This window comes from Colwellia sp. F1 (assembly GCF_056238625.1).
Window position 1 is genome coordinate 84,095 of record NZ_JBWDLI010000005.1, and the last position, 57,671, is coordinate 141,765.

Sequence of the window (57,671 nt, forward strand, 5' to 3'; positions counted from 1 at the left end):
TCATAATAAAGCCTCAACAGCAATGTTGAGGCTTTTTTATTTGTCTTAAAACTGATAGTTTATTTTTAAAACTGGCCGCTACTGATTGAATCAGTAACTCAGTGAGGTTGGCAGTTCGACTCCGGCACGACTGCTTGGATGCAGAAACTAGAGCAAAGCACGACACCTGAACCGTTCTGGCTCCTCCCTTTTATCACTAAAGCTAAAATTTATTTATGAAGAGCGTGGTCGATTTCATTGATATACTATCCATAATGCTGTGCTCACAGCTTTACTACATATCAGCCAACTGATTCATTGCTCTGTTAAGGATAAATATGATTATTGCTAGAAAATTAGGCTTCCCCCTTTGGCTTACGTTAACTCTGCTACTTCTGTCTGGCTGTGCAAACTTTCATCTCAACTACGAAGAACCTAGTGTCGCGTTAACTTCTTTTAAGGCCTTGCCCATTAACGGTTTTGAACAAAATTTTGAAGTGGGCTTAACGTTAATCAACCCCAATAATTTTGAATTGCCGCTTAATGGTATCAGCTACCAGCTCAGTGTAGCAGGTGAAAGCTTGGCTCATGGTGTTTTAGCGAATATTCCTACTGTAGGGGCTTACAGTGAGTCACGTTTTGTTTTACCTGTTTCAGCGAGTTTAATTGGGGGAATAAAAGTGATCAAAGCACTCTTTCATAATAAAGAGCGGAATATTAATTACCAACTGACGGCAAAATTAGATATAAATATTCCTCTAGTGCCCAAACTGACGATTATTCAAGAAGGTGTAATCCCCCTTGGCCAGAAGTCTCCATAATAATACCAAATTGTTAAGGTTTGCTGAGGGTGTGGACGCAATTGGCTTGTGCTTCGCCGCAAAACATAGCGGCGAAGTGCTAGTATAACTCCATCTAGCTGTATATATACGTTAATTAGCTTCAGTGTTTAGTTCAGACACTATTTCTGCCGTAACAAGTTGATTCTTTCTAAGGGCTAAATATAAATCTGAGTGAATATAAATTCCCTCATGGCCTGATTTTATATCTGTTTTTTTAAACCAGTCGAGTAGCTGGCGTTTTCTCCCTGCTATTTCTAAGCGTACCTCTCGCTTTCTAAAAATAACGTCTAAATCAGCTAGCATCGCCATAACACTGAGATCTAAGTGAGTGAAGCATGGCACAGCGTCAATAATAACACAGGCGACTCCTTCTTTTTCACGAGCATATTGCTCTAGTAGTCGCCGCTTAAAGTAACTGGCATTAAAATAAGTTAAAGGTGAGTTAAAGCGATAAATAAGAACACCTTTCACTCCTTTTGCTTTATCACTGGTATCTAAGCTTCTCACCACACCGTTAACGTCCACACCGAGTACATTATCGGTTGGCCGCATCACGGTACGGATAAATTGGAACAAGCCTAACAATACCGCTAGGGTAATACCAGGGATAACCCCCACAAAAAGCACGGCAAATAATGTCGCTAAAGTTAAGTAAAATGCTTGTCGGTCTCTAAACCTTAATTTCCATACTGCCTTCAAGTCTAATAGGTGAATTGAGGCTATTATTAATACAACCCCTAATGCCGCGCTTGGGATAAACTCAAGTGGGGCTGTTAAAAAAACAGCAATAATACCAATAATAGCCGCTGCGATAATAGAGACTAACTGTGTTTTACCACCATTAGCATCATTTACTGCGGTACGTGAGTCTGCACCACTTACGGCAAAACCTTGTGATAAGGCAGAAGCGATATTGGCAAAACCTAACGCCATAAATTCTTTATCTGCGTCAATATCATAACCATTTTTCGCTGCAAAACTGCGTGCAGTTAACATCATACTGACAAAGCTGACGATGGCTAAGTTCAGCGCTGGTATAACCAATTCACGAATAATACCAATATTGAAGTCAGGTGTGTGAAATAACGGTAAGCCACCCTCGACAACACCAATCGTTTTGATGTCAAATTGTTCCAAACTTAAAGACCAGACAAGAGCCGCTGTCAAGGCAATTGCTAGCATTGACGCTGGCCAAGTGGGTTTTAGGCGTTTCACCACGAAATAAACAGCAACGGTAAGAAACGCCATTAACATGGTGGGTATATGGGCTTGTGATAAATAAGTGGGTACACCACCTAAACGCTCTATTAGGTGTTTATTGTCGAAAGTAAAGCCAAAAACTTTAGAAAACTGCCCAACAATAATGGTAATTGCCACGCCATTTAATAACCCCATCAAAATTGGTTTAGATAAAAAATCAGCCAATACACCTAGCTTAAATCGACTAGCAATAATACACCAAAAGCCTGTCATCACTGTCATGGTTATTACTAACTGCCAATGCTTAATACTATCGCCAGCAGCTAATGGAGTAACAACGGCCGCAATAACTGCACAGGTGGCAGCGTCAGGACCAACAATTAGCTGCTTAGAGCTACCAAATAGTGCATAAATTATCATCGGTAGTACGCAAGAATATAACCCAACGGCTGCATTTACACCGGTAAGCTGGGCATAAGCAATAGCAACAGGTAAAGCAACTGCCGCAACTGAAAGTGCAGCTTTAGCGTCATCGGCAAACCACTGCCGCTCATAATTGAGCAGGGTATTTAAGCCGGGCATAAAAGCATATAAACGTGATAACACAAGGCATTCCTACCATAGTAAAGTTACTTACAAACCAACAAGATATTGTGGTGGGTATAATTATAGGTCTTTGTGTGAAGTTGGGGTAGTTTTAAATAACGGAACAGATATTAAAAATAATCATAGATTTTAAGCCGAGCCAATTTCTAAATAGCGGTTCAACTTTTCATTGTTTAAGCGCTGCGGCGATATTTTATCTACAATATCAAGAGATTGGTATATTTTAGTAATGCCGACTCTGTCATCAAGCGAAATGTTATCAAAAAACTCGTCATTAATTGTATCTTTAAGTAAGGCGAGAGAGCTGGTTAAAGACAGTTTAAAATTGGGTTCTGTTTTGGCTGCTTCTACATCAGCTAAAATAGTTTTAGCTGTGACTAACATTTCTTTCAGTGCTGTTAATGCTTCACTGCTTTGATCACTGCCTTCTTCGCTGTTATCATTCATATTGCTCGCCTCACCTTCGTCTAAGCGCTTGATAAAGTCATCAATAAAACTCACTAATGTTTGGCTGGGCTGCTCTTTTTCTGTAGGCAGGTTATTGTTAGATAACTCTGCGCCCGTTAAACGGGAAAAGTCTTCCTTTGAGATTAGCCCAAGTTGATAAACACGCTCTTTTAATGCGTCAATATCATTAAAATCTAGCGTGCCTTGACTAAAAAACTCTTGGCTTAATAGGTCAATTTTTTGTGCTCTTGTGCTTAAATATAAATTAGCCTGGTTCACACTAGCGGGGTCTGTTGCTGGTGTTGTTGTTTGTTTATGCTCTGTTATTATTTCATCAACTGCTGAGCTGGTGGATGACTGAGTAGAATTGGCATTTAATAAATGGCTATAAATATTAATGTTATTGATCATGAGTATATTTTGACAAATAATTGACGTATAACTGCTAAGCAATATTTATTCCTTATTGTTAGCTATTGTCTGTTTAAATTAACCTGTCATTTTACTCACTATTATATTGTGTTAAGATTTCTGGCATTTCATCACAACATTACTTTGCATAAAAAACCATAAACGCGTAATATTTATCTACTTTTTTATCTGAATATTCCCTTTTTATGCCTGTAAACTTACCTGAACTCAGTTCTACTTCCCTTGCTTCTATTGAAGGTATTCGCCTAGGTTGGGCCGAATCAAATATAAAACAACCAAACCGCAAAGACTTACTCGTTATTGAAATTGCTAACGGCAGTTCTGTTTCGGGTGTATTTACCCAAAATCGTTTTTGTGCTGCACCAGTGACCTTATGTAAAAAGCATTTAAATGCGGTTAAGAACAATGAAGAAAATAGCATTAAAGCCTTAGTGATTAATACCGGTAATGCTAATGCTGGCACTGGTGAACAGGGGATGGTAGACGCATTAACCACCTGTAAAAGCCTAGCAGAAATAATGGCAATTCCTGTTGAATCTATCTTACCTTTTTCCACAGGCGTTATTTTAGAGCATTTGCCTATGGATAAACTACTGGCCGGCCTACCTTATGCTGTTGCTAACTTATCGCCCAATAACTGGGCTGATGCGGCAACGGCCATTATGACAACCGACATCGCACCTAAAGCTTACACGAACCATGTAGACATTGGCCAAGCAAGGATTCATATTACCGGCATATCTAAAGGCGCAGGGATGATTCACCCCAACATGGCTACCATGCTAGGTTACCTAGCGACTGATGCAAATATTAGTCAGCCGTTGTTAGATGAAATAACCAAAGAAATTGCCGATTTATCATTTAACTGTATTTCTGTTGACGGTGACACCTCTACCAACGATTCTTTTATTATTATTGCGACCGGCAAAAGTGCCGCTACCGCCATTACCAGTCGCACCTGTGAGGGTTTTACTTCGGTATTCAATGCCTTACTTGAAGCTGCACAATATTTAGCGCAGGCAATAGTACGTGATGGTGAGGGCGCGACCAAATTTTTAACCATAACGGTGAAGGGTGCTTTAACTTATGAGGAAGCAAAAACGATCGGGTTTTCTATTGGTAAAAGCCCGCTAGTTAAAACGGCAATGTTTGCCTCTGATCCTAATTTAGGCCGTGTATTAGCGGCAATAGGTTATGCTTCAAGGGAATGTCCATCGTTAGAAAATTTAGACACCACAGCATTAGAGTTATACTTTGGCGATGTTTTAGTGGCTGAAAAAGGTGGGCGTGCCGCCAGTTACCAAGAAGCTGACGGGCAAAAAATAATGGATGAAGCTGAGATTGATATTAGCGTACAATTACATCGCGGCAATGCACAAGCGACTATTTGGACCTGTGATTTTAGCTATGATTACGTAAAAATTAACGCTGAGTATCGAACGTAACTAAGCCATGCTGTTTGCCTGGCCTTATCGCAACATAAAGCCAAGCAGACATTCGGTTGACTGCTATTTTAAATATTGATTAATAAATAAAATTATAAAGTGTCGAAACTTTTTCTGGCAATTGTAATTTTTAGGCCCGTTTTAAGGATTTCCTTGTGTTTTTTGAAGGCTCTGAAAAAAAAGCTGAAGTAGTAGTGAATACCAAAACTATTTCATTACTGAACGATGTCAGTGATACTTTTTGGCAAGAACTTGTGGCATGTTGTAATGCTCAAATATTATCTTCTATTAAAAATGAGCACTGTAAGGCTTTTTTACTTTCTGAGTCTAGCTTATTTGTTTGGGACGATCGTTTTTTAATTTTAACGTGCGGCCTTACCCATTTAGTAAAATCGATTGAATATTTTATTAAACACACTCAACCACAAAACATTGCGCATATCACTTACCAAAGAAAAAATGAGTATTTTTCTAGTGCGCAGTTAAGTTGTTTTGGCGATGATATAAAATTACTTTCAAAATATATCAAGGGTAAAGCTTACCGTTTTGGTGAAATATACGGACACCATAATTATGTTTTTCATCAAGATAACCACTTCAAGGCCAAGCCTGATGACACCACATATGAATTATTAATTTATCAAATAAGCAAGTTTGCCTCTCAAACCTTAACAACCCCAGGGCTAAGTACAGAGGCGATTAGGGAGTTTTTTGGCATTGCTGAGCTATTACCTGGCTTTACCATTGATGATTTTGTTTTTGATCCTTATGGCTATTCATTAAATGCCATAAAAGGTAACGACTACTTCACAATACATGTTACACCGCAAGCTGGTAGTAGCTATGTCAGTTTTGCCTCAAATTTAGACGTTATAAGTTTAGCGCCAACATTAATTAAAGTACTTAAACCCTCTTCTTTTGACTTACTTGCTTTTAATGAACCTAGCTTCGAAGATAAGATCACGTCTAATATACACCACACTTACATCAGCAGTTCGTTGGTCAGTAAAGTGCTAGACAATGGTAATCTCGTTCATTTTGCGAGTTTTATTACCCCTGAAACACAATATTCAGCACCGTTAACGCTAGACATTACTGGATTAAACCATGCGCTTTAACTTATGAGGTACGCGCTGTTTTACGCGCATAAGTTTTTTTGCGAGTAAATTTTCTTTTAGGTTTAAAAGCCACTTTAGGTAAATTTGCAAACGATTGCTGGCTCGCTTCTAAAACCATTTCAGTAATCGTGTTAATAAGTGGTTGCATAAAGCTGTTATAACTGGCGTTTTTTTCTGAAATAGCGGTTAGCGTAGACTCCCACTGTGCGGTCATATCAGGTAAGGTTGCTTTAACAGGCAGTGCATTAATAAGTGCTTTGCCAATATCAGTGGCAACAATTTTTTTCCCTTGTCGCTGTAAAAAGTCACGTTTAAAGAGTAAATCAATAATCCCTGCTCGGGTGGCGTCTGTACCTAAACCATCGGTATCTCGCAATATTTTTTTAATATTTACATCACTAACAAAGCGCGCGATGCCTGTCATAGCACCAAGTAAAGTTGCATCAGTAAAAGACTCTGGTGGCGAGGTTTGTTTTTCTATGAGCTCACCGCGCTGACAATGAAGCACCTGCCCTTTTGTTAAAGCCGGCAAATATGTATCTTTAGACGCTGAAGATTTGTCATTATAAGGAAAAAGTACTTTCCAGCCTTGTTGTTGTTCAACTTTGGCCGTGGTAATAAAAAGTCCACCGGCGATTTTCACTGTTAATTTTGTTTGCTGATAACGATAAACAGGATAAAACTGCGCCAAATATTGTCGTGTAATTAATAGATAAATATTTTTTTCAAATGAATTTAAATTAATATTATTCGGCGATTTTTCTGTTGGAATAATGGCATGGTGAGCCGTTATTTTTTTATCATTCCAGGCGTTACTTTTCATAGTGCTATCGGCATGCTTTGCCTGTTCGCTGCAAGGTAAACTCGAGTTCGCCAAATTGTTAAGAATACCTGCGGCTTGTTTAAATTGCTCTTTAGGTAAATAACGGCAATCTGAGCGCGGGTAGGTAATCAGTTTATGCTTTTCATAAAGCGCCTGACAAACGTCCAGTACTAACTTTGCATTCATTGAAAACTGCTTAGCTGCCGAAATTTGTAAGCTAGATAAATTAAAAGGTAACGGCTGGTTTTGTTGTTTTTGTTCTGTTTTAATCTCTTCTACCGTAGCCGGCTGGTTATTGATTCTGCTAACCACATTTTCAGCTAATGCTTTAACCAACACGCGCCCTTCATCATCACAATATTGCTGGCATGCCTCACTTGGTTGCCATTTCACTGTAAAACAGCCATTGTTACCTTGTGATTCTTTAAGGGCTAAATGCGCGAGAACTTGGTAATACGGCTTAGAAACAAATGCCGCAATTGTTTGCTCACGCCGCACAACTAATCCTAAAACGGGGGTTTGTACACGCCCTACTGACAAAACACTGTTATAACCGTGCTTTTGCCCCTGTAGTGTGTATGCTCTAGTTAAGTTTAAGCCATAAAGCCAATCAGCGCGTGAGCGTGCTAATGCTGAGATTGATAATGGCATAAAATCTTGATTAGCTTTAAGCGCATTAAGTGAACGTTTAACAGCAGGCAAGTTCAAGTCACTAATTAATAAGCGTTTTACTCTTAATTTTTTAGTTTTTGAAACCTTTAAATAATCAATCACTTCATCCACTAGCAATTGCCCTTCTCGGTCTGGATCACCGGCGTGAATAAGATCATCCGCTTGTTTTACTAGCTTACGTAGCGCGGTTAGCTGAGCACGTGTGCGAGCAATAGGCTTTAACTGCCATTGCTGGGGTAGCATAGGTAGTGTTTCCATCGACCACTTTTTAAAGCGCTCATCATAGTCTTCGGGATCAGCTTGCTCTAAAATATGTCCTACGCACCAACTAACAACATCGCCGTTAGCAACTTCTATATGGGTCTTGTGGTTTTTATGAGGCTTAGGAAGTGCTGCGGCAATAGCTCTTCCTAAACTCGGCTTTTCAGCAATGTATAGTTTCAATGATAAGACAGATATAAGCAGGTGATATAACAAATATAGCGCACTAACTGTGTTTATGTACAGCAGTATTTATCACTCACCATTGAGTCTGTTAAATTTACTACTCGTTAGGTTTTATGCCCACACTGCTGCTGTTTATTATGGCGCTAAAGCAGGCTTAGTGAGCGATTACATCATATCTTCAAATGGGTTTTTGTTCGGTAAAGTGATTTTATGCTTAAATTCAGCAAAGGTTAAACTTTCATCACTAATATCCATTAAGTTTTCGTCGAGTAAGCCTTCACCAAATTTATAAATAAGATTAAACTCACCTTGGTTAGCACGTTGACGATAATCATTTTGCGCTTGTTCAACTTGGGTTAGCTTTTGCTGATACTCAGCCATTGCTTTTTCACCATAACGTTTGTGCATCATTGCCATTGTTACTTTTGCCGAAAGCACTACCGCTGTAGCGTTATTGCCACCAAAACCTTTTGAGTTAATAAAAGCCACATCCATGTCACCGCAATGCCAGTGTTCTGTGGCAATGTTTAAGCGATCACTATGTACATCGTCAGCTACTTTATCAATCGTAGTAATACCTGGCATAATATTGTCACTAAAAATACCCAAAGCCATTGCCATTTGGTCGCCACTAGCAGGGCCAATAGTATGACCTACAAAGGCTTTAGGCGCTGCAACAGGCCAATTATTAATAGCAAAGCTTGTTGCGATACGGTCATAAATTAATGACTCAGTAACACGGTTTTGCGGGGTACTTGAACCATGCGCTAGAATAAAACTGCGTTTTTGTAATGACTCTTTACCTAAAATAGTTTGTGCTAACGCCACCGACTTTGCCATGGTAATATAATTACCCGGCCCAGGTGCCGTAATTGATTTTTTATAACCATCTGCATTGACAAAAACATCAGCAACTGACCCCATAACTTTAGCCCCCATCTCAAGGGCAAGGGCATCGTCCATCAACACCACAAACTGTGCAGCTTCACCAATAGTAAAACCACAGTTGTTTCCAAAGGGTCTGCTAGTACGGCGGTGATCTGCCGTGTCACTGTTATCAAGTTTTTTTAATCCTTCCTCGTTGGCTAACGCACTCATATTACCAAAACCTTCTATAACTTCAGGTGTAATAGGCGCTTCAGCACTACCAACAATAGCAACACGTACTCTACCCGCTTGCATATCTTGTACTGCAGTACGTAAATTATAAAGAAACGTTGCACAAGCCCCTGATGATGAGAAAGTAGTACCAACATTGCCGGTAACATAAGCATTAATAAAGTCTGTCGACATGGTATTTAGCCCTAAAGCTAACTGTTTGGTGCTTACCCTTGAGCCAGACAAACGGCTTTTTAATAACCCCCCTAAGCCTTCTTGTTGCATTTGCCCTACAACCGAGGCTGAATAGGTGCCGATTTGATCTGGGCTAATTTTATTTAAGATAGCATCCCACTCAATACCCGTAGAACGAATAGCGTCTGTGGCCGCAAAAATAGTCGCTTGTAATCCGCGTGGTTGATACCGACTATTGTAGAGTATGCTGGGATCAAAACCTGTTGGCATTTGCCCTGCTGCTTTAATAGGGTTATCACGGTAGGCATCATGTGCAATAACTAACTCATCTGGTATTTCAACCCGCACCTTCTTTCCTCCAATGTCTGTCACTATCCATGTAGGCGGAACGGGTTGAGGCAACTCTTTAGCGCGCAATTCAAACGTAATATTGTTATCAGTCGTTTGTATATGCATTTTTTGGTGCCAATGCGTTGCATCAACATCAAAGTGATTTTTTTCTATTTTCCTAATTAAGGTACCTTCAAGGATTTGTTGGCCAAACTTAGCTTCTATTTCATTTGCCGCAACCACATTGCCTTGTTGATCAAGTAATTGGCCATTTTGATACGACACTAGCTTCATTAAGCTAGCTAAGCCCATAAATGTTTCTTCGCGTGCCTGTGCACTAATTTTATCAATAACAATACGACGGAAGCCTTGGTGAAAAGATGTACGGCCGGCGGCGTTAATGCCGCCCATGCCAATAACTACAGGTAATAATGTCATGTAAATAACCTTTGTAACGTCACGATAAATAATTTGCTTAATGAAGCTAGTTTATAGTTAAGAAGCTCAAAGTAATACGTTAAAAAAGCCAAATAATATGCCATAATGGCCAAATATTTATATATTGGTACCTTGGTAGGCTAATGAACAAAAATAATGGCGTAAACGCTAAAAATTTGAGTGTTGGGTTGGTTGTTTATCAGCATGTTTTAGCCACTGGCTTAACCTTGCCGTTAGAAATGCTTCTCGCCGGTGAGGCTTTTGCTCGGCGATATAACAAATCAAGTACCAAGCTAATTACCCAGTTTGTTAGCCAAGAAAATAAAGCGGTGACTTCGCGTGCAGGTATACAATTAATTCCTGACATTGCCTTAAATAATTTAGCGACTGATAAAGATTATGTGCCTGACATTATTCTAGTCCCCAGCTTATGGCGCAACCCTAGGCCTGTTTTAAAACAGCATAAAAAATTAATTACTTGGCTTAAGTATTGTTGGCAACAAGGGTCAACCCTGCTTGGCGTAGGTACTGGTGTTTGCTTTTTGGCAGAGTCTGGCTTACTGGATGAACATAGTGCAACAACACATTGGCACTATGTTGCACAATTCAAACGCGATTACCCCAAAGTAGACATTAAACCTGATTTTTTTATAACACAATCTGAACGCATTTATTGTGCAGCTAGCTTAAATGCATTGGCTGATATTATTGTGCATATTATTGGCCAAACTTATGGCCGTGCTGCGGCACAAAATGTTGAGCGTAATTTTTCCCATGAAATTAGAAAACCCTATGAAGAACAACGCTATTTAGAAGGTGCTGTTGACCGTCATGCCGATGAATTAATTGCACAAATACAATTTTGGTTACGTACCAACTTAAATAGTGAGCTTAGTTTAGCTGCACTGGCTGAACAGTTTGGTTTAAGCCAACGTTCATTTAGTCGCCGTTTTAAAATAGCCACAGGTATTCGTGCGACACAATATTGGCAGCAATTGCGTATAGAAGCCGCTAAAGACTTACTGGCATCCACTAACTTGTCAATACAAGAAATATCTGACCATGTGGGCTATCAAGATCAAGGCCATTTAACCCGTTTGTTCAAGCAGAATTTATTATTAACACCCAAAGATTATCGCGCAATGGTAAGAAAAAAATTATTCAGCCAATAAGCGCAATAAACGGAGATAAATAGTCAGTTTTTTTTACACATCTTAAACAAACGTAGAATGAAAAACCATAAGCCATTGTTAATTAATTAAAAACAAAAAGTGGTACAACCTGTGCAGCCTGGTTTGACCAGTAAGAGATAAAATTAACAAGAGAGAAGTTTAAAGATGTTAAATAAAATAAAATATATTATGACTGCCGTGATACCTGTTGTTGTTTCACTTAACACCTCAGCCGCATTAATAACTAACACATTTGATAATGGAATACCAAGCAATTGGAATTGCGCAGGAAATTGTGGTGTAAGCTCCGCTGATGGAGTGGTTACAACATCCCCAACAGGCAATACAAATTATGGTTGGGTTTCTACTGATGATGCCGTTACAGGTGTAGGTTTAGGGGGATTATTGGGCGCTAATGGCTCTGTGCTACAATCTGCTGCTTTTACTGCTAACGCGGGTGACGATTTAGAGTTTTACTTTAACTATGTAACTTCTGACGGTGCTACTTTTTCTGATTATAGTTGGGCACGTTTATTAGATAGCTCTTTTACACAAATCGCCATGCTATTTACTGCACGAACAAACATTATTAATGACATAGTAACAGGTAATGGTCTGCCTGCAACGGAAGCAACACTTACACCGAGTACAGTTGCAGTAGCTGCTGGTGCACCTGAGTGGACCCCTCTTGGCAATAACTCAGGTGCATGTTATGCGTCAGGTTGTGGCTATACCGGCTGGATTCAATCAAATTATTCAATTTTAGATACTGGTAATTATTACCTTGAGTTTGGCGTTACAAATTGGGTCGATACCCTTTTCGATTCAGGCTTAGCTTTTGATGGGATTACTGTAGCTGGTACCTCTATTGACAAGCCTACCAGTGTACCAGAGCCAACAAGTGCCATTTTATTTGCGTTAGCTTTACTGGGCTTAACCTGGGTAAAACGCAGACATGCTTAATCTGCTTTAGTAGCAAATAACTTAAATAGTTTTAAGTCAACACAATAAAATAATGCTAATTTACCTTGGTAAATTAGCATTATTTCTTTTATCAAAAGTAAAATATCTGTACATTAACTCGAGACTCAGTATTATACCAAGTCGATAAAATTGGTATTAGCTACAGCAAAATTACCCCAGACTTACAACAATCAGAGAACAAAATGAGCGAACAATTATCTACAGCTTTGTCAGTAGCACAAAAGCAAATTAGTCAAATGTTAACTATGCAAGATGCAATGAACTCAAGAGTGAGTGAAACATGGCGTAGCAACGGTTATGAGTGGTATCGTGCTATTTGGGTTGAGTGTGCCGAAATGCTAGACCACCACGGTTGGAAGTGGTGGAAACATCAAGAAATTGATATTGCTCAAGTTCAACTTGAATTAGTAGACATATTTCATTTTGGTTTAAGTTTACGCTTAATGGCCAACTCTAATGTTGAAAAAATTTCAGCTAAACTTGCGAAAGAACTGCATCAAGGCACTGGCGAAGATGACTTTAAAATTGCCTTAGAAAGTTTAGCTTCTGCCGCGGTTACCGACAAAGTTTTTAATGCTAAAGCGTTAGCTGACTGCATGTCATTAATGAACATGGATTTAGATGAATTATTTCGTCAATATGTTGGCAAAAATACCTTAAACTTCTTCCGCCAAGATCATGGCTATAAAGAAGGCAGCTATATTAAGGTTTGGCATGGTGAAGAAGACAACGAGGTATTGGCTAATCTAGTTAATACACTTGATGTTAGTGCCGATGACTTTCAGCAACAATTATATACGGCTTTAGAAGAAAAATACCCTAACGCATAATCCACCATGGCAACTTTTATTGCAACTTACAGCGTAGCCACTGAGTCATTGAAGACAGGATAGCGCCAAATTAATAACCAAGAGCGACAAAAACCTTTTGGTTATTAAAGTTTTACCGATCAACTTCACCTAAAAGACGACTTATACAATAAAAACCTCCCGCTGCAACTTTCTGGCGCACATTTTGCTTATTCAATATTAAGAACCACTTTACTCATATCAGTGAGCAAAGTGTCAATTATTTGAATTGTCGGAGATATTTATGGAACTTATTTTATTTGCGTTAATTAGCTTAGTTGTTATCGTTGCGGTATTAGCAAGCCGTTTAAATGACAACAGTTTTCCCTTCCCTTTTGACAGTAAAGCGAGTGTATTTACCGCAGCAGAAAAAAACTTTCAAAATTTATTAGAACAAGCAATGGGGCCAAAATACCGCATACTTAACCGAGTAAAGCTTTCTGACATTGTTACCATACGAAATGGCATATCTGATAAAGCAAGCCAGAAAGCTGCTACCAATGCGCAAGGTAAGTATTTAGACTTTGTTATTTGTGAACGTAGCACGATGAAATTATTAGGCACTGTAGATTTAGTCGATACACAAGGGCGTGGTTACAAAATTAAAAAAGATTGGTTTGTTAGCGGCGCTTTAGAAGCGGCTTCAATCCCGCATTTACGCATCAAGGTAAAAGCAAATTACACCCTAGATGAAATTCGCACTTGCATCAATTCTCGCTTGTTAGGAAACAAAGCAGCTACACCTAAAATTAAAGGCGTAAATATACCCGCGCCTATGTTAAAAGCGCGTTCAAAAAACACAGGCGCTTTGAGTCCAACTGCCGCTCAAGCAGAATTAGCAGCACAAATGCCAGGGCGATTGCCAGAACGAAATGTCGCCGCATTGCCTCATTAATTTAACTCAGCTTTAATGATTAAACCATAATTTAACAGGCATTTAAGCCAGCAAATTAATTATTTGCTGGCTTCTTACATTAAACCAATTAAAAACAAGTGATAGCGCTATCTAGCCAATGGTAACAATATAGAGTGACTTTTTTTTATAAGGCAAGTTATAATCTTAGGTAAATTTATCCGTTAAAGAGAACTGCATGAAAGCAGGTATTATTGGCGCAATGGAGCCAGAAGTTGCCATTTTAAAAGAGAAATTAACAAATTGTGAAACTAGTACTCATGCAGGTTTTGTCTTCTATCAAGGACAACTTGACCATAACGAGGTCGTTATTGTGCAATCGGGTATTGGTAAAGTGGCGGCAGCACTAGCTACAGCAATACTCATTGATCGGTTTCAGCCAGACTATATCGTCAATACTGGCTCTGCTGGCGGCTTTGACGCCACACTTAAAGTAGGTGATATTGTCGTAAGCTCTGAAGTGCGCTACCACGACGTTGATGTGACGGCATTTGGTTACGAAATAGGACAATTACCTGCAAACCCACCGGCTTATACACCTCATCAAGCCTTAGTTGATGCTGCACAAGCAGGGATTGAGCAGCTTGATGGTATTCAGGCCATGGTTGGTTTAATCACCACAGGTGACACCTTTATGACAAAAGACGATGACATTGCGAAAGCGCGAGCTAACTTTCCTACTATGGTGGCTGTTGAAATGGAAGGCGCAGCCATTGCCCATACTTGTCATCAGTTTACTGTCCCTTTTGTTATTATTCGCTCACTCTCAGATATTGCAGGCAAAGAGTCGCCGACCTCTTTTGAGGAGTATTTAGACACTGCCTCGATTAACTCATCAACATTGGTGATAAACATGCTCAACGCACTGAAAGGTAAAACGCTTGCACTTTAAGTTTATGCTTGATAAAAAAGTCATATCTGATAAAAAATCATGCCTGATTAGAGTCATGCTTGATAAACAGCGCTTTTATCTTCAATAACATAAGTGATTAAACAATGACTGAATTGAGTGCGCTTTCAGCTTTTAGTTACCAACTACTAACATTGCTTGCTGTGATCTTAACAAAAGCGCTTGTTAGCCATTTTGTTGCGCATGAGCCATTGCGCTTTTTTCAGTTTTATTGTCATCAACTCAGCGCTAAAGTCAACAAACCACAAAACGCTGACAAACAACAAACTATTGCCGGCTTAGTGGCGATTATTATTACTCTAGCCCCCCTGATTATCATTTTATGGATGTTTGAGTCTTTTATTGAAATAGACGTCTTATGGCAAGGGCTTTTACTGTATGTTGCACTCGGTGCTTTTGGCGTGACAAACGCCAGTAATGACATAGCACATGCCTTAAACGCCAAACAAAAAACACTAGCCAAGCAAACTCTAACGCCTTGGGTGCTGCGAGAAACAGCGCCATTATCAAATTTAGGAATTAGTAAATCTTGCATTGAAATGCAACTGCTACGCACCTTACAACAGGGCTATGTTGTTGCTTTTATTTTTATGACTCTAGGGCCGTTAATGGCACTAAGCTACCGACTGCTCTTAGAAATGCACTATTGCTGGAATATTAAACTAGTAACGCACCGACATTTTGGTTTTTATAGCAATTACTTGGTTAACCTTATTACCTGGTTCCCTGTTAGGGTATTTTCTTTATTATTATTATTGACAAGTTTAGGAAAAAACTTTGCGTTGTATTGGCATTTAAGTAAGCAATACTTTTTTCGTCTTAACAATAATTTGGCGCTATTATTATTAGCATTGAATTTAAGCATTAGACTTGGGGGTGTTGCCTTATACCATGACAACAATAACCAAGAAAAATTACGTCGAATTAATTTTAATGATTTAGCAAGGCAACCTCAGGCAAACGATATTATTAATGCGAGCAGAAAGGTTAACAGCATTATTTACTTAAGTTTACTTTTAATGGTTTTACTCGCTATTGTCATTGAGTTGCTTGCTGCCAATAGTTAACTAACCTACTTATCCCTCTTTTGGCTATTATCCCCCCAAGCCGAACACTTAATTTGTACAGTATAACAAGCACAACTTCAGCAATACTGAAGAACAACATAGTACATTAGTGGTAACTAATATATACTACCAATACCCTACTAATATTAAGGAATAACCATGTGTAAAATGATTAAAGTTTTTGTATTAGCGCTGAGCCTTTTCACCGCTGCTGTATTAGCCAGTGATGTTCCTGAAATTTCGCAACAAGGTTTGCTTGAAGCCTTAAAAGCCCCCAATAATATTGTATTACTAGATGTTCGCACAGCTAAAGAATATAACGAAGGCCATGTTGCTGGTGCTATTAATATTAGCCATAACGCTATTAAAGATAACCTTGCTTTATTAGAACAATATAAAAGCAGTAAAATTGTAGTTTATTGTCGCTCTGGTCGCCGAGCTGACTTTGCCGAAAGTATATTAACTGAAAATGGCTTTACCAACTTACATCATTTATCCGGTGATATGAATGGTTGGCTTGAAGCCGAACTACCTGTTGTTACTGTGGACTCTCCGCATAACTGATGAGTGAACTTTTCTACTATTTAGATATGTTTGGCGTGATTGTATTTGCGCTGTCTGGTGCATTAATGGCCGGCAGGTACAGGCTAGATCCTTTTGGTGTTGTGGTGTTGGCTTGCGTTACGGCTGTTGGTGGCGGTACCATCCGTGATACTATTTTACAGGTTCCTGTTTTTTGGGTGGTTGAGCCGTCTTATCTTTATGTTATTTTAGCGACCGTAATCTTTACCATTACTATTATTCGCCGGCCAAGACGTATTCCTAAGCGTTTTTTGCTGGTTGCTGATGCTCTAGGCTTGGCTGTGTTTGCTGCCTTAGGAACACAAAAATCAATGGCCCTAGGCGCACCAGTACCAGTGGCTATTGTAATGGGGACTATTACTGGGGTTGCTGGCGGTATGATTCGAGATGTCTTGTGTAATGTTATTCCGATGATTTTAAGCAAAGAAATATATGCCTTTGCTGCCATGCTAGGCGGTAGTTTATATGTTATTTTTCATGCACTAGGTTGGCCGGAAGATGAAGTTATTATGATAGCTATTTCGGGCGCTTTAGTAATGAGGTTAGCAGCCATTTATTGGCAAGTTTCCTTACCTGCTTTTGAAATTATTAATAAAGCAGATAAGTAACTTAATTGTTAACTATTGACTGATGCTATGCTTCTATACCCCAACCATCGGTATAACCAGAAAATTTACTCACGAGCTGGTCAAAGTCAGTTTCTTGTTTAATAATGGCGTCATAACTTGGCACCATTTGTATGGTGCAGTCCACATCCCATACATTTGGTGTTTCATCAGGGTGTACCTTAATGCTAACCGCGTCTATATTTTCTTTCAGGTATTTAGCCATGGCGCGCGCTTGTGCTTCTTGTTCAAATAAATGAAAAAACACCACATCATGCATTGCACTTAGATCTATACCTGCTTGCTGCATCTCTGCTAATACTTGACCTGTTTCGTCATTGGGGAAATTCATAGTGTTACTCTGTCTTTTTACATTTTAAGTGTAGGCATGGGTGAGTGCGATATTATAGACAGGCAACCGCAAGTTGAATAGCTTTTTAAACACTTTGTTAAACCAGTTAAGCGCATTCTTTTAGGCATAGCTATTTTTAAAAACCTGCTTTGGCACTTATTTGCCGTGGCTACAAACTCACTGGGTATTGTGCCAACATCGCTGAGATGGCTTTTTTTATCTTGTCGTTAGTCTCCACGCTGTTTTCTCTCGGTTGTAACCCCAAAGCATAAACACTACGCCAAACAGAGCGATTTTGTTTCGGATCAACCAAGTCTAGGATTAAACTACCACGATGAATTTCGCCGTATTGTTGCGCTGTTTGCCATGTTGTTGCTTGCAAGCAAGGGAGACAAAAACGGACAATTTTATTGTAGTTAATATAATCTTTTCGACTACCGCTAACAACGTGATAGGTCACGATAATGTCGGCTTCCTCTAAGCTTTGGTAACTAAAATTCCGCTTAGCCATGACTTGTTCAATGGTAATTTCAATGGTGTTACGACTAATATCTGACAAGTTTTGCGCTTCACTAAAAGCGGAGTTTCTGCCATGCAGGCTATAGCTTTTCACCAATGAAAAATCAAAACTATTATGGTAGACAACACCGGCTTTCTTCACGCTAGTGCAAGCAATAAGGAAGGTAAAAAAAATGGTTACAATGGCTGTTTTGAGCATGCTAAATAAAATGCTGTTTAATAAAGAACTTGCCTTAGCCTAGCAAGTTCTTGCCTAACTATAAAGAATATAAGCTACTGCTTTATCTAAACGCTTGCTAAATTAACTAGCTACCTTAGCAACTAGTGTAAAACCTCAAGGGTAATCTGGTTAAAGCTGATAACCTGGCCACCAAATTCGCTCGCAAACGCTTTGGCATCGCTCTGTTGACTAAAGCTGGCTAACGTTTGCCCCATGGCGCCGGTTTTCTCAGAGCCTGCAACATACCAAGCTGCTTTTGCATCAATAAAGTGCTTGTCATCGATACTGTCACTACCCCAAGGCATTTTACTCATGTCGTGCACTAAAATTTGAGCAACATTGCGTTTATTTTCTGGGTCTAAGTAGTAACTAAACATGTCACGGGTTGAACAAAACTTAAAAACTTTTTCGCCCAATTCTTTTCTAAAAACTTCACCTTTAGGGCCATCGAAACGGGTTATTAACATGCCACATAAGTGGCATTCATCACCAGACTCTATCGCCACGGCTTGATGTAATATTTGTTTTTGTGCTGTGTTGTCGCTGCAAGATATTATCGACGTAGCGAAGAAGGCAAACGCGGTCATGAGCGTGAATAGTTTGTACGTTTTCATGGTGAATGTTCTCATTAAATTAAAAATTACAGTTTCTTTTTCTTAAAAATAAAGATAGCCAACGTTAATGGCAATACAATCCAGGCAATTAAAGCAGCAAACAACTGTGTTTGCGATAAGCTTGCGTTAATGGCCACAGATAATGCGCCATTTACCTCACTGCTGTCTAAGCCAGCTAAGTTAACAAGACGAAAGATATCCGTTGGGTTTAGCATCATTAATTGTGTTAACCCTTGCTGAGTTACACCTTCTTCAACCCCTACAAGTAAGGCAAGTAAGGCAAGATCAAACGCTAGCGCAAATAAAAACCATGTTATTAAAGCAAAACCTGCTGCTTTTGACTTTTCACTCACGCTTAGGCTAATCAAATACGCGATAGCGGTAAAGCTTAAGCCCAATAAAATTGCACTAATAATAAATAAACCAAAGGCTTGAATAATATCTAAACCACCCAGCTTCATGTATAAAACCACAGCTGAGGCACCAAAACCAAGTAAGGTGGCAAGAGCAATTATACCCCCTTGGCCAATAAATTTACCTAACAACAATTGACTTTTACTTAACGGATAAGTCAGTAATAACAATAAAGTGCCGCTTTCTTGCTCGCCGACAAAACTGTCGTAACTTAATAACAGCGCAATTAACGGAATAAGAAAAACGGCCAAGCTTGCTAAACTGGCCACGGTAGTTGATAACGAAGTAACACCAACCGCACCTGATGCTGCAGCACCAAAATAAGTTAACCCAATAGAAAGCAGAGCAAAAATAAGGGTGATAGACACTAGCCAACGGTTACGTAATCCGTCTTGAAATTCTTTATTCGCAACAGTCAATACTTGCTTCATTACCCCTGCCCCCCCGGCGTTTGTTCATTTGGCATATACGCCTGTTTTGACAAGTTTTTGGCTAAGTTGTCATGTTTTGCTAAAAAATGCTGATAAACTTGCTCTAAATTTGCTGATTCAACGTGAATATCGTCAAGACCGTCAATAGTTAACAACTGTTTTAAAACCGCTATTTTTTCCTGCTCTGGCACCATGAGTGTGTTGGCACAATCAGTTTTTATAAAATGCTGTAGTGTTAAATCTTGTGCAACGGCGCTATTTAAGTCTGCTGTTTTAAAAGAAATGGGTTTAATGGCTACAGGTAAAGCAGCTTTTTGTCGCAATTGAGCTAAAGTACCTACAGCTAAAAGCTTACCAGCCGATAAAATCATCGCTCGGTCTATATGCTGTTCAACACCGGGTAAAACATGAGAACATAAAATAACACTAGAGCCGTTTGATTTAAGCTGGTCAACGGTGCTATAAAAGTCTCGTGTGGCGATAGGGTCAAGGCCAACAGTTGGTTCATCCAGAAGTAATAATTTAGGCTCACCAATAAATGCTTGTGCTAAGCCAAGGCGTTGGCGCATACCTTTTGAATATGTTTTTACTTGGCGATTCATCGCATGAGTAATGCCAACTTGCTCGAGTAAGTCAGTGGCTTTTTTACGACTATTAGCGCCAGAAAACCCTTTTAATTTAACAAAATACGTAAGCACTTCCAAACCGGTTAATTGTTCATAAAAACTCACGTTTTCAGGTAAATAGCCCACCTTAGTGCGACAATGCCAAGCCTCTTTTGAATCAGGCGCTACTCCCATAACAGATACGCTGCCATGGCTTGGAGAAATCACCCCAAGAATCAGCTTCATCATAGTAGTTTTTCCCGCACCATTGTGACCAAACAAGCCTAAAACCTCACCTTCGTTCAGTGACATATTCATCGCATTTAACGCCGTTAATTTACCATAAGTTTTTCCTGCTTCAACTAACGAAACCAGTGGAGTGTTCATAATTTTTCTTCCTGCAATGTCGCTATGTTAGAATCATTCACGCGTGATGTTGACTGATCGGTTGTATGACTTTGAATAGAGTGAGGGGTCATTAATGGATAACTGTCTTTCACACCGGGCGGTTTTAATACAGGAAATTGCTTCTGTACCCAACGTAAAATTAAAATGGCTGGGCTGTCCATAATCATTTTCATTTCAGGGTATTGCCATACGAGCTTATCAATGCCGTCATTAGGCTCAAAAATGGCATCACCTATACCGTCGTTATTCATATCCCAACCTAAATAGTTGCTCCAGTAATTACCGCGGCCATCTTTGCTCCACTCTTGTTTTTTATTTGACACATATTTCACTTGCGTTGGGTTGTTAATGAAATTATTGCCATATATTTTAATGTTGGCTGAGCCTGCAGTTAAATGAATACCTATTTCAGCGGTATCAATCGTATTATTTTCTACAGTATTATAACCAGAGTTATATACAAACAAGCCTTTACCATCGCGTCCTAACACTTTGTTTTCTGGCTTAGTCCAAACATTGTTAATATAGTTATTGCTAAAAGTAGACTCCGTAATAAAGTTTAATAAAAAGCCGTAATCTTCGCTGTTGGTTGTTTTATTGCCGGTAATGGTTAACCGTCTTGAACTCATCAGGGCATAACCTGCCCTAGTGCTATCAGCGGTGTTGTTTTTGACCGTATTATCATAAGAGTACATATAATGAATACCATAGCGTAAGTCATGTATGGTATTAGCTTCTATCACATTGTTTTGACTAGAAATAACATAAATACCATCGCGTGCTTCCCACACTTCATTATTAAAAACATGGCTATGAGTGACATTCGCAACTTGAATACCATTGCCTCTGTCAGCAGAGCGTAATGCTAGGCTGCCCTTAACTTTGTTATTAGAGATTATTGATTTAGTAACATGGTTAAACCAAATACCAAAACCAGGGCCTGACAATTCATTATTATTAATAACTAAGTTGCTCACCCTTTCGTTCGCAATTTTTTCATTAGAGTAAATGCCCGAGTTTTGCTCGGTGAGATCATCTCCCCAATTGATAATGCTGAGGTTTTCAATGGTTATTAATGAGTTTTTAAGTACTAGGGCATGTCCTTTGCCCTGTGCGTCAATAATGCTCTTATGTTCTGTGCTGTTAGCCGTGCCATTGCCACGCAGGGTTATTTGCTTAGTTATCACAAAGTTGCCAAGGTATTTGCCTGCCTGCAAGGTAATAATATCGCCATCTTTACTCGCATCGAGCACCTGCTGTAAATCATCAGTAACGGCTACTGAATATTCTTGACAGTATGCATATTGGCTATAACTAAACATTAACAGGAGTAGCAACAAGGGTAATGATTGCTTTTGTTTCATCACTTTATTGGTGTCTTTTTTGATAAGCTTTGGCGTCAGTGTTTTTTATAAGCTTCTTCATAAGCAACAAGGACATTTCATCACTTAGTTTAAACAGAGGGGTAGCATAACATTTTATCTGAATTTGTCTGTTGATCTTAAATAAATAACTTAAGGAAACAGCAATAAAGACATAAGTATACCCCTAAAAAAAATCTCAATACCCTTAAGTATTGAGATTTTTTAACCGTTTATGAATTATTATTCACAAACAGAACAGGCCTGCACCCGCCACTGTACTCGGTCGCTTTGCCTTAAGCTTCAACCAACATACGGCCACGCATTTCCATGTGTAGTGCATGACAGAACCAGTTACAGTAATACCACTGCACACCTGGTTTGTCTGCGATAAAGGTTATAGAAGATGTTTGTTGCGGGCTAATTTCCATTTGTACACCATGGTTAGTCATACAAAAACCATGCGTAACATCTTCTACTTGGTCAAGGTTAGTAACAACAACAGTGACTTCATCACCTAACTTCACCTTAAACTCATTTAAACCATAATTAGGCGCTACTGACGTCATATAAACAGTTACTTTATTTTTATCTTTACGAATAACTTTATTGTCAGTCATTAAGTTCACACCATCAGCCTTTGCGGTAGCAACGGTTGTCGCAAACATAGGGTCGTTACGATCCCAAACCTTTTTGGTTTTAATTTTGCTACGGTGTACCATAATACAGTCATGTGGTTCAGCATATGTTGGTCCGTCATGAACAAGTTTCATTTCATCGCCAGAAATATCAAATAATTGATCGTTTTCTGGTTTAAGTGGTCCAGTAGGTAAGAATCTGTCTTTAGAGAATTTACATAATACTACTAACCATTTTCCGTCTGCGTCACGTGACTCACCTTGCGACGTATGGTTATGCCCAGGCTGATAATGCACATCTATTTTTTCTCGGATATAATTAACTTTCTCACCATTATGCGCCTTGATAGCATCTTCAACATTCCATTTTGCCACTTGGCTGTCTAAGAAGAGCGTTGTAAAGGCATTACCACGGCCATCAAAAGCAGTGTGTAATGGCCCTAAACCTAGCTCTGGCTCAGCAACAATAGCGTCGCGAGGCTTAATTTTATCAGCAAATAGAGCATCAAGTTTTTCAATAGCAATAATTGAAACCGTTGGTGATAACTTACCATTGGCCACAAAGTATTTACCATCGGGTGAAGTATTTAGTCCATGTGGAGATTTAGGTACTGGAATATAACGCGTTAAATCCGAGCCTTTACGGCCATCAAGTACTGGCACATTATTACCATTATACGTTTTAAATTTACCGGCTTTTAATGCTGCTTCACAAGCCGCTAAACTAAAGACAACAACATGATCGCGCTCTGAAGAGATCATTTCACCTAAGTTCATCCCCATTTCTGAGTTATAACACGTTGAGGCAAAGTATTTTCCATCAAAGTCAGCATCAGTGTTATCTAGGTTACCATCAACCATCACTTGAAAAGCCATTTCCATAGTTTCTGCATCAATAACATTATATAAAGAGCGGTAAGTGCTAACATCTTCTAACGATGCTTTACCATCGTTATTCATGGGAATTTCAAATTCACCATTACAGACAACATATTTAGTGTATGGCACTCTTTGTACACGTAAACCATGAATTGCTTGTGTGTTAGGTACGTGCAAAATTTTATCTGTTTTCATCACATCACAACGGATACGTGCAACACGAGTATTGGCTTTGTCATTAATAAAAACATACTTACCATCGTAATGACCATCGGTCATCGACATATGTGGATGGTGACAGTCACCTGTTAAATAATTGCTATTTAATACTTCTTTTGACTCATTAGTTAAGCCATAACCGGTCGCATTATCAAGGTTAAATACTGGAATGCGCATTAATTCACGCATTGATGGAATACCCAAAATACGCACTTCACCTGAGTGACCACCTGACCAAAAACCATAATATTCGTCTAATTCGCCCGGTGCTACATGGGCTGAATTAGCAGCTTCTTTTGCTTTTGCGTTTGCCATAGAAGTAAACATGGCCGCTGTCATTGGGGCAGCAGCAACACCTGCACCAATAAGTGCTGTTTTGCCAAAAAACTTACGACGTTCAACGCTGTCTAATGCAACTGCATCATTTTTGTTATCTTCATTATTCATTGTTTATCTCCAGTATGCTTATTTTTAAAATTAACCTTTACCCGCTTTGTACTTCATGTGTTAAATAAACTTTATTTCACTTCTACAACATCAATTGCTTTTTCTTTATACTTCGCTTTTTTATACGCTATTTTTTTAAGTGGTGGACACTTCTCTTCATTAAAATACGTTACCTGACAATCGAGACAGTAATGACATTCACGCATGTTAATAACACCATCAGGATTTATCGCTTGAATTTCACACTCAGTCGCACAAATTTTACATGGTTGGCCACATTCAGGACGACGGCGTAACCAGCTGAATAAACGAACATTATTGCTGGTTGATAAGGCTGCACCTAATGGGCATAGATAACGACAAAAGAATTTACGATTAAATATATTAATAATGAGCAGTATTGAAGCATATAAAATAAACGGCCATTCTCGGTCAAACTTCAATAAGAATGTGGTTTTAAAAGGTTCCACTTCGGCAAATTGTTCCGCAAGGGCTAAAGACTCAAGCGACAAGCCGAACAAAGCGAGTAAAATAAGGTATTTAATTGCCCACAAACGTTCATGCACAGCCCATGGCAATTCAAATTGAGGAATTTTGATATAGCGGGCAAAGACATTCATTAACTCTTGTAAAGCACCAAACGGACATAACCACCCACAGTAAACCGCACGCCCCCATAAAATCATGGTAACGGCTGCCGCGCCCCATAAAATAAAGATAATTGGGTCAAGTAGGAATAAGTCCCATGAAAAGTCAGACATAAAAGCTTGCAGGAAAGTAAAGACATTAACGACGGATAATTGCCCTCCCCATGACCAACCTATAAACACTACTGTGACAATTAAAAACAGATGGCGAAAGTTATGCATAAAGGTGGGGTGGCGCACCAGAATATCCTGAAAAAACAAAGCGAGCACCACTATCACCAGTAAAATAATTAAAATAATGACTTCGGTATTTTTCTCTTGCCACACTTCTTCTGTTAACGACAACTCTGGCGTTGGCATAATCAATGGCGGGCGATCAATATACTTGTCTAGTGTATGGTAGTCGGCTTTAAAGCTAGTAAATATACTGTCTAAAGGCCCCGTTTGGCGACGAACTAATAACTCTAGTTGCCAATCTGACGCAGGGTTGAACGCATGCTCTTCTCGTACAATGAAAATTGATTTTTCTGCAAATTCTGGTACCCCTTCTGCCATAAGGTCAGAAAGGCGTGTGTGATCTAAATCTCTAAAAGCAAAGGCATTATTCCCTTGCAATATTTGGATACGATCAAATATTCCGCCGCGCACATAACCAGAGCCTTTATACGAGTACCCATTCCCCATTAAGACAACCGCATGTTCGTTTTCTTTCAAACTAGACATTAAGTAGTTATATTCAGTGTCACCTAATAGGTTACGACCAACGGTTGGAATATCTACTTGTGCAAAGTAAACCTCAGAAAACATATCTTGTTTTTGCTCTGCGGTTGCGACCTCAACATGTTCAGCTTCAGTGCCAATAAAGGCTTCGTCTACTGTTTTTCTATTCAGATAAAGCTTTCTAATAGAACCATCACCAATAAGCGTGTTCCAGCTTGCCTGTTCAAATACATCTGGATATATGGTGCCCATTGGTTGAATAGGCTCTTTATTGGAACGAATAATATCTAACGAAGTGGCTGCCAATTTTGCCGCTCTCACAATAGCGACATTCATTACCATAACAGTAACGGTAGCACCAGAAAGACCATCAATGTTCACCACGCCTTCGGTTTTATTACCACCAACTTTTAAGCGGTCATTCACCTTTAAGCCAGGGTATTGTTCAGTAAAGTCATGCAGCTTACTTTCTGGGATACCCGCGAGTATTATCGGCTCGTGGTGTTCAAGCACTTTCGCAGCTAAATACACGCCTTCAGTGTCTATCGCCACAAGCATGTTAACGGGCTCACCTGAGTAGGCAGGTATTCTTGCTAAGTCATTGGTTTCAAACGCATAGCCAAGTATAATTTCATTATTGTCTTCGCTTTCACCATAAATAGTCCACAGCAGCGGGCCTCCTTCTATGACAGCACTTTTGTCAGAAATTTTGGTCTGCGCTGAGAAAATCTCTTTAATTAATGGCATGGGATCTTTAGGTGGGCTAACAAATAAAGCCTGCGCTGGCAGCGAAAGACAGAGTAAAACCGCTAACGCTTTAGCTGGGGTTGACACAAAACTGGCAAGTGTTTTCAACATAGATAAAAACATAAGTAATCGACTTCTGGCGAAGAAAATAGCAGTGATAAATAACTCACTGCGACAATATGTCACAGTCTACGCTGCCAAAATTGTTGCCGTTATGATGTAGATCAAAATTTTAAATAATAGTCAAATATCTTTTGCTGAAAAATTATAAACCTATCGCTTATTTTATGCACAATATATTATGCTTGAATATTGCAATAACTTCCCTCATAGTGGTCTGACTTGCTCTATTTATAAGGGATAATTCATGCACAATTTTGATTTTATCATTATTGGCGGCGGCTCTGCGGGCTGTGTTTTAGCCAATAAGTTATCCGCTTGCGGTAAGTACCAAGTTTGTTTGTTAGAAGCAGGTCCTAAAGACAAGCACTGGAGCATTCATATGCCGATAGGGATCATCGAATTAATGCGAGATAAGGTGCTTAATTGGCAATTTAATTCTGCGCCTGAGCCTTCACAAAATAACCGAGAAATATTTAATCCACGCGGAAAAACATTAGGTGGTAGCAGCGCTATCAATGCCATGCTTTATACGCGTGGGCAAAAAGAAGATTACGACCATTGGGCGGCTTTAGGGAATGATGGTTGGTCATTTAATGATGTATTACCTTACTTTAAAAGTACCCAACACCAAGAGCGTGGTCAAAGTGAGTTTCATGGTGTAGACGGCCCATTAAATGTGGCCGACTCCCGTTCAAAGCCATCAGTACATGACAGTTTTATCGCTTCAGCACAACACGCAGGTTTTGTTTTAAATAATGACTTTAATAGCGAAAATCAAGAAGGTGTGGGTTACTATCAAGTAACGCAACTTAATGGCCAGCGTTGCAGTGCTGCTAAAGCCTTTTTAACACCTAATCTGCACCGTTCAAATTTAACGGTGATTACAGATGCTCATGTTCAGAAAATATGCATTAACGCCAACAAAGTAGCCAAAGGTGTTTGCTACAAAGTGAAAGGAAAATTGTTCACTATCACAGCAAACAAAGAAGTATTGCTTAGCGCAGGTACTTTTAACTCGCCGCAATTATTGATGTTATCAGGCATAGGCCCTAAAGATGAATTAGCCAAACACAATATACCTCTTGTGCATGACTTAGCTGGTGTAGGACAAAACTTACAAGACCATCCTGACATAGTCGTGGTCAATTGTCATAAACGCTCTGACTTATTAGCATTACGCCCAAAAGCTGCCTGGTGGTTTTTCACGCAAGCCTTAAAATATTTTCCGCTTCCCCTTGCTCGTCTTCGACACAATGCTAGCAATAAAAAATTAAATAAAGCACACGACAACACACAAGATAAAAATGATACAACTAAGCAGCGTCGTGGTATTTTAACTTCTGCCATTGCGGAGTCTGGGGGATTTATTAAATCAACACCTAATTTAGCTCGCCCTGATTTACAATTACATTTTATTCCTGCGGCTTTTGATGACCATGGCCGTAACTTTAACATGTTATTTAACTATGGAATTTCCTTACACGCTTGCTTATTAAGGCCTAAAAGCCGTGGCAGCGTATCCTTATATGGCAATAGCGCTCACTTACACCCGAAAATTCACCTCAACATGCTCAGCCATGAAGATGATCAAAAAGATATGATCCAAGCCGTGAAGGTTGCTCGCTCAATTTTATCTCAGCCACCGCTTAGCGAAATGAACGGCAACGAATTATTACCTGGCATTGACACGCAAACCGATGCACAAATTTTAGAATTTTTGAAAAGCAAAGCCAATACGATTTATCACCCGGTTGGCACTTGTAAAATGGGCAGTGATGATATGGCGGTAGTTGATAGTAAGTTAACAGTGCATGGCATAGAAGGTTTGCGCGTTATTGATGCTTCAATAATGCCCACCTTAATTAGTGGCAACACTAATGCCCCCACGATTATGATTGCTGCAAAAATAGCAGATGTTATTTTAGCTGAGCACACTTAAAATCTGCATCAACAAAGCATTACAGCAAACTATTTAAAGTAAACACACTAAACCAAAAGAGGAGCAATATGCTCCTCTTTTTAGGTTTGGACAAACTGACTAAGACATTAAAAAATAAACTCGTCGCTACCTAGCGCCATCATAGAATCTGCACCATTGGCTAAACACGCTGCATGGCCATTTGCTCTTGGTAGAATGCGTTGAAAGTAAAAGCGTGCTGTTTTAATTTTAGCTTGATAAAACGCTTTGTCATCATCACCAGCGGCTAATTTTTCTTGTGCTACTTTCGCCATTTTAGCCCAAAAATAAGCCAAGGTTAAATAACCAGAATACATTAAATAATCAACCGATGCAGCGCCAATTTCATCAGGGTTTTGCATCGCTTTTACGCCGACTGTTTCAGTCATTTTTTGCCAATCAGCACTTAAGGTCATAATGGGTTGAATGAACTCTTGCATGGCTTTATCGCCTGCATTGGCAACACAAAAGTCTGTTACTTCTGCGCCAAATGGCTTCATTATTTCGCCTTTAGAGCCTAAAATTTTACGCGCAAGTAAATCAAGTGCTTGAATACCTGTAGTACCTTCGTACAAGCAACTAATTTTGGTATCACGCATTAATTGCTCCATGCCCCATTCTTTAATGAAACCATGGCCACCAAATACTTGCACACCATGGCTAGTACACTCTAAACCTAATTCAGTTAAAAATGCTTTTGCAATAGGTGTTAACAAGGCTAACTTACTTTCTGCCACTGCTTTTTCTGCTTCATCAGTACTGGCATGGCCAATATCCACTAGCTGGGCTAAGTAGCCAATTAAGGCACGGCCACCCTCTGCAATAGACTTTTGCGTTAGTAACATACGACGAACATCAGGATGAACAATAATAGGGTCTGCTGGGCCATTGGGGTTTTTCACGCCGGATAAAGAGCGCATTTGCAATCTGTCTTGTGCATACGCTAATGCCCCTTGAAAAGCGGCATCAGCTGCAGCAACACCTTCACTCGCCACCCCTAAACGTGCGGCATTCATAAAGGTAAACATACAATTTAAACCACGATTGATCTCGCCAATTAAATACCCTTTTGCGCCATCAAAGTTGATCACACAGGTAGCATTTGCGTTAATGCCCATTTTATGCTCAATTGAACCACAAGACACGGCATTTTTATCGCTTACCTCACCAGTGTCGGTAACATTAAACTTCGGTACGATAAACAATGAAATACCACGACTTCCTTCTGGTGAGCCTGGGATTCTCGCAATAACGATATGAACAATATTGTCAGATAAGTCATGCTCACCTGCTGAAATAAATATTTTTGTGCCGCTAATGGCGTAGCTACCATCATCGTTCAGTTCAGCTTTGGTACGCAACATCCCTAAATCAGTACCACAGTGGGGCTCGGTTAAGCACATGGTGCCTGTCCAGGTGCCTTCTACCAACTTAGGCATAAAAGTCTTTTTTTGCAGCTCACTGCCATGTGCTTCAATGGTAGCTAATGCGCCATGACTTAAACCAGGGTACATAGCAAAACTGTGGTTAGCAGCAGAGAAAAACTCATTTAACGCTGTATTTAATGAGTGCGGTAAACCTTGCCCGCCAAAATCAACATTTTGTGATAATGTTGGCCAGCCACCCTCAACATATTGTTGATAAGCTTCTTTAAACCCATCTGGCGTGGTAACCGCGCCATCTTTCCAAGTACACCCTTGCTCGTCACCAATTTGGTTGATAGGGGCAATAACTTGCTCAGTGAATTTAGCTGCTTCGCTCATAATGGCATCGATCATATCAAGGCTTGCATCTTCATAACCAAGTTTTTGATAATGGCTGTCACAATCAAGTAGTTCTTGCATGACAAATTTCATATCTCTAATCGGCGCTTTGTATTCAGGCATAGGTGTATCTCCAATATTTTTACAATCACTTGACAATAATGTATATCATCTAATCAGTGGTCAGACCTCAAACAGTTGTTTGATTAAATCATGTTATGCACTTTTTTGAAAGAATATTTTTACTTGCTTTGGCTACTTCTTATACCTTTTAACTATTACTGGCGTAAAAAAGCAAAAAACCTTGCCACTTTCATGACAAGGTTTTTGTATTTTAGTTGTATGTTATCGCTCTATACAGCGGTTATTAGGGAGTTACTGTAGGATAAACATAACTTGCGTCAAGCCCTAACGGCAAGCCTAGCGCCCAATAGCCTAGTAAAAACAGGCTCCAACCAATCATAAACGCGATTGAATACGGTAGCATGATAGAAATTAATGTCCCTATACCAGTGTTTTTAACATATTTTTGGCAGTAAACAACCACTAGCGGAAAGTACGGCATTAACGGCGTAATAATATTAGAGCTAGAGTCACCAACACGATAGGCCGCTTGGGTTAAATCAGGTGAAATACCGAGTTGCATTAACATAGGAACAAATACTGGCCCGAGTAAAGCCCACTTTGCCGAACTTGAACCAACAAATAAATTAACAAAGCCGGTTAAAAAGATAATGCCAACAACAGTTACTGCACTGGGTAATGCCATTGCTTTTAATAATTGCGCTCCTTCAATTGCCAGTAATGCGCCTAAGTTAGACTTGCTAAACGCTGCAATAAACAAAGAACAGAAAAACGCCATAACAATATAGTACGCCATGCCGCCCATGGCTTTGCTCATAGCATCTATCATGTCTTTAGAGCTTTTAAAGGTACCTACTGTAAACCCATAGACAGCACCAGGTATCCAAAATAACAAAAAGATCAACGGCACGATAGATTGCATTAACGGCGAGCTAAAGTTCGTTAACGAGCCATCACTACTTCGCAGGGCTGAATCACTTGGCGCTGATACATAAGCAAGTAAAGCCAAGCCGACAACCATCACAGCACTTGCCATGATAAAAGCACGCTTTTCGTCACCGCGGGCGTCTTCAAATACAGGTAAATCTTCTTTATCACCATCAACCGCTGTTTTTTGCAAACGTGGTTCGATTATTTTATCCGTAATATACCAGCCCAATACAACAATAAATAAACTAGAAGCAGAAGCAAATCCCCAGTTATTTAGCGGGTTAACTGTCATTGCTGGATTAATTATCTGTGCCGCGCTTTGAGTAAAGCTTTGCAGTAATGGGTCAATACCAGAAGGAATAAAGTTAGCGCCAAAACCACCACTTACCCCAGCAAATGCGGCGGCAATCCCCGCTAATGGATGTCGTCCTGCGGCATAAAATATCACCCCTGCCAAGGGAATAACTAAAACATAGCCTGCATCAGTTGCGGTATGGCTTACAATAGCGACTAAAATAATGGACGGCGTTAACAGCTTTTTAGGCGTCACTTTAAGCATAAGTTTAAGGCCGGTGTTAATAAAGCCCGAATGCTCAGCAACACCAACACCTAACATGGCAACCAGCACAACACCTAGGGGCGCGAAACTGGTAAATGTTTTAACCATGGAAGATAAAAATGTGGCTAAGGAGTCACTTGCCAGCATATTATTAATAATGATTGCTTCGCCCGTTCTGGGGTCTACCGCATCAAAGTTAACGCCTGAAAACCACCAAGATAACCCCCAAATAATTAACATAGCGAATAAAAAGATAATGGCTGGATCAGGTAATTTATTACCCGCTTTTTCTACAAAGTTTAGAAACCGCGCAATGACCCCAGTTGGTAATGATGCTTCAGTATTGCTCATGCTTTAATGCTCTTTAAGTGTAATTAATATAACAATATCCTATCCTTAGCTAACAGTAAATTAAGCGGTAAGCTTTTAACACTTGCTTATCGCTTACGGTGTGAAGTTTTAATTACATCAAGAAAATTTACTGTTGAGCTTTACACTAGAATGCTAACCAAACATAAAGAGGCATACATACCCCTTTATTTACTTAACTATTAAGTTATGTTGGTGTAGCGAGTGAACGCTAGGGAGTAATTGTTGTTAACCTTACTGTTGAGGCAACCTCGGGTTCACTGGTCGGGGCAAAGGTGCTAATTAAGCGTTGGTTATCGCCAGATAACTTAAGGTGAGCCGGTTGCCCCCCTTGAGTGTAAGTGGTGGATAAAATGGCTTGCTGATTATCATACATAGCTAAATAAAAACCAAGCTCATCGGTAGTATCAATTCGAAAGTAACTTGGCTGGCTAGCGTTATTTTTTGCTAAAAATAACGTCACTATGTTTTTGTTAGCTTCGAGCAAACCATGGTCGGTAAAGCTGTCGCCATCAAAACTTAACCATTCACTGCTTGGGCTAATGGTGTAAATATTAGCTTCATCGTTAGTAACGATAAAATCATAAATGACCTGGTTATCTGCTAATAGCACAGGGTGATAGTCATGCGTTAACCGTACTGATATGCTCTGCTCGGCAAAGTCATTTACTTGGGGTACATAACGCTTTATCGCTGCCGCCTTGTTGTCTAAGGCAAACAGTGTATTGGCCTGTGTGGCAACATCAACTTTATTGGTTAGGTAGGCATTGTCTGCATCCCAAAAGAGCCGTTGAAGACTTTCATCGGCAAATTCTAGCGCTTGGGTAACAACAAAATAGCGCCCCGACAAACGCACTATTGCGGTGGGCTCAAAGGTGATATTACTATCGGTAATTTCAGTAAAAGTATTGTTTAACAGGTTAATTTTATAGCGATGAACAATATCAGAAGCTGTATCGTCATCAGCCAGTATGGTTTCAGTGGCTTTTGCTAATATATAATCACCATTGGGATGCATTATAAGTTGTTCTAACACAGTACCTTCTGGTGATACTGTCAGGCTAGATTCAAGCTCACCAGTATATTGATGATACACCTTAAATTGATTAGCCACCCCCAAATAAAACTCAGGTTTTAGCGGCGACACCACTATGTCATTATTATTAGCTGCTAGCGCAGTTAGCGTTTTATTTTCAATAGCCGTGTTGCTGTTATAAAAATTCACTGTAATTGTTTCGCTGATCGCTGCTACAGTTGCATCAGATGCAATAGTAATTTTCGCGCTGGAATTAGCGTTCATCGGGGCTTTAGTAGGTGCGGCGGTAATTTTTAATTGCCCATTGTTCACCTTGGTTAATGTTAGCCAGTTTGCGGTTGTAGACGCTTGCCAAGTAATATTTAAATCACTTGTATTACCAATATTAAGTGTTTTTTCTAAGGTTGAAATAGCACTTGTTGCCGCTAAGGCAACGGCAGTTTGGTCAGCAAATAAGTAAATATTATCTAACGCTAAAGCAACAGGCACTAACTTAGTGTCACCAGAGGTAACGTCTGTTAAAACAATGTTACCTTGGTATAAGCCTGGCGCTAGCAAAGCACTAATATCGGGCGTCACCAGTATTTCACCAGCACCATTGCCTGAAGTAACATCAAGAGATAACCAGTCGACGTCAGTGCTAGCAAGCCATGCTTTTGCTTCACTGGCGATGGTAATAGTTTGAGCAGCGATCGTTTCGTCACCATAAGTACCGCGATAACTAACGTTAGCGTTATCTACTGCTAAGTTCCAAATCAATAACGAAACATCAATATCATGAAAAGCAAACTTACTCGAGTTACTGTTACTGCTTGCTAGCCTGAGTTTTGTTTTATACGCATTAGCCGGTAAATTCTGCGTATCTACAAGGCTAATATAAACCGTCGCTGAATTATCAGTAATATTTTCTGTGCTATATTCAAGCCAAGATACCGGTGATGTTTCTGGTGCAAAACCAACCAACAAACCTTCACCAACAAAATTGACTTCTATTGCAATCGTCTCGGTAGACGCTTGTAAAAACTCGTGACTAAAGCTGGCTTCACTAATGTCTGCAGTAATAGAGAAAACAGTTTTATCGCCCGAACCACCACAAGCTTGTAGCATAAAAACTGTCGTTAATAAGAGTATTTTAGAGAGTTGACGTATCGCTTCTTTCATAACAATTCCTAATAGCTTGCAGTGATTAACTCATAATTTACCCAACACCTATTGTTGAATAAACGCTTTATTGTCCTTCTAAAAAAGCAAACACGGTATCAAACGCTTGCTCTTGGTACTGTTTTAAACCGGTATCGCGAAAATCGATATCAATTTGGCTTTTCGCTAGTTCTTTTTTAATAAAACTGCTGGCCAGAATTTGTACCTCTAACGTTTTTATTAGCTGAATGGCTGCTTCTATTTTAAAGCCAATCGGCCCACCCGCAAACTTACCTTTTAATGCTCGGCCTCTAATAACAACATGGGTAACTTGGTAATCTTCCATTAGCTTAGCAAAAGTAAACTGAAATTTTTGTACATGTTCAGCGTCTCCCGCGTTATCTAAACTAATTTTTTGTACTCGGGTATGAGGAATATCATACAAGTTATTTTCTTTTGACATAATACAAATTATGGCTTCATTACTTTTAATTTCTACACCGCATGCTTTCATGAAAAACTCTCAACTGACTTAATTAGCTTCATTATAACGAAATCACAGACAGAAGAAACGAAATAATATTGACAAGAAAATGGAAGTCATCTAGCGATAACGGTATGATTTAGTATCAAAGTCCTATTAATAACAAAGTGATGTTTAATGAAAAAGGTTTGCGTTATCACGGGCGGCAGCTCAGGTATAGGGTTAAGCATAGTAAAACTATTTTTAGCCCATGATTATTTAGTGTTTAATCTTGATTTAACTCCCTCAACATTGGGCGAGTTTTGTTTGTGTGATGTCACTAATAGTGAGCAACTTACCGGTATTATTACGCGTATTAGCCAGCTACATAACATTGATGTACTGGTGTCGAACGCCGGTATTCATTTTTCTGCCAACATTGAAAACACCAGTGAAGCTGAATTTGACCAGGTATTTAATATTAACGTTAAAGGCGCCTATACTGCGATAAAAGCGGTGTTGCCCAGCATGAAAAGCAACAACAGCGGCGCGATCATTTTAATGTCTTCTGAGCAAGCGCTTATTGCCAAACACAATTCATTTGCCTATAACCTTAGTAAAAGTGCGCTAGCATCAATAGCTAAAACTACCGCCTTAGATTACGCTCACTTTAATATTCGTGCCAATGCGGTTTGCCCTGGCACCATTGAAACCCCTTTGTACCATCAAGCTATTGACAATTATTGTCAAAAGTCAGGGGCAAACAAAGCTGAGGTTCATCGTGAAGAAGCAAGTTTGCAGCCGCTCAACCGCTTAGGCCAACCTGAAGAAGTGGCTGAGCTGGTATTATTTTTAGCGTCTGATAAAGCGAAGTTTATTACCGGTAGCTTACAAGTGATCGATGGTGGCTATACCGTGCAATAATACGCGCTAGCATAAAAGTTAGAAAAGCGGCGGAGTCTGTGTATTACAGTGGTGCAGTATCAATGTGAGAAAACATGAAAATAATCGACCCCCACCTACATTTATTCAATTTAACACAAGGTGATTATCATTGGCTAAAACCAAATAACCCACCCTTTTGGCCTGATAAGCCTGTTATCGCACAAAACTTTTCAGTCAATGACTTGTTACTCACTTCGCCATTGGCAATAAAAGGGTTTGTGCATATAGAAGCAGGTTTTAACAACGAAGAGCCTTGGCAAGAAATAGCATGGTTAGCATCATTAACCTTACCCAGTGACATACGTTTTACTGCGGTGGGCTATGTTGATATTACCGCCACAGAAACTGAGTTTAACCAGCAATTAAAGCAGCTAGTAGCATTTTCATGTGTGGTAGGTTGTCGGTACATACTCGATAATAGCGCAAGTGATATTTTACAGCATCCCCAGGTAAGAAAAAACTTAGCACAACTTGCAGCACATCAACTGAGTTTTGACGTACAAATGCCCTTAACAGATGTTCACGCTGTTAACGCACTAATGCAAGTACTCGCGCTGATACCAGACTTACAGTGCATTATTAATCATGCGGGCTTTCCTCCGATACAGAAACTGGGAGAAAACAGTTGCCATGCTAATAGCATAATTGACTGGAAAAACTGGCAGCAAGCCATTTGCTTATTAAGCCGCTTTGAAAACTGTGCCCTTAAATGCTCTGGTTGGGAGATGATACAAAGACAATATAGCGATGACTGGGTACAACAGGTGTTTTTACATGGCTTAACTTGCTTTGGTCAAAAGCGATTAATGTTAGCGAGTAATTTTCCTTTAACACTGCTGGCTAAAAGTTATCAAGACTATTGGCAAACATTGTTAGCGGCATGTGAGCAAACCCTGACAAAAAATTACACACTCTCAACAACAGAGGTAAACAGCTATTTAATAGATATAAGCAGTAATAATGCCTTACATTATTACAAACTCATTAAACCTCAGTAATGCGCATTGCTGTTAGAAAAATAAAAAAGCCAGCTCACCTTTAATTAAGTGAGAACTGGCTTAGGTATAACGTTATCTAATCGCTTTTACGGTTATTTTTGAGCAAGCACTGTCAAAAAAGCATCAATACCGGCCTTAGCTATTTCAGCATCTTGGCTCCCTTTTACACCGCTTACGCCAATAGAGCCGACTAATACACCGTCGACTTTAATGGGTAATGCTCCATCAAACGTCAACATATCTGGCAGAGTTGTTAATGCTAACTCTCCTTGCTTGACTCGGTCATGGAACACTTTTGTTGCACGGTTATATAACGCCGCAGTATTGGCTTTGTTAATTGCCACATCAATACTTGATAATTGTGCGCCATCCATACGCTCTAAATACAGCAACTTACCGCTTTGATCATTAATAACAATAGTAACATGCCAGTTTTCTGTTTGTGCCTTGTTAGCGGCAGCATTAGCAATTAATTTAGCCCCCGCTAATGTAAGCACGGGTTTAGTCAAAATAAGGTCCGTGCTCGCCATTGCTACTGAAGAAAAAAACATCGACACCACCAGTATTATTTGGCTTAGCCTCTTATTATTGCGAGTAAAAATAGCAATAATGTTATTGATTCTGTTGTTCATTTAACACCTTAATTAAAAGTTAAAAGTTAAAAGATTAAATACTGAGTAAATTACCCGCTAGTGAGCGACTTTATTTAATCGTAACATGCGGTGAACGTTTCACTATTTCATCATTTAACTCAATACCAATACCGGGCACTTCAGTCACTTGGAAGAAACCGTCGACCGGTTGCGGGTCTTGTAAACAGAGCTCACGGTTCCAATCTTTTATCGCGTAAGTGTGATGTTCATGAATTAAAAAATTAGGAATTGCTGTTTCTAAATGCAATGATGCTGCTGTTGCTACCGGGCCGCCACAAACATGGGCTTGTATGCGAATATCGTAAACATCGGCGTAATCACACACTTTTTTAGCTTCAGTAAAACCACCACACAAACCAACATCCGGTTGAAGCACATCAATACTTTGATCTTCAAAATAAGGACGCACATCCCAACGATGATACAAACGCTCGCCGCCAGCAATAGGCACATTAACATTATCAGCAACTTTTTTATGTACAGCTGAGTTTAAGTAGTTTACCGGCTCTTCGTACATCATACAGTCAACTTCTTCGACGATAGCGCCCATTTGAATGGCTGAAGCCGCCCCCATAAGTGAGTGCGATTCAAAGATAATATCAACGTCTGGGCCAACCGCGTCACGAATGGCCCGTAATCTGTCGCCAAAAAGGCGCATTTGTGGTCTGGTAAAAAGCTTAGTGCGGTCAAACGACGAACTACCATCTTTGTTATAAACAATGGGGTCAACTTTAACGGCGTCATAACCTTCACTCACCGCTTTTAATGCCGCTTGTGCATATTCTTCTGGTTCAATTAATTTGTTAACCTCGCTGTCCCAGTCAAATTGCAATTGGCTAGCATAGGTGCGTAACTTGTCGTTTACTTTACCGCCCAGTAACTGATAAACAGGCACGCCTAAGGCTTTGGCTTTTATGTCCCAAAGTGCGGTGTCTATTGCACTCATGGCTGCATAAATTACCGGTCCGCCACCTAAACCCCAAAAACTTTCTCTGAGCATGCGTGACCATAATAATTCCGTGTTAAAAGGGTTAAAGCCTATTAACACGGCTTCTGAAATTTCTTTGATCATGGCGGCCGCTGCACTGTGTCCCCAGTCGTACGCTAAGCCTGCTTCACCAACACCACTTATACCTTCATCAGTATGAACGCGTACAAAAACGGGATTCCAACCCGGGCGTTTAGGGCAATGAATATTAAATACTTCTACATGGGTAACTTTCATTTTTATCTCTTTTAATTTATCAATTTTTCAATTTTTCAATTTTTCAATTTATCTTAACACTAATGACTAAGCCATTAATTGTCTGCTTTAAGCCATTTGGTTCAAGTTCAATTTAACGAAACAAGCACAGCGTTGACACTAATCAATGCATATGCTTAACAGCGAATTAAGCTATGCACCAACTAGCTAATAGCTAATCAGCAAAATCTGGGTATTGGCGATACACTCTACGCACCATCGCTGGCCACGCAGTTTCACCGCCGGTTTTACCTGTATGCACAATACTCGCTTGCGCTTTAATGCCGTCAATAATACTTTGCGGAGCATATATAGGCTGCATTTGGGTTGCCATAATTTGTAATTGTATCTGGCACGCTCGGGTTAAGTCGTACATGTGCATGAAGGCATCACCAATGGTTTTACCCATAGTTAATGCGCCATGGTTACGCAATAACATAAAGTTTTTGTCGCCTAAATCTTGTTGTATTCTTAGCTTTTCTTCATGGTTAACCGCTAAGCCTTCATAGCCATGGTAACTAAGTGAGGCCAGCGCAAACATTGAATATTGGCTTAAAGGTAACAAGCCTTCTTCTAAGCTTGCAACCGCAATTGTTTCATTGGTGTGCACATGCATGACGCACATATCGTCATGCCGCGCTTCATGGGCAGCACTATGAATAGTAAAGCCTGCGGGATTTATTTCAAACGGGCAGTCTTTATCAATAATATTACCTTCAATATCAATTTTAACTAAATTTGAGGCAGTAACTTCTTCAAAAGCCAAACCAAAGGCATTAATTAATAGGTATTCGCTGTCTGGAATGCGTGCTGAAATATGGGTATGAATAAGATCATCCCATCCATGCATGACCATTAAACGGTAACAGGCTGCTAAATCAACACGTGTTTGCCACTCTTGTGCTGATACTTTGTCTTTTATATTTATTTTTGGAACGTCAAACATATTCATGCCTTAGTTGCATACAATCAAATAGTAAATTTCTATCGTACGAATAGTACCTGAGCTAACACTCGGTATAAAGAAAGAGTTACTATAAGTTATATACGTTCAACTCAACTATGCTCTTGATGCAGGCGATAAACACATGTGTATTTTATTTTTTGCCATTAAACAACACCCTAAATACCCAGTGATCATTTGCGCTAACCGTGATGAGTTTCACCAAAGGCCGACAGAAAAAATGCATTGGTGGCCAGCAGATACTGCTCAAGATAAGAATCACGGCACTATTTTAGCCGGTAAAGATTTACAAGCTGGTGGCACTTGGCTTGGCTTAAATCAGCAAGGACGTTTTAGTGCGTTAACAAATTACCGTCAACCGCAATTATTTGATCAAGGTAAAAAATCACGTGGTGAGTTAGTATTACAAGCCTTATCAACAAACGATGCTAAAATAAGTGAGCAACTGGCCAGCTCGGCACATCATTACAATGGTTTTAATTTAGTTTTTGGCCAATTAGATCAACTCACCTGCTTTAACAGCACCACGCAAAAACAACAAAAATTAACCACAGGCTTTCACAGTTTATGTAATGGTAGTTTGGACGATATTTGGCCCAAAATGGCGCTAGGGCAAAAAAAACTAACGGCATTTATTAACGCGCACAGTGATCTTTCTACCTTAAATACAGATCTAGACATCAATGCATTATTTGAGTTAATGAAAAATAACCAACAAGCGTCAATCGAACAACTCCCTAATACCGGTGTACCATTAGATTGGGAAGAGCGACTGAGTTCTATTTTTATAGTTTCGCCAGAATATGGCACTAGAACAACAAATATTATCACCCAAGACAGCGAGGGAAATATTACTGTGCATGACCGCAGCTATAATGCGCAGGGAGTATGCATCAAAGCACAGCAGTTTTTAGTACCATTTAAGCCATTCAGTTAGTTATTCTTTTAGACTGGCATTTAAGTTATTCTGTTAGGGAGTGTAAATTCTTTAACATTCAACTGGTGTTTTTGTAATTTTCTATAAAGCGTTCTAACGCTTATCTCTAAGTTATCAGCAATCAATTTGGGTTGGTTACCATATTGGTTTAGTAGTTCAATAAGGTATTTTTTTTCATTCGATATTAAATTAGCTGAATGCGATGTTTCGCTGTTAGCACTTTTTATATTTTGAGGTAAATGTTCTACATTAATAAGTTCATCATCACTTAATAAAGCACTGCGCTGAACAATATTATTAAGCTCTCGCACATTACCCGGGTAATGGTATTTTGATAGTGTGGCTAATGCTTCACCCGTAAATTTTTTTGATGAAAACTCACTCTTTAATAGTAAGTGCTCTGCCAATAAAGGGATATCTGCTTGTCTTTCTTTTAACGTTGGTAAACGAATAGGAAATGCGGCAATTCTATAATACAAATCTTCGCGAAATGTCCCCTCGCTCACCATAGTTTCTATGTTTTTATGGCTTGCGCAAATTAATCTAAAATTCGCTTTTTGTTTTTCAACACTCCCCACTCGGCGATAATAGCCTGTTTCAATTAACTGGTCACAAGGTTTAGTCGCATTGTGCGATACTTCATAGCATTTACTTTTTCCTAACAACACCTCTGTTGTGTAGGTGTCACGATACGCTTGATTAACCGCCTCAATCGAATAATCATTGGTAATATAAATTGCGGGTTTCTCAATAGATTCGATTATCGCTTGAATAGTTTGATGTACCAATTGCATTACTCCCTCATAATTATTGCCATAATTGTCACGCCTGACGCCATTAAATGTCATTTATGTCACCATGGAAAGTTATTTTTTATTCTTATGCCACAACAAACAATAAAATCATTAATTTTCATAAGCTTAAATAAAAACATTACTGGCACCTTTATTGCTATATCCATTACTTAGTCTGGGTAAGATATTATGATGAACATAAGCTTATCTTGATACTCAATAGCCAGTGTTGATTCGCTTTAGCGATTTTTTTATTTGATCTGGATCAAAGGTTCAAAATGTTTTAAACTTTCAGAAAATATTGAAACTTTATATTGGTGCTATGGAAATTTCAGAAAAAAATCAGTCATTCGTTTATCACTTTGGTGAAATGGGCAGTAAGTGGGGTTTTAACCGTACCGTTGGTCAAATGTATGCCCTATTAGTGATTAGTGATAAACCTATTACCGCGAATGAGCTGGCCAGTACGCTTAATATCTCTCGTGGTAATGTCAGCATGGGCATTAAGGAGCTACAGTCATGGAAGCTAGTGCAGGTGACGCACGTGCCAGGTGATCGTAAAGAATATTACAACGCCATTGGCAGTGTTATGGACATGGCAAATATTGTTTTTGAAGAAAGACGCAAACGTGAGGTAGACCCAACCTTGTCATTGTTACGGAATTTGCTACTTGAACCCCCTGAAACCGACAGTGAAGTGTATGCTCAACAGCGGATGAAAGATATTCATGACTTATTAGAAATGATCACTAACTGGGCAGCAGAGTTACAAAAATTAACCCCTGAACAATTAAATACCCTAATGAAATTAGGCACTGGGGTAACAAAAATTTTATCGGTTAAACAAGCGCTTTTTGCTAAAAAAGACAGTGAAAATTAAATATAAATAAACTGAATGCTGGCAGCATTAACGAGACCAATGCACAAGGCACTTATTGCACAAGAGAGTCAATATGATTAACGAAACCTTAGTAGAACTATCGCGGTGGCAATTTGCTATTACAGCCTTATTTCACTTTTTATTTGTGCCCCTAACCCTTGGCTTAACTTGGATTATATTCATCATGGAAGCTGTGTTTGTCATGACGGGCCGCGAAATTTACCGCGACATGACCAAATTTTGGGGTAAGTTATTTGGTATTAACTTTGCCATTGGTATTGCTACAGGCCTTACCATGGAGTTTGAGTTTGGTACCAACTGGGCTTATTACTCGCATTATGTTGGCGATGTTTTTGGCGCACCACTTGCCATTGAAGGCTTAATGGCGTTTTTCCTTGAGTCCACTTTTGTCGGCATGTTCTTTTTAGGCTGGGACAGGTTAAGTAAACGCCAGCATTTAATGGGCACCTTTTTAATGGCATTGGGGACAAACTTTTCTGCTTTGTGGATATTAATTGCCAATGGTTGGATGCAAAACCCAATTGGTAGTGAGTTTAACTACATGACAATGCGCATGGAGCTAGTGAGCTTTAGTGAAATTATTTTTAACCCCGTTGCTCAGGTTAAGTTTATTCATACAGTCGCAGCGGGTTATGTTGCTGGGGCAATGTTTGTCTTAAGTATTAGCAGTTATTACCTACTTAAAGGCCGAGATATTGCTTTTGCCAAGCGCTCTTTTTCTGTTGCCGCAGGCTTTGGTCTAGCAGCAATATTATCGGTTATTCTGTTAGGTGATGAATCAGGTTATGAAGTGGGCGAAGTACAACGGGTAAAACTTGCCGCCATTGAAGCTGAATACCATACCGAGCCAGCACCAGCAGCATTTACCTTAATAGGTTTACCCAACGATGAAACCATGACAACCGATTATGCGGTAAAAATCCCTTATGCACTGGGCATAATAGCTACGCGCTCGTTAGATGGCGAAGTAGTTGGTTTGCGCGATTTACAAAAAGCCCACGAGCCTAGAATTCGAAATGGCATGGTTGCTTACAAGTATTTAACTAAATTAAGAAATGGGGAAGAAACGCCAGAAAACATCGCTAAATTTAACGAAACTAAGCATGATCTTGGTTACGGTTTACTCCTTAAGCGCTATACCGACAAAGTTGTTGATGCCACAGAAGCACAAATACAAATGGCAGTAAAAGACTCAACCCCGCCAGTCGCTCCTATTTTTTGGGCGTTTAGAATCATGGTGGCTTGTGGTTTTATCATGTTGCTGTTGTTTGTTTTAGCGTTTTATTTTAACGCTAAACGACAAATAGAAGAAAAGCGCTGGTTATTAAAAGCCCTACTTTTTGCACTACCCCTGCCTTGGATAGCAATAGAAACAGGCTGGTTTGTTGCCGAGTTTGGTCGCCAACCTTGGGCTATCAGTGAAGTTTTACCAACTTTTTTATCAACGTCTAATTTGGCCGTAAGCGATTTAATATTCTCTCTGGTCGCTTTTATTGTTGTTTATACCATTTTATTTATTATTGAAATGTATTTAATGATCAAGTTTGCTCGATTAGGTCCTAGTGCGTTAAAAACGGGCCGCTATCATTTTGAACAAGAAGCCATGTTAGCACCTGGCCTTCGCAGCCAAAGCTCTTAAGGGGAAAATCATGTTTGATTACGAAACATTAAAACTAATATGGTGGGGGCTTATCGGCTTTCTTTTTATCGGTTTTGCCATTACTGACGGTATGGACATGGGCGTTGGTGGTTTATTACCTTTTGTCGCTAAAAAAGATGTTGAACGCCGTGTCGTTATTAACACTGTAGGTGCCCATTGGGACGGCAACCAAGTATGGTTAATTACCGCAGGGGCTGCACTTTTTGCCGCCTGGCCGTTAGTGTATGCCACGGCCTTTAGTGGCTTTTATTTCGCGATGATGTTAACGCTGTTCAGTTTATTTTTACGCCCCCTTGCCTTTGACTACCGTAGTAAGCTCGACTCAGAACAATGGCGTACTCATTGGGATAAAGCATTATTTGTCGGTTCTATGGTGCCGCCATTGGTTTTCGGTGTCGCCTTTGGTAATTTATTACAAGGCGTGCCCTTTAACTTTAACGAATACATGCGCGTTACGTATACGGGGTCATTTTTCGCCTTATTCACCCCTTTTACTTTATTAACAGGTGTTGTCAGTGTTGCCATGGTACTGATGCATGGCTCAACTTGGTTAGTGATGCGAACAGACGCCAATGTAGCCCAACGCTCTGCCAATATTGGTCGTGTGGTTGCCGTGGTGTTATCGCTCACGTTCGCCCTTGCTGGTGTTTTGGTGTGGCAAAGTATTGATGGTTATGTGGTTACCAGCACTATTGACAAAATGGGACAGGCGCAACCTACACTCAAAACAGTCGCAGTCACTGCCGGTGCGTGGTTTCATAACTACCAAAACACCCCACTTTTATGGTTAGTGCCGGTTACCGGTATATTAATGCCCTTAATCGTTGCGTTTTTATTACGCAATAAAAACAATAAAATGTCGATAAAAGTTACCGCATTTATTGCAAGCGCTTTAACCATTGCTAGCATTATTTTAACCGCCGCCATTGCTATGTTTCCGTTTGTAATGCCCTCAAGCAGCCAACCTGCTCATAGCTTGCTGATGTGGGACACTGTTTCAAGTGCAGACACGTTGGCCTTAATGTTTGTCGTCGTCGCTATTTTTATTCCTGTTATTCTTGGTTACACCTTTTGGTGCTATAAAAAAATGTGGCGTACCGTGACTATTGCTGAAATTGAGCAAAACAATCACAGCGCCTATTGATTAACTGATGAAGAACATATTAAACAAATTTAGAGGAAGATTTCATGTGGTATTTTAGTTGGATATTAGGGGTATTACTTGCGGTTGCTTTCGGTATTATTAATGTGATGTGGTACGAAATGGAACAACATGTAGACAATATTGCTGATGATCAAAACAGTGATAAGCCGTCATAAATTTCGCTGTAAGTATGCGCTAATGCAATAGTGCTTTACCGCTTACTTATACCATTACGCATAAAGAAGTGACCACTTAGAACAACATGACAAAAAAAACTGATCAACAAAAAAAGCACACTAACCTTTGGCTTAAAGCGCAAAAAAAACACGCTCACGGTAAGTTAACTATCGCGATTGCTTTAGGATCATTCAATGGACTTTTAATGATCTTACAAACCGCCATATTAGCTTACCTTATTGACTGGGTTATATTTTCAGACAAAAGTATTCTTTTCTTTAATGACCCGAACAACAGCCTCGTCGCAGGCAGCACCATACTTACCAAGTTTAGTATGATTATTATCACTTTAGTGGGGGTTATTTTTTGTCGTGCTGCACTGGGTTATTTTAGTGAATGTTATAGCCGTCGCAGCGCCATGAATATAAAAGCGAATATTCGCTCACGCCTGCTGTATCGCGTATTTCAATTAGGTCCGTCTTTTGCGCAAACCAAAGGGAGTGGTAAACTTGCACATTTGTTACACCAAGGTATTGACTCATTAGAGGATTACTTTGCTGGTTATCTACCTGTTATTGCCTATTGCGCCGTTATTCCGCTAGCAATACTAATCGCGGTTTTTCCTATCGACTGGCAGTCAGGACTTATTCTCTTAGTAACCGCGCCGATGGTGCCATTTTTTATGATCCTTATTGGCCACAAAGCGGAACGCTTAAACCAAAAGCATTGGGCTAAACTTCAACGGATGAGTGGCCATTTTCTTGATATTATTCAAGGATTGACGCAACTGAAAATATTTAATGCCTCAAAAAGAGAAATTGCCGCGGTGAAAAAAATTAGTGACGATTACGGCAATGAAACCATGGGCGTGTTAAAAATCGCCTTTCTTTCTTCTTTTGTCTTAGAGTTTTTAGCGTCAATCTCAATAGCTTTAGTCGCCGTAGTATTGGGTTTTCGTTTGTATTACGCTGATGTAGACTATGTGTTTGCCTTATGGGTGCTCTTGTTAGCACCAGAATTTTACTTACCCTTTAGGCAGCTTGGTACACAGTACCATGCAAAAATGGCCGGTGTCACCGCCGCAGAAGACTTGGTTGATATTCTAAGCCAGCCCGTACCAAACAAAACACAAAACACCACTTTTACCGCTCCTTTTACTATTAAGCTAACACAAGCAGAATTTGCTTATCCAAAGCGCAGTAATACCTTAAGCAATATAAACCTTGAATTTTCATCGCCTGGTTTATATGCCATTATTGGTGAAAGCGGCTCAGGAAAATCGACCCTCACTGATTTAATATTAGGCTTTATTTCCCCGACTGCGGGCCAAGTTAGCGTCAACAACCAGTTATTAACTTCAGCTAATCGTGATAGCTGGTTACAACATTGCGGGTGGATTTCACAACAAGCTCAAGTGTTTTATGGCTCATTAGCCTTTAATGTTGCTATGTCTGACAGTTATCAAGATGATCGCATTTACGATGCGCTGCAAAAAGCTGGGTTAAGCAGTTTTGTAGCAAGCCTTAGGCAGGGTATTAACAATAACATCGGCGAAGCCGGTGCAGGGCTTTCTGGCGGACAAGCACAACGTTTAGCTTTAGCCCGTGTTTTTTACCACCAGCCTAAGGTGCTGATACTAGACGAGCCGACCAGTTACCTTGACCAGGCAACTGAAAAAATTATCACTGCATCCATTAATGATTACGCAAAAAATAATATGGTCATTGTTATTGCACACCGTTTACATACGGTGATTGACGCGAAAAATATAATTGTTCTTGAACAAGGAAAAATCATCGAATCTGGTACACACCAAGCACTGTTAGCACATCAGGGGTATTATGCACAACAGTTACTTATGAGAGGTGAGTTATGAAGGACAACTTAACACAAGTAACACATTCACAAACAAACGATTCACCAATACGCAATGTTCATCTTCCTGCTGGCAGTGACAAGGTAAACGCACAAACATTTATGCGCTTGCTGCAGCTACTAAAGCCACAACTGCCACTTATGTTACTTGGCGCGTTATTATCGGTCATCACCATAGTCGCGAACATTAGTTTATTAGCAATCTCAGGTTGGTTTATCACCCTGATGGCCATAGGCGGGGCCAGTGGTATTACGGTAAATTATTTTACCCCAGCGGCGATTATTCGTTTTTTAGCCATAGTACGTACTGCCGGGCGTTATGCCGAGCGGATGCTAACGCACCGAGCAACCTTTAACGCACTCGCAAGCTTACGCCATTACTTTTACCAACAACTTGAGCCTTTGTTACCTTATTATCAAATGGACTTACGTTCAGGAGATTTACTGGCAAGAATACAACAAGACATTGAAAACCTAGATAACTTTTATTTGCGTGTTTTATTACCTATTACCGTTGCCTTAATATCAGTGCCAATTGTTTGTTATACCTTAGCCACTTTTTCAACCACTATTGCTTGGCTAATGTTAGCAGCGTTATTAATTGTTGCCCTGATTTCTCCCATCATAAGTTACCTAGCATCGCGCAAAGACGCCTATAAAATCGCACAATTAGAAAGCCAGTTAACCGAAACCTTAGTTAATGGTATGGGCGCAATTAAAACCCTGCTAGTGTACCAAGTTAGCACCCGTTACCAGCGCTCTATTGCAGGGATTACACAAGAATATTACCGTGTGCGTTATCGTTTACTGCGCATCAATGCAGGTTTAAACGCGATAACTTTTCTACTGATTCACCTATCAGCCCTTGCCTGTTTCTTAGTGTTATTACCTTTTTTAACAGCAGGTACTATAGACAGTAAGTCGTTGGTCGCTGTTATCTTACTGGTCCTCGTTAGTTTTGAAACGGTTATTAATATGCCACTAGCCCTACAGTTACTACCACAAAGTTTAGCAAGTGCTGCTAGGCTATTTGCCATTATTGACAAAGAAAAACCAGCGAACAATGGCGCAGAAAAAGCAAAACAAGGCGATATTCACTTCGACAACCTAACCTTTTATTACCCTGAGCAAACATCCGCCAGTTTAACCAACATCAACCTGTCGATTAAAGCCGGTGACAAAGTTGCCATTATTGGCGCAAGTGGCGCAGGTAAATCAACGTTAATTAACTTGCTGATGGGTTTTTGGCCAACAGGCTTAGCTCTACCGTCAAGCCAAGGAAAAATAACCTTAGCGGATACAGATTTAAGCCTGATAACAACAACTTCTTTGCGTCAAGAAATCGCCTTAATGAGCCAACAAGGCCATATTTTTGATGCCAGTATTGCAGACAATCTACGCTTGGCTAAACACGACGCTACACTAGAAGAAATGCGCACAGCTTGCCAATTAGTGAACCTAATCGACTTTATTGATGCACTTCCCAATGGCTTTCAAACCTGGTTAGGTTCAACGGGTATAGGCCTTTCTGGCGGACAAATTCAACGTTTACAAATTGCCCAATTATTACTGCGCACTGCCAGTGTATTGATTTTAGACGAGCCAACTAAAGGCTTAGATCATGTTAACGAGCAACTAGTGATGAAAAACATCTTAGCGCATGTTAACCAGCATCATCAAAGTTTACTTGTGATCACACATAAGCCACTGATGTTAGAAAAAATGGATCAGATCATTGTGCTAGAACAGGGAGAAATTATCGCCCAAGGTAATCATAAGGAATTAGCAAATAACAATGCATATTATCAATCACTACTGAATTATTTTTAATAGCTTTAATGTTTGTAATATTGGCAATACTTCACCCTAAGCAATAGGAAATAAAAAATGACGACAACATCTATAGCAAAAGTCTTAAAAAACACTGTAATTACGTTAGTTGCCTTACCTTTATTAGTCAGCGCGAATGACGTTAACATAAATAAAACAGTCCTAGCGCAACATGCGACTGAAGCGCGCTCATTGGTAAAAGCCTTTGGCGGTGAGTTAAAATCTGTATTAACTGGCGCAATGAAAGCTGAAGGCCCAATAAAAGCATTAACCGTATGTAACACGGAAGCAGGACCTATTGCTAAAAAACATGCGGCTTTATCAAACTGGACCATTGCCCGCACCTCAAGCAAAGTGCGTAACAGTGGCAATGTTCCTGACCAATGGGAAGCTGACGTTTTAGCGCAATTTGAGCAACGTAAAGCGGCTGGAGAAAATATCAGTACAATGGAGCATTCAGCCATCGTTAAAAGCGCTGATAAAACCGTTTATCGTTATATGAAAGCCATACCAACCGCGGGTGCCTGTTTAGTATGCCATGGTGAAAATATTACGGAAAACCTTGCTGATAAAATTAACTCGCTATACCCGAAGGATCAGGCAACCGGTTTTAACCTAGGCGATATTCGAGGCGCATTTTCTTTACAAAAAATAAGTGATTAGCTGTTATCGCTTAAGCCTGAGGTGAAGTGTGGGCTGTGAGGTGTGAGGTGTTAAGTGTTAAGTGTTAAGTGTTAAGTGTCAGCTGTGGATATTAGTGTACGCAACTTTACTTGGCTAACACTACTTTCGTAAAGGAGCGTTGGGTAAATTTTGCGTGTCACACGCGGCTTTTTCTAATGCTTCTAAGTCTTTAATGATTAGCTGATTACGCTTTTTGTCGAGAATGTCTGCTTTTTTCCACAGTTGCAATTGTTTATTAATAACCTGCCTTACTGAACCCGTCATTCGCGCCAATGTTTCATCATTTAAACCATTCACTAAATGATGCTGATGTTCGGCCTCTCTCGTGCCAGTATAAAACTTTATTTTATTAATATGCTCTAAAATAATACGACTTAAACGCGTTGGCACATCGTGCAAAATTAAATCACTGGCTTGTTGCTCTTTTTCACGCATCTTCTTCGCTAAATAAGGCATAAACTGTTGATTAAACTCAGGGTAAGTCCACAACCAATGCCGCATAGTAGTAAGCTTTACTGACAATAGCTTTACCGTGGTTAAGGGCGCAATTATAACGTCGTGCGGCTGGTCGTCAAATAGCACCATTAAATCAAAGCAATCACCAGCATAAAGCATATCTAACGTTGCTTCCCTGCCCGTTTCAGGGTTGCTCTTTTTAATTTCTAATTGCCCATCAATAACGACAAAAAAACGCTTCAATAGAATGTTTGAGTCAATATAGTCGCCCTTGTGCCACTCATTCAGCTGAAAGTCTTGTTGAAAGTCTTCAATTAATTTTGCCGGTAAGTCTGCAAACATATTCGCTTGCTTAACTAACACTGGGCTGGCTTTTTGTGGTAACTGTGGGATTTCTTTTGACATAAATAACGAATAACAACTTAAAGCATGCTTTAAGTTTACCTCCTTAGCGTGAGATAACAAAAGGTAATATTTTAATAATGTGGTCGTCGTAAAAAACGCAAGTACACTTTTGGAGTCTATAATGAACAAACCACTTAAACGCTTACCCCCAGCATGAAAGCACTATGCTGGGCGGTTATTCTGGTTATAGTAACTGCATTTATCAACATACATGTTTTTATCTGCATGACTTAATAAGGCTTGTACCGATGTGCCGTCGTTAGGGTACAGTGCAACCCCCTGACTAACATAGCAATTAAGCTCATGGTGCTTAATTTGAAATGGTATTTCCATTACCGCTTTAATACGAGCCATCACCTGCTGTACATCTTGGTTGTCTTTTATTTGAGCTAACAACACAACAAACTCATCCCCGCCAATGCGTGCAAAGGTATCTGTATCTCTTAACTCTCCTTGAATACGCGCGGTAACTTGCTGCAGCAAAACGTCGCCCACCTCGTGCCCATAGGTATCATTTATTTGCTTAAAGCCGTTAAGATCAATAAATAATACGGCAAATGGCTCCTTACTACGTTGTGCTAAACGAATAGCTTTTTTGATATGCTCATTCAGTACAGAGCGATTCACAAGACCAGTGAGGCTATCATGATGAGCAAGGTAAAGAATTTTTTCTTCAGCGGCTTTTCGATCTGAGATATCCGTAAGCATATTAAGCGTTGCAGGTTGCCCACCCCAAACAATTGCTACGCCACTTATTTCAATAGGGTAACTCGTGCCATCCTTTCTTAAAAAGAGGCTTTCGTAACGCTGCGGAGACGGTTTCCCAGCCACACGGCGTTTATAGTTATCCATCATTTGTTCGCGTGCAGACGGGTGAATTAGCGGTAAGAACGACGTTAGCGCCTTAAGCTCTGCTTCATTATAGCCACTCATTTCACACATACGTGGGTTGAGATATACCAGCCGTGTATTTTGCACCACAGCAATCCCCTCATGGGCTGTTTCAACAAGGTAACGAAAAGAGTCTGCCCCCTCACGTAACTCATCTACTAACAAATTTTGTGCTTTGGTAGCACGGCGATGACGCAAAAAACACCATACTCCTGCTAGCAGTAAAACCAACAAAATAAAAATAACAAACACAAGAAAAGATTGACTAACCCAGTAGCCTGCTTCGACTAACCCCGTTGGCGCTTTAGTGCTACTTTCCATAAATAAACTCTATAATAATTAATATTTAGCCGTTACAGCCAAAGTTACGACGCTTAACGAAATACTAAAGCAAACTAGGGTGTATCAGCATTGCATAAATTTGCTCATGGCAGAGTATTATGGGCAACAAGAAGCTATTTCGTAACGGATATCACGGTACAAACAGCTTCCCCTTAAGGCCCACTGAAATACGCCCTTACCTCGTTAACAACTTACTACGTTGTGTTATTTGTTTTACGCCAAAAATATCACAAACTAAAAAAACAACTTAAATAAATACTATAGCTATCAATAAAAAATATCAAATACTTATCACTGAGACCGCGATATAACGTAATAACATTATTTTTTTGATAAAAATCACGAAAATAAATCATTGATCCCAAAATAAATTATCGCTTTTTTAATTGCTAACAACAATATCATCCTAAGTGTCACTTTTATGACAGTAGCATCACTCGCCTTAGCGTACTATAGCACCACTAACAAACAGCCAAGGTTGTTTAAGTGGTCTCACTGCTCACTGGAGATACCATAAAGCATAAGACCTTTTGGATTAAACCCTTTTTAAATATAGGTGGTTATTATGACTAAGATTATAGGTATAGATTTAGGTACAACAAACTCATGTGTATCAATTATGGAAGGTGGTGTAGCTAAGATTATTGACAACGCAGAAGGTAGCCGTACTACACCGTCAATTGTCGCGTATGCAAACAATGAAACACTTGCAGGGCAACCCGCCAAAAGACAATCGGTGACCAACGCTGACAATACTTTATTTGCAATTAAACGCTTAATTGGCCGTAAGTTTGCCGACAAAGAAGTGCAAAAAGACATTAAGATCGCCCCTTACAAAATAGTAAAAGCAGATAACGGCGATGCTTGGGTTGAAGTGAATGGTAAGTCGATGTCACCCCAAGAAGTGTCAGCTCAATTGTTACGTAAATTGAAAAAAGATGCCGAAGCCTATTTAGGTGAAAAAGTCACTGAAGCGGTAATTACCGTACCAGCGTATTTTAACGACTCACAGCGCCAAGCAACCAAAGACGCAGGAAAAATTGCTGGGCTTAATGTTAAACGTATCATTAATGAACCAACAGCAGCAGCACTGGCTTACGGTATTGACAAGAAAAGTAAAACAGACCAGAACATTGTTGTTTACGATTTAGGTGGCGGTACCTTTGATGTGTCTATTATTGAGCTTTCAACTATAGACGGCGAAAAACAATTTGAAGTGCTTGCAACCAATGGTAACACCTTTTTAGGCGGTGAAGATTTTGACTCACGTTTAATTAATTACCTGGCAGAAGAGTTTAAAAAAGACAGCGGTATTGATATAAACAATGATTCTTTAGCATTACAACGCATTAAAGAAGCAGCTGAAAAAGCGAAAATAGAGTTGTCGTCGGCATTGCAAACCGATGTGAATTTACCGTATGTTACCGCTGATGCAAGTGGCCCTAAACATTTAAACGTGCAAGTAACACGGGCTAAATTAGAATCACTCGTTGATGATTTGGTCAAAGAAACTATCGCACCGTGTGAGCAAGCATTAAAAGATGCTGGCCTAAGTAAAGGCGATATTGACGAGGTTATTTTGGTTGGTGGTCAAACACGTATGCCAAAAGTACAAGCAGCCGTGCAAGCTTTCTTTGGTAAAGAGCCACGTAAAGATGTAAACCCAGATGAAGCGGTTGCCATGGGCGCTGCAATTCAAGGGGGTGTGCTCTCAGGTGCAGTTGGTGACGTATTATTACTGGATGTAACACCACTAACTTTGGGTATTGAAACTTTAGGCGGCGTAATGACTAAGCTTATTGATAAAAATACCACCATACCAACACGTGCATCTGAAACCTTCTCTACCGCTGAAGACAACCAAACGGCGGTCACTGTGCATGTATTACAAGGCCAACGAGAAATGGCAGCTGACAACAAGTCGTTAGGACAATTTAACCTAAGCGATATTACACTTGGTCCACGTGGTACTGTACAAGTAGAAGTAACCTTTGATATTGATGCAGACGGTATTTTACATGTGTCTGCCAAGGACAAAGCGACAGGCAAAGAGCAAAGTATTACCATTACCGCGGCAAGTGGGTTAACGGAAGATGAAATTAATCGCATGGTTAGCGATGCTGAGCAACACGCAACGCAAGATAAACAAAAGCGTGAGCTAGTTGAACAGCGTAACCAAGCGGATCAATTAATTCACACGGTTGAAACTTCCATGACTTCATTAGCAACAGCGCAACAAACCGAGCTTAAGTCATTAATTGAGCAACTGAAAATGTCAGTCAATGGTAATGATAAAGCGGCCATTGAAATGCGACAAAAAGCATTACAAGACGCTTACAGTAACATGATGCAGGCAGAGCAAGCGCAACAGCAACAAGGAGAGCAATATCAAGAGCGTGCCGCTAATGACAGCGCTAAAGATGACGACATAATAGATGCTGATTTTGAAGAAGTAAGCAATGGTTAATGGTTAATGGTTAATGGTTAATGGTTAATGGTTAAAATGCTAGCTTTCTGACAAAGCTATTAAAGCAATGTACCGACAACTAGCAATTTATTAACAAAACTACCGTTAAGGATTTTTAACTTGCGAGTAAAATAAACCCTCTGATCATAATGGTTAGAGGGTTTTTTATTGTTATTTTATTAAGAATAACGTAATCGACGACAAGCCCCCCCCTTATATAAAACCCGTTACAGGCGCTCAAAAAGGTAAAACACACCCCTGAAATACACCGCATTAATTTAAGTGTTAATATAATTTTTCTTAAGGTACTATAATAATTAAGTTTTATACATGGACGCAGGTAAGGTTAAGTGTTTTTACGATACAAACTCGCTATTCTTAATTTTTTTTTATTAACTGATCACAATAATTCAAACAGTAAAACACCTAACTGGAGAATAAGCGCGCTTAGAATTATTTTATCAACCGTCATGGTCGTTTGTTTTGCGGTGGTATTGCATACCTTGGGTCCTGCGCTCCAGCTAAGCTTAATGCACGTCATCATACTCTCAGCTTCATTTTTCTCAATAATCGTTCTCTTGTTAATTGCTAGCCATAAATACTATGTGCTTTGTTCACACCTATTTTTAATCTGTACTATAGCTGCCAGTTTAACAATAAATTTATTTATAACCGATCTTGAGCTGGCTAAAATGGGTACCTTGTATATGTTCGCTTGTCCGACGATAGCGTTTATATTATTAGGTTATCGCCCTGCAATTTTTTATGCTGCCTTAAATATAGCGCCTTTTTTAATGATACTTTACAATGTTGACTTATCGCTATTATTTAACCCGCCTGAGCAACTACCCAACACTCACTGGTACATTATGGGGATTTTATTTGCTTTTTATAATATTGGTATACCACTTGCCGTTGCACGCACTAGCATTGCCGCTAAACGCTTAAATCAATCAATGCAAGACGCTAATACTCATTTAGCAGCTAAAAATGAACTCTACCGCACCTTTTTCTCCCATCACCATAAACCGAAAGTTATTGTGAGTGACAAAGGCGAAATTGTAGATTTTAATGAACAAGCTAGCCTACTATTTAACTTAAGAAACAAACAAGAAAAAGCCAGTAAATACCTATCCAGTTTATTGCCAAAACTAAGCGCAATTGACGCTAATAAAACGCAATTAATACAAGTTAAAGAGTCATGTTTTCGAATTACCAAACAAAATGCAGTGAACTCAGCCTACACTATCTGTGAATTTTCAGACTGTACGAATGAGCAAAAAATAAAACAAGCGTTAATATCCGTTGAGCAGAAATATAAGCGCTTACGTTATACCGATTCGCAGACCAGTTTACCGAATAAAGACTGGTTTGAACGACAATGTGAAAACTTAATAACCAAACAGCCCCAAGGGGTTTATATTGTTGCGATTCAAAGTGTTAACAGTGACTATTTAAGCTTAAAGTATAGCGAACCTGAGTTTCATGCACTGACCAAGGCAGCCTATAAACGCATTAAAAACAATATTACAGAAGTACTGTTGTGCTCAGATGCAGGCTTAGGAAAGCTTCTTGTATTAATTAATGCGCCAAGCACTAAAGAGCTAACTAAATTACTGTCTCGAATAAAAAAGGTACTCGATGGAGAATACACGCTTTTAAATAGTCAATTTAGCCAGTCATATTTATTTGGCATTGCGCAATTCCCTCAAGATGGTAATTCCAGTGCTAAAGTTATTGCCAACGCTCAAGAAGCCTTAAAAGAGGCAAGTAACACCAATGTCTTTAGTTACTACAATCAGCAAAACGCGCAACTTTTTATGAAAAAGCATGAAATTTCAATGTTGCTCGACGAAGCTATTCAATCTGCAGCGCTTGAGGTTCATTATCAACCCAAGGTAACAAAAGAAGGGTTATGTATTGGCTTAGAAGCGCTAGCTAGGTGGAATAGCCCCATACTAGGTTTTGTGCCACCTGACACCTTCATTCCTATCGCAGAAGAATATCGGCTAATTTGTCCGTTAACCAATCTTATTATTCAAAAAGTATGTGCTCAAATACAACAGTGGAGCCAAGATGGTGTCGATGTGGTACCCATCGCAATTAACCTATCGCCTTTTGATTTTAACCAAAAAGATTTTATTCCAACTTTAGTGCGATATTTAGCAGACTTTAATGTTAAACCACATCAGATTGAATTAGAAATAACAGAAACGGCATTAGAAGAAAATAATAGTGAAGCCCTTAACATGATCCAAAGGCTTCAGTCGTGGGGCTTTATTATTTCTATTGATGATTTTGGTACCGGCTATTCAAATATCGCGAGATTAGCTGATTACCCAATAAACAAGTTAAAGTTAGACCGGTCCTTAACCAACATGGTTACAACGTCTCAACGACACAGTAACTTAGTAAAAGCCGTTCATGTGATGTGTCGTTCACTGAATATAAAGTGTGTCTCTGAAGGCATAGAAAAACAAGAGCAAGTTGCCGCTTTGGCTGCTATGGGAACAGAAGAATTTCAAGGCTTTTATTTTTCAAAACCTATGACCGCTGACGCTTATAAGTCACATATTAATACGCACGGATTAATGTTTAGCAGTGAAGCAAGAAGTACCACTAAGCTTAATTAGCTCATGCAGGGTAAGAGTTTTTCAGTTCTCTCATTCGCTACATAAAATAAAGGTTTCTCCTACCGTGCCTTGCTAAAGTTTTTTGCTTTATCAGTACTGTATTGTTACAACATTTCTCTAATAACGGCGCCAACTAACACCAAAAACACCAGTATCCAACTGACTCTACTGAACTTGGCTTGTTGCGCCGTGCTCATCGGCTCACCAAACTTTTCCCCTAATACCACCATGAGGGCAACTACGCCAAACACACAGGCGAGAATAATCAATAATGTCATATTTATCCTTAAGTGAGCACCTTGTTACCGAGCAAGCTTGAGTTAGCTAAAGCCTATTATTAGCCTACAGCACCTACTGATAACGAAATAAGTCAAAGCCTTGTGTGTCGATATCAGCTTGTTTATTTGACACTGCATCAGCGAGCAATTTACCTGAACCGCAGGCCATCGTCCAACCAAGTGTACCATGGCCAGTATTAATAAATAAATTGCCAATATGCGTTTTACCTATCACGGGTGTCCCGTCGGGTGTCATAGGGCGTAGTCCGGTCCAGTATTCCGCTGTCGCTAAATCTCCACCTTGGGGGAATAAATCTTCAATTACCATGGCAATAGTCGCTTTGCGCTTTTCTAAAAGATCTAAGTTAATACCTGCTAATTCAGCAGTACCTGCAACTCTTATACGCTTGTCGAAACGAGTTATGGCTACTTTATAAGTTTCATCCATCACGGTTGAAACCGGTGAATATGCTTCATTAGTAACAGGCACAGTAAGCGAATAACCTTTAACTGGATACACAGGCAAATTAATACCATGCGGCTTAACAATATTCACCGAATAACTGCCTAGCGCCACAACATAGGCGTCTGCTTTA

Annotated in this window: 48 protein-coding genes (1 of these 48 cut by a window edge); 24 read left to right on the plus strand and 24 right to left on the minus strand. The window is 39.7% G+C overall.

The features are described 5' to 3' along the window. Positions 1-317 precede the first annotated feature (317 nt). Complete coding sequence (locus AC0UA9_RS06145; RefSeq protein WP_475658387.1) at positions 318-800, plus strand: LEA/WHy family protein; 483 nt, start codon at positions 318-320, stop codon at positions 798-800. Positions 801-911: 111 nt separating this feature from the next. Here the strand turns inward: AC0UA9_RS06145 and AC0UA9_RS06150 are convergent, their stop codons facing one another. Next, a complete protein-coding gene (locus tag AC0UA9_RS06150; RefSeq protein ID WP_475658391.1) occupies positions 912-2,627 on the minus strand; it encodes a SulP family inorganic anion transporter in 1,716 nt (571 codons plus the stop codon). 129 nt (positions 2,628-2,756) lie between these two features. After that, positions 2,757-3,527 (minus strand): hypothetical protein, encoded by a 771-nt coding sequence (locus AC0UA9_RS06155; RefSeq protein WP_475658393.1) that lies wholly within the window; start codon positions 3,525-3,527, stop codon positions 2,757-2,759. 164 nt (positions 3,528-3,691) lie between these two features. Here AC0UA9_RS06155 and argJ point away from each other — a divergent pair, with 164 nt between their 5' ends. After that, on the plus strand, positions 3,692-4,951 hold the full coding sequence (gene argJ, locus AC0UA9_RS06160; RefSeq protein ID WP_475658395.1) for a bifunctional glutamate N-acetyltransferase/amino-acid acetyltransferase ArgJ: 1,260 nt from the start codon (positions 3,692-3,694) through the stop codon (positions 4,949-4,951). 155 nt (positions 4,952-5,106) lie between these two features. Next, on the plus strand, positions 5,107-6,069 hold the full coding sequence (locus AC0UA9_RS06165; protein ID WP_475658398.1) for an adenosylmethionine decarboxylase: 963 nt from the start codon (positions 5,107-5,109) through the stop codon (positions 6,067-6,069). Between the two features lies 1 nt (position 6,070). Here the strand turns inward: AC0UA9_RS06165 and AC0UA9_RS06170 are convergent, their stop codons facing one another. Next, positions 6,071-8,008, minus strand: coding sequence for a DNA topoisomerase III (locus AC0UA9_RS06170; protein WP_475658401.1), 1,938 nt, complete (start codon positions 8,006-8,008; stop codon positions 6,071-6,073). Positions 8,009-8,176: 168 nt separating this feature from the next. After that, positions 8,177-10,072, minus strand: a complete 1,896-nt coding sequence (locus AC0UA9_RS06175) for a beta-ketoacyl synthase (protein WP_475658404.1) — start codon at positions 10,070-10,072, stop codon at positions 8,177-8,179. A 143-nt stretch (positions 10,073-10,215) separates the two neighbouring features. Here AC0UA9_RS06175 and AC0UA9_RS06180 point away from each other — a divergent pair, with 143 nt between their 5' ends. The 8 genes from AC0UA9_RS06180 to AC0UA9_RS06215 all read left to right on the plus strand — a co-directional run bounded on the left by AC0UA9_RS06180 (position 10,216) and on the right by AC0UA9_RS06215 (position 17,156). After that, on the plus strand, positions 10,216-11,244 hold the full coding sequence (locus tag AC0UA9_RS06180) for a GlxA family transcriptional regulator (RefSeq protein WP_475658406.1): 1,029 nt from the start codon (positions 10,216-10,218) through the stop codon (positions 11,242-11,244). Positions 11,245-11,409: 165 nt separating this feature from the next. After that, on the plus strand, positions 11,410-12,207 hold the full coding sequence (locus tag AC0UA9_RS06185; protein ID WP_475658408.1) for an NF038132 family protein: 798 nt from the start codon (positions 11,410-11,412) through the stop codon (positions 12,205-12,207). Positions 12,208-12,434: 227 nt separating this feature from the next. Further along, positions 12,435-13,058: a dUTP diphosphatase gene (locus tag AC0UA9_RS06190; RefSeq protein WP_475658833.1), complete on the plus strand. Its 624-nt coding sequence runs from the start codon at positions 12,435-12,437 to the stop codon at positions 13,056-13,058. A gap of 262 nt (positions 13,059-13,320) precedes the next feature. Then, complete coding sequence (locus AC0UA9_RS06195; RefSeq protein ID WP_475658411.1) at positions 13,321-13,971, plus strand: DUF2726 domain-containing protein; 651 nt, start codon at positions 13,321-13,323, stop codon at positions 13,969-13,971. Between the two features lie 196 nt (positions 13,972-14,167). Continuing rightward, on the plus strand, positions 14,168-14,881 hold the full coding sequence (gene mtnN / locus AC0UA9_RS06200; RefSeq protein ID WP_475658413.1) for a 5'-methylthioadenosine/S-adenosylhomocysteine nucleosidase: 714 nt from the start codon (positions 14,168-14,170) through the stop codon (positions 14,879-14,881). 104 nt (positions 14,882-14,985) lie between these two features. Further along, positions 14,986-15,966 carry a cobalamin biosynthesis protein gene (locus tag AC0UA9_RS06205; protein ID WP_475658415.1) on the plus strand — a complete coding sequence of 327 codons (981 nt, stop codon included), beginning with the start codon at positions 14,986-14,988 and terminating at the stop codon, positions 15,964-15,966. 159 nt (positions 15,967-16,125) lie between these two features. After that, positions 16,126-16,530, plus strand: a complete 405-nt coding sequence (locus AC0UA9_RS06210; RefSeq protein ID WP_475658417.1) for a rhodanese-like domain-containing protein — start codon at positions 16,126-16,128, stop codon at positions 16,528-16,530. After that, the gene (locus AC0UA9_RS06215) at positions 16,530-17,156 is read left to right on the plus strand and encodes a trimeric intracellular cation channel family protein (RefSeq protein WP_475658420.1); all 627 of its coding nucleotides are present in this window, start codon (positions 16,530-16,532) and stop codon (positions 17,154-17,156) included. The genes AC0UA9_RS06210 and AC0UA9_RS06215 overlap by 1 nt, the downstream gene beginning before the upstream one ends. A 25-nt stretch (positions 17,157-17,181) precedes the next feature. Here the strand turns inward: AC0UA9_RS06215 and AC0UA9_RS06220 are convergent, their stop codons facing one another. The 8 genes from AC0UA9_RS06220 to nosR form a co-directional block, all read right to left on the minus strand. After that, positions 17,182-17,505, minus strand: coding sequence for a ribonuclease E inhibitor RraB (locus AC0UA9_RS06220; RefSeq protein WP_475658424.1), 324 nt, complete (start codon positions 17,503-17,505; stop codon positions 17,182-17,184). Positions 17,506-17,674: 169 nt separating this feature from the next. Further along, the gene (locus AC0UA9_RS06225) at positions 17,675-18,223 is read right to left on the minus strand and encodes a DUF4136 domain-containing protein (RefSeq protein WP_475658427.1); all 549 of its coding nucleotides are present in this window, start codon (positions 18,221-18,223) and stop codon (positions 17,675-17,677) included. Between the two features lie 122 nt (positions 18,224-18,345). After that, complete coding sequence (locus tag AC0UA9_RS06230) at positions 18,346-18,858, minus strand: nitrous oxide reductase accessory protein NosL (RefSeq protein WP_475658430.1); 513 nt, start codon at positions 18,856-18,858, stop codon at positions 18,346-18,348. A gap of 26 nt (positions 18,859-18,884) precedes the next feature. Further along, complete coding sequence (locus AC0UA9_RS06235; RefSeq protein WP_475658434.1) at positions 18,885-19,703, minus strand: ABC transporter permease; 819 nt, start codon at positions 19,701-19,703, stop codon at positions 18,885-18,887. Beyond that, positions 19,703-20,695, minus strand: a complete 993-nt coding sequence (locus AC0UA9_RS06240) for an ABC transporter ATP-binding protein (RefSeq protein ID WP_475658438.1) — start codon at positions 20,693-20,695, stop codon at positions 19,703-19,705. The genes AC0UA9_RS06235 and AC0UA9_RS06240 overlap by 1 nt, the downstream gene beginning before the upstream one ends. Next, the gene (locus AC0UA9_RS06245; RefSeq protein WP_475658441.1) at positions 20,692-22,080 is read right to left on the minus strand and encodes a nitrous oxide reductase family maturation protein NosD; all 1,389 of its coding nucleotides are present in this window, start codon (positions 22,078-22,080) and stop codon (positions 20,692-20,694) included. Before AC0UA9_RS06245 ends, AC0UA9_RS06240 begins: the two co-directional genes overlap by 4 nt. 293 nt (positions 22,081-22,373) lie before the next feature. Further along, positions 22,374-24,260, minus strand: a complete 1,887-nt coding sequence (gene nosZ, locus AC0UA9_RS06250; protein WP_475658444.1) for a TAT-dependent nitrous-oxide reductase — start codon at positions 24,258-24,260, stop codon at positions 22,374-22,376. Positions 24,261-24,331: 71 nt separating this feature from the next. Then, complete coding sequence (gene nosR / locus AC0UA9_RS06255) at positions 24,332-26,485, minus strand: transcriptional regulator NosR (RefSeq protein WP_475658835.1); 2,154 nt, start codon at positions 26,483-26,485, stop codon at positions 24,332-24,334. A 256-nt stretch (positions 26,486-26,741) separates the two neighbouring features. On the opposite strand from nosR, the gene AC0UA9_RS06260 reads away from it, so the two are divergent. Further along, positions 26,742-28,436 carry a GMC family oxidoreductase gene (locus tag AC0UA9_RS06260; protein ID WP_475658445.1) on the plus strand — a complete coding sequence of 565 codons (1,695 nt, stop codon included), beginning with the start codon at positions 26,742-26,744 and terminating at the stop codon, positions 28,434-28,436. Between the two features lie 107 nt (positions 28,437-28,543). Here the strand turns inward: AC0UA9_RS06260 and AC0UA9_RS06265 are convergent, their stop codons facing one another. The 4 genes from AC0UA9_RS06265 to AC0UA9_RS06280 all read right to left on the minus strand — a co-directional run bounded on the left by AC0UA9_RS06265 (position 28,544) and on the right by AC0UA9_RS06280 (position 34,849). Then, positions 28,544-30,340, minus strand: coding sequence for an acyl-CoA dehydrogenase C-terminal domain-containing protein (locus tag AC0UA9_RS06265; RefSeq protein WP_475658448.1), 1,797 nt, complete (start codon positions 30,338-30,340; stop codon positions 28,544-28,546). Between the two features lie 244 nt (positions 30,341-30,584). Next, positions 30,585-32,141, minus strand: a complete 1,557-nt coding sequence (locus tag AC0UA9_RS06270) for an AbgT family transporter (RefSeq protein WP_475658451.1) — start codon at positions 32,139-32,141, stop codon at positions 30,585-30,587. A gap of 229 nt (positions 32,142-32,370) precedes the next feature. Further along, a complete protein-coding gene (locus AC0UA9_RS06275; protein WP_475658453.1) occupies positions 32,371-34,356 on the minus strand; it encodes a hypothetical protein in 1,986 nt (661 codons plus the stop codon). Between the two features lie 67 nt (positions 34,357-34,423). After that, positions 34,424-34,849, minus strand: coding sequence for a DUF3010 family protein (locus tag AC0UA9_RS06280; protein WP_475658455.1), 426 nt, complete (start codon positions 34,847-34,849; stop codon positions 34,424-34,426). A 147-nt stretch (positions 34,850-34,996) separates the two neighbouring features. On the opposite strand from AC0UA9_RS06280, the gene AC0UA9_RS06285 reads away from it, so the two are divergent. Continuing rightward, positions 34,997-35,722 carry an SDR family NAD(P)-dependent oxidoreductase gene (locus AC0UA9_RS06285; RefSeq protein ID WP_475658460.1) on the plus strand — a complete coding sequence of 242 codons (726 nt, stop codon included), beginning with the start codon at positions 34,997-34,999 and terminating at the stop codon, positions 35,720-35,722. Between the two features lie 74 nt (positions 35,723-35,796). Beyond that, positions 35,797-36,741 (plus strand): amidohydrolase family protein, encoded by a 945-nt coding sequence (locus AC0UA9_RS06290; RefSeq protein WP_475658462.1) that lies wholly within the window; start codon positions 35,797-35,799, stop codon positions 36,739-36,741. A gap of 92 nt (positions 36,742-36,833) precedes the next feature. Here AC0UA9_RS06290 and AC0UA9_RS06295 read toward each other — a convergent pair whose 3' ends face one another. From AC0UA9_RS06295 to AC0UA9_RS06305, 3 genes are all read right to left on the minus strand, one after another. After that, positions 36,834-37,373: a GlcG/HbpS family heme-binding protein gene (locus AC0UA9_RS06295; RefSeq protein ID WP_475658465.1), complete on the minus strand. Its 540-nt coding sequence runs from the start codon at positions 37,371-37,373 to the stop codon at positions 36,834-36,836. 70 nt (positions 37,374-37,443) lie between these two features. Continuing rightward, the gene (locus AC0UA9_RS06300; RefSeq protein WP_475658468.1) at positions 37,444-38,619 is read right to left on the minus strand and encodes a mandelate racemase/muconate lactonizing enzyme family protein; all 1,176 of its coding nucleotides are present in this window, start codon (positions 38,617-38,619) and stop codon (positions 37,444-37,446) included. A 193-nt stretch (positions 38,620-38,812) separates the two neighbouring features. Next, positions 38,813-39,583: a class II aldolase/adducin family protein gene (locus AC0UA9_RS06305; RefSeq protein WP_475658471.1), complete on the minus strand. Its 771-nt coding sequence runs from the start codon at positions 39,581-39,583 to the stop codon at positions 38,813-38,815. Positions 39,584-39,725: 142 nt separating this feature from the next. On the opposite strand from AC0UA9_RS06305, the gene AC0UA9_RS06310 reads away from it, so the two are divergent. Beyond that, the gene (locus tag AC0UA9_RS06310) at positions 39,726-40,538 is read left to right on the plus strand and encodes an NRDE family protein (protein WP_475658474.1); all 813 of its coding nucleotides are present in this window, start codon (positions 39,726-39,728) and stop codon (positions 40,536-40,538) included. Positions 40,539-40,558: 20 nt separating this feature from the next. Here AC0UA9_RS06310 and AC0UA9_RS06315 read toward each other — a convergent pair whose 3' ends face one another. Continuing rightward, a complete protein-coding gene (locus AC0UA9_RS06315) occupies positions 40,559-41,386 on the minus strand; it encodes an AAA-type ATPase lid domain-containing protein (protein ID WP_475658477.1) in 828 nt (275 codons plus the stop codon). 268 nt (positions 41,387-41,654) lie between these two features. On the opposite strand from AC0UA9_RS06315, the gene AC0UA9_RS06320 reads away from it, so the two are divergent. From AC0UA9_RS06320 to AC0UA9_RS06350, 7 genes are all read left to right on the plus strand, one after another. Then, complete coding sequence (locus AC0UA9_RS06320) at positions 41,655-42,212, plus strand: GbsR/MarR family transcriptional regulator (protein WP_475658478.1); 558 nt, start codon at positions 41,655-41,657, stop codon at positions 42,210-42,212. Positions 42,213-42,285: 73 nt separating this feature from the next. Continuing rightward, the gene (locus tag AC0UA9_RS06325; RefSeq protein WP_475658480.1) at positions 42,286-43,872 is read left to right on the plus strand and encodes a cytochrome ubiquinol oxidase subunit I; all 1,587 of its coding nucleotides are present in this window, start codon (positions 42,286-42,288) and stop codon (positions 43,870-43,872) included. Positions 43,873-43,882: 10 nt separating this feature from the next. Continuing rightward, positions 43,883-45,037 (plus strand): cytochrome d ubiquinol oxidase subunit II, encoded by a 1,155-nt coding sequence (gene cydB, locus AC0UA9_RS06330; protein ID WP_475658482.1) that lies wholly within the window; start codon positions 43,883-43,885, stop codon positions 45,035-45,037. 44 nt (positions 45,038-45,081) lie between these two features. Beyond that, positions 45,082-45,213, plus strand: coding sequence for a cytochrome bd-I oxidase subunit CydX (gene cydX, locus AC0UA9_RS06335; protein WP_475658484.1), 132 nt, complete (start codon positions 45,082-45,084; stop codon positions 45,211-45,213). A gap of 86 nt (positions 45,214-45,299) precedes the next feature. Beyond that, complete coding sequence (gene cydD / locus AC0UA9_RS06340; RefSeq protein ID WP_475658486.1) at positions 45,300-47,090, plus strand: thiol reductant ABC exporter subunit CydD; 1,791 nt, start codon at positions 45,300-45,302, stop codon at positions 47,088-47,090. Continuing rightward, positions 47,087-48,919: a thiol reductant ABC exporter subunit CydC gene (gene cydC / locus AC0UA9_RS06345; protein ID WP_475658489.1), complete on the plus strand. Its 1,833-nt coding sequence runs from the start codon at positions 47,087-47,089 to the stop codon at positions 48,917-48,919. Before cydD ends, cydC begins: the two co-directional genes overlap by 4 nt. 57 nt (positions 48,920-48,976) lie before the next feature. Continuing rightward, the gene (locus AC0UA9_RS06350; protein ID WP_475658492.1) at positions 48,977-49,582 is read left to right on the plus strand and encodes a Tll0287-like domain-containing protein; all 606 of its coding nucleotides are present in this window, start codon (positions 48,977-48,979) and stop codon (positions 49,580-49,582) included. 120 nt (positions 49,583-49,702) lie between these two features. Here the strand turns inward: AC0UA9_RS06350 and AC0UA9_RS06355 are convergent, their stop codons facing one another. After that, entirely contained in the window at positions 49,703-50,464 is a 762-nt protein-coding gene (locus AC0UA9_RS06355) for a Crp/Fnr family transcriptional regulator (protein ID WP_475658493.1), read from the minus strand. Between the two features lie 162 nt (positions 50,465-50,626). Continuing rightward, positions 50,627-51,676 carry a diguanylate cyclase domain-containing protein gene (locus tag AC0UA9_RS06360; protein ID WP_475658494.1) on the minus strand — a complete coding sequence of 350 codons (1,050 nt, stop codon included), beginning with the start codon at positions 51,674-51,676 and terminating at the stop codon, positions 50,627-50,629. A 586-nt stretch (positions 51,677-52,262) separates the two neighbouring features. Here AC0UA9_RS06360 and dnaK point away from each other — a divergent pair. Together dnaK and AC0UA9_RS06370 are read left to right on the plus strand one after the other, a co-directional pair. Then, a complete protein-coding gene (dnaK, locus tag AC0UA9_RS06365; protein ID WP_475658498.1) occupies positions 52,263-54,164 on the plus strand; it encodes a molecular chaperone DnaK in 1,902 nt (633 codons plus the stop codon). Positions 54,165-54,514: 350 nt separating this feature from the next. After that, complete coding sequence (locus tag AC0UA9_RS06370) at positions 54,515-56,797, plus strand: putative bifunctional diguanylate cyclase/phosphodiesterase (protein WP_475658501.1); 2,283 nt, start codon at positions 54,515-54,517, stop codon at positions 56,795-56,797. A 104-nt stretch (positions 56,798-56,901) separates the two neighbouring features. Here AC0UA9_RS06370 and AC0UA9_RS06375 read toward each other — a convergent pair whose 3' ends face one another. Together AC0UA9_RS06375 and AC0UA9_RS06380 are read right to left on the minus strand one after the other, a co-directional pair. Further along, the gene (locus AC0UA9_RS06375; RefSeq protein WP_475658505.1) at positions 56,902-57,075 is read right to left on the minus strand and encodes a hypothetical protein; all 174 of its coding nucleotides are present in this window, start codon (positions 57,073-57,075) and stop codon (positions 56,902-56,904) included. A gap of 73 nt (positions 57,076-57,148) precedes the next feature. After that, positions 57,149-57,671, minus strand: partial view of a D-amino acid dehydrogenase gene (locus AC0UA9_RS06380; RefSeq protein ID WP_475658508.1) — the 3' end only. Its footprint extends 731 nt past the window's final position; 523 of the gene's 1,254 nt are visible here — the last part of the coding sequence; its start codon lies off the right edge, out of view; its stop codon occupies positions 57,149-57,151.

Bases quoted from the DNA above. Each gene is read 5' to 3' on its own strand.
- AC0UA9_RS06175 (WP_475658404.1), bottom strand. From the start codon at position 10,072: ATGACATTATTACCTGTAGTTATTGGCATGGGCGGCATTAACGCCGCC.
- cydB (WP_475658482.1), top strand. From the start codon at position 43,883: ATGTTTGATTACGAAACATTAAAACTAATATGGTGGGGGCTTATCGGC.
- nosR (WP_475658835.1), bottom strand. From the start codon at position 26,485: ATGTTGAAAACACTTGCCAGTTTTGTGTCAACCCCAGCTAAAGCGTTA.
- AC0UA9_RS06220 (WP_475658424.1), bottom strand. From the start codon at position 17,505: ATGAATTTCCCCAATGACGAAACAGGTCAAGTATTAGCAGAGATGCAG.
- AC0UA9_RS06225 (WP_475658427.1), bottom strand. From the start codon at position 18,223: ATGCTCAAAACAGCCATTGTAACCATTTTTTTTACCTTCCTTATTGCT.
- argJ (WP_475658395.1), top strand. From the start codon at position 3,692: ATGCCTGTAAACTTACCTGAACTCAGTTCTACTTCCCTTGCTTCTATT.
- AC0UA9_RS06315 (WP_475658477.1), bottom strand. From the start codon at position 41,386: ATGACATTTAATGGCGTCAGGCGTGACAATTATGGCAATAATTATGAG.
- AC0UA9_RS06325 (WP_475658480.1), top strand. From the start codon at position 42,286: ATGATTAACGAAACCTTAGTAGAACTATCGCGGTGGCAATTTGCTATT.
- AC0UA9_RS06230 (WP_475658430.1), bottom strand. From the start codon at position 18,858: ATGAAAACGTACAAACTATTCACGCTCATGACCGCGTTTGCCTTCTTC.
- AC0UA9_RS06210 (WP_475658417.1), top strand. From the start codon at position 16,126: ATGTGTAAAATGATTAAAGTTTTTGTATTAGCGCTGAGCCTTTTCACC.
- AC0UA9_RS06305 (WP_475658471.1), bottom strand. From the start codon at position 39,583: ATGTTTGACGTTCCAAAAATAAATATAAAAGACAAAGTATCAGCACAA.
- AC0UA9_RS06245 (WP_475658441.1), bottom strand. From the start codon at position 22,080: ATGAAACAAAAGCAATCATTACCCTTGTTGCTACTCCTGTTAATGTTT.
- AC0UA9_RS06270 (WP_475658451.1), bottom strand. From the start codon at position 32,141: ATGAGCAATACTGAAGCATCATTACCAACTGGGGTCATTGCGCGGTTT.
- AC0UA9_RS06280 (WP_475658455.1), bottom strand. From the start codon at position 34,849: ATGAAAGCATGCGGTGTAGAAATTAAAAGTAATGAAGCCATAATTTGT.
- cydX (WP_475658484.1), top strand. From the start codon at position 45,082: ATGTGGTATTTTAGTTGGATATTAGGGGTATTACTTGCGGTTGCTTTC.
- cydC (WP_475658489.1), top strand. From the start codon at position 47,087: ATGAAGGACAACTTAACACAAGTAACACATTCACAAACAAACGATTCA.
- AC0UA9_RS06275 (WP_475658453.1), bottom strand. From the start codon at position 34,356: ATGAAAGAAGCGATACGTCAACTCTCTAAAATACTCTTATTAACGACA.
- mtnN (WP_475658413.1), top strand. From the start codon at position 14,168: ATGAAAGCAGGTATTATTGGCGCAATGGAGCCAGAAGTTGCCATTTTA.
- AC0UA9_RS06185 (WP_475658408.1), top strand. From the start codon at position 11,410: ATGTTAAATAAAATAAAATATATTATGACTGCCGTGATACCTGTTGTT.
- AC0UA9_RS06145 (WP_475658387.1), top strand. From the start codon at position 318: ATGATTATTGCTAGAAAATTAGGCTTCCCCCTTTGGCTTACGTTAACT.
- AC0UA9_RS06350 (WP_475658492.1), top strand. From the start codon at position 48,977: ATGACGACAACATCTATAGCAAAAGTCTTAAAAAACACTGTAATTACG.
- AC0UA9_RS06260 (WP_475658445.1), top strand. From the start codon at position 26,742: ATGCACAATTTTGATTTTATCATTATTGGCGGCGGCTCTGCGGGCTGT.
- AC0UA9_RS06320 (WP_475658478.1), top strand. From the start codon at position 41,655: ATGGAAATTTCAGAAAAAAATCAGTCATTCGTTTATCACTTTGGTGAA.
- AC0UA9_RS06285 (WP_475658460.1), top strand. From the start codon at position 34,997: ATGAAAAAGGTTTGCGTTATCACGGGCGGCAGCTCAGGTATAGGGTTA.
- AC0UA9_RS06195 (WP_475658411.1), top strand. From the start codon at position 13,321: ATGGAACTTATTTTATTTGCGTTAATTAGCTTAGTTGTTATCGTTGCG.
- AC0UA9_RS06300 (WP_475658468.1), bottom strand. From the start codon at position 38,619: ATGAAAGTTACCCATGTAGAAGTATTTAATATTCATTGCCCTAAACGC.
- AC0UA9_RS06310 (WP_475658474.1), top strand. From the start codon at position 39,726: ATGTGTATTTTATTTTTTGCCATTAAACAACACCCTAAATACCCAGTG.
- nosZ (WP_475658444.1), bottom strand. From the start codon at position 24,260: ATGAATAATGAAGATAACAAAAATGATGCAGTTGCATTAGACAGCGTT.
- AC0UA9_RS06375 (WP_475658505.1), bottom strand. From the start codon at position 57,075: ATGACATTATTGATTATTCTCGCCTGTGTGTTTGGCGTAGTTGCCCTC.
- AC0UA9_RS06355 (WP_475658493.1), bottom strand. From the start codon at position 50,464: ATGTCAAAAGAAATCCCACAGTTACCACAAAAAGCCAGCCCAGTGTTA.
- AC0UA9_RS06235 (WP_475658434.1), bottom strand. From the start codon at position 19,703: ATGAAGCAAGTATTGACTGTTGCGAATAAAGAATTTCAAGACGGATTA.
- dnaK (WP_475658498.1), top strand. From the start codon at position 52,263: ATGACTAAGATTATAGGTATAGATTTAGGTACAACAAACTCATGTGTA.
- AC0UA9_RS06240 (WP_475658438.1), bottom strand. From the start codon at position 20,695: ATGAACACTCCACTGGTTTCGTTAGTTGAAGCAGGAAAAACTTATGGT.
- AC0UA9_RS06180 (WP_475658406.1), top strand. From the start codon at position 10,216: ATGAACAAAAATAATGGCGTAAACGCTAAAAATTTGAGTGTTGGGTTG.
- AC0UA9_RS06215 (WP_475658420.1), top strand. From the start codon at position 16,530: ATGAGTGAACTTTTCTACTATTTAGATATGTTTGGCGTGATTGTATTT.
- AC0UA9_RS06265 (WP_475658448.1), bottom strand. From the start codon at position 30,340: ATGCCTGAATACAAAGCGCCGATTAGAGATATGAAATTTGTCATGCAA.
- AC0UA9_RS06205 (WP_475658415.1), top strand. From the start codon at position 14,986: ATGACTGAATTGAGTGCGCTTTCAGCTTTTAGTTACCAACTACTAACA.
- cydD (WP_475658486.1), top strand. From the start codon at position 45,300: ATGACAAAAAAAACTGATCAACAAAAAAAGCACACTAACCTTTGGCTT.
- AC0UA9_RS06295 (WP_475658465.1), bottom strand. From the start codon at position 37,373: ATGAACAACAGAATCAATAACATTATTGCTATTTTTACTCGCAATAAT.
- AC0UA9_RS06360 (WP_475658494.1), bottom strand. From the start codon at position 51,676: ATGGAAAGTAGCACTAAAGCGCCAACGGGGTTAGTCGAAGCAGGCTAC.
- AC0UA9_RS06290 (WP_475658462.1), top strand. From the start codon at position 35,797: ATGAAAATAATCGACCCCCACCTACATTTATTCAATTTAACACAAGGT.